Genomic DNA, 57,671 nt, shown 5'->3' on the forward strand with positions numbered 1-57,671 from the left:
GCGGTCCGGACGGGACTCGAACCCGCGACCTCCGCCGTGACAGGGCGGCATTCTAACCAACTGAACTACCGGACCAACTTTGTTTCCCTCAACGCTGTTCGTTAAAGTGATGCAAATGTAGAGCGTATTTTCGTATTGTGCAACACCAATGCATATTTTTCACACTATATTTTCTCTTCAAAAACCTAATTTGTTGTGTGCCACCACTTTTATTTTTCAATTCCACTATATTTTCTCTACTTACTTACCTGTAATAACATAATCTGTTAAATTTGTAGCGAATTACTAGCGAAGAAAATATGCTTTTAGATTTCGAACAGCCAATTGCTGCCTTAGAAGGCAAACTGCAGGAAATGAAAAAACTGGCAAGCGAAAGCCAGGTAGATGTTTCGGAGGCGGTAAAGGCTCTGGAAGAAAAAATAAAAAACCTGAAAAAGGAAACGTATGCCAACCTTACGCGCTGGCAACGTGTTCAGCTTTCCCGTCACCCGGATAGGCCATACACCTTAGATTATATTAAGGGCATCACTGATAAGTTTGTAGAGCTTCATGGCGACCGTACAGTAGGTGATGATAAAGCCATGGTGGGTGGCTTTGGTGAAGTTGAAGGCCGCAGCATTATGTTTATTGGTCAACAGAAGGGGCGTAATACCAAGCAGCGCCAGTTGCGTAACTTTGGTATGGCTAACCCCGAAGGTTACCGCAAGGCACTTCGCCTGATGAAAATGGCAGAAAAGTTCGGTAGACCTATCGTTACCCTTATCGATACCCCGGGTGCATTTCCAGGTTTAGAAGCTGAAGAGCGTGGACAAGGTGAGGCCATTGCCCGTAACCTGAAGGAGATGTTTATGCTGAAGGTGCCTGTTATCTGTATCATTATTGGTGAAGGTGCTTCGGGTGGTGCTTTGGGTATTGCCATTGGCGACCGTGTGATGATGCTGGAAAATACCTGGTATTCTGTTATCTCACCAGAGTCATGCTCTTCTATACTATGGCGCAGCTGGAACTATAAAGAGCAGGCAGCGGAAGCATTGAAGCTTACAGCAAAAGATATGCTTCAGAACAGGCTCATAGATGGCATCATAAAAGAGCCTCTTGGCGGTGCTCATACTGAGCCGGACAAGATGATGAAGACGATGAAACGTGAAATCGTTAAGTTGCTGGACGAACTTGATGCTTTAGATACAGAAGAGCGCATTATGCAGCGAATCGAGAAATTCTCGGATATGGGCGTGGTGCTTGAGAGTTAGAAAGTTTTTAAGTTAAAAAGTTAAAAAGGTAATGAAGCTTTAAGGGCTTTGTTACCTTTTTTGTTTTTTATAACTTCACCTGTTAACCTTAACTTGAGCTGCAAACTATAGATTGAAGTATAGGAAGGGAACAACTTTCTAACTTCCAAAATTTTTAACTTTCTAACTATGAAACTTCACGTTATTGATACAGGTTTTTTTAAACTGGATGGTGGTGCCATGTTCGGTGTAGTGCCTAAAACATTATGGCAACGCACTAACCCGGCAGATGAGAATAACCTGTGCACCTGGGCAATGCGCTGTTTGCTGATTGAGGATGGAGATAGATTGATCCTGATTGATAATGGAATAGGAGATAAGCAGGATGCTCGTTTTTTCAGTCATTATTATTTACACGGTGATGCATCTTTACAAAGTTCGCTTAAAGCTGCCGGTTTTGCCCCGGAAGATGTAACTGATATGTTCCTGACGCACCTCCATTTTGACCATTGTGGAGGCGGTGTCAAGTATAAAAATGATAAACAAGAGTTGGAACTTGTATTCCCGAATGCTACGTATTGGTCGAATGACGATCACTGGAAATGGGCAACAGAGCCAAACCCGCGCGAAAAAGCATCTTTCCTGAAAGAGAATATTTTACCAATGCAGGAGAGTGGCCATCTTAAATTTATTGATCCTGATCAGCCTTCACCAATTCCCCAGTTTGATCTTATCTATGTGAATGGGCATACAGATAAGATGATGCTGCCTGTGATTAACTATAAGGACCATAAATTGGTTTACATGGCAGATCTGTTGCCTTCTGTGGGACATATTCCGCTGCCATATGTAATGGGCTATGATACACGTCCGTTGTTAACTATGGAAGAAAAAGCTGCTTTTCTGGATAAGGCGGCCGAAGAAAACTATATCCTGTTTTTTGAGCACGATGCTGTAAATGAGTGCTGTACTGTGCAGCAAACCGAGAAAGGTGTCCGCTTAAAAGATACGTTTAGCTTAAAAGAAATATAGCCTGTGAAGATCGGACTTGCCTTGTCAGGTGGTGGTGCCCGTGGTATTGCTCACTTAGGAGTTTTAAAAGCTTTTGATGAATTGGGAATTAATGTTTCGATCCTGTCCGGGGTTAGTTCAGGGGCTATTGCCAGCGTGTTTTATGCTGCAGGTTATAAACCGGAAGAGATTCTGAAGCTGATTAGAGAGCTTAGTGTATTTAAGATCATACGCCCGGCTTTCGGTAAAATTGGTTTTCTGCACCTGGATGAAGTGGAGAAATTATACGAAAAGTATCTGGGCAAAAACGCCTGTTTCGAGGATCTGAACATTCCGGTTATAATTAGCGCCACAGAAATGAACGAAGGAGTGGTTGTTTACTTTTCGAGCGGTGAGTTAATCAAACCGCTCATTGCTTCCTCAGCAGTTCCCATCCTTTATCATCCTATTGCTTACCAGGGCAAGTTACTTAATGATGGCGGCCTCCTGAATAATATGCCGGTTGATCCGTTGCACCAGAACTGTGATATCAAGATTGGTGTACATGTAAATCCCATCAACCACCAGGCGAAAATTACCACATTGCGAAGTATGGTAGAACGCACCGCGCATCTGGCCATCAATAACAATGTTAAAATGCGGTTGCACCTCTGCGATTTCCTGATCGAACCGCCAGAACTTAAGTTTTACCGCCTGATGAGTTTCCGGAAAGCAGATGAGATTTTCGATATAGGCTATCGCTACACCCTTCATTTAGAGAAACATCTGAGACAGCTCATCGAATCCAACTAAGCTATAGTTGCGCCTGTTGTAACATCTGATTACAAACTGATTGTTTATTTAGTTAAAAAAAATATAACTATAGTGTAAACGTTTTTAACATCATTCGTACATATGCATGTTTAGCCTACACCCTTACTGCATATGAAAAGAATTCTACTTCTGTTTTTATTACTTCCTTCGTTCGTTTTTGCCCAGGAAAATGAGAGTTTCATGTTTAAAGCTAAAGTAAAACATGGCTCCATTCTGATCGGTGGTTCCCTTAGTGGCTTCGCTTACAAAACGTCAGATAACCTGCATTCTTTAAATGGCGCGCAGGAAGATGGTAGAAAAATACAGGCAAATCTACAGTCGAAGAACGGCTATTTTATTTTTAATGATTTTGCCGTAGGGTTAAACCTCAATCTTTTTCATGAAAATACGAAAGTAACCTCAGACCCGGAGCAGGAACCCTTTAAGGAAACGTATTTTCTGGCTGGCCCATTTGTGCGCTATTACCTCGATAATGGTGTGTTCGGCGAAGCAGGGGCAAGCGTAGGCAAGCATAACTTTTCTGACGGTTTCCAATCCAACCTACTGGATGCAACCGTGGGTGTGGGATATGCTTTTTTCTTTAATGAGAAATTTTCTATTGAGCCAATGCTTTCGTTCCGGTATTTCCGGCAGATGAAAGATGACCAGGCCTATTCTACTTTCGGACCATTGGTAGGAGTCGGTTTCCAGGCTTACCTGCTGCGCAAACGCGCGCATGTTATCAAAATCGGTTTGTAAAAAAGCTTAATTGTGCGTATTTATACACTTTGATTCAAATCTCATAAGCAGGCTTAACTAAAAAGCTGCTTAACCGGATGTATAAACACCCACATGATCGCTAAATTTTTATCTAAACTCCTCTTTAAGGTTTCGGGCTGGAAACTGAATGGCTACCTTACGCCAGAAAACCGCCGTTGTGTAATGATTGCTGCCCCACACACTAGTAACTGGGACTTTGTGTATGCCCGTGCAGCGTTTTACCTGATGGATGCCCCTATACGCTATACCATTAAAAAAGAATTCATGCGTTTCCCGTTTGGCGGCTTGCTTCGTTCCATGGGAGCACTTCCAATCGATAGATCCAGGAATACGAAAATGGTAGATGCCATGATCCGGATATTTAACGAAACACCTGGCGATATGTGTGTAATGGTTACCCCGGAAGGTACACGCAAATACCAGCCTCGCTGGAGACGTGGTTTTTATTATGTGGCCGAGGGAGCAGGTGTACCTATCGTTTTAGGCTATCTGGACTATGCTAAGAAAGAGGCGGGAATCGGACCAACTATATACCCAACTGGCGACATTGAGGCTGACCTGGAAAAGATAATGGCCTTCTACAGAACCAAGCAAGGTAAATACCCTGAGCAGGGAGTGAGGTAAGTTGGGAAGTTAAAAAGTTAGAAAGTGAATATTGAAGCGTTACGTGAATTGTGCCTGGGTTTGCCCGGTGTAACAGAGGATATTAAGTGGGGCGCAGATCTTTGCTTTTTGGTAGGTGAGAAGATGTTCTGCGTGACAAGCATCGATGCACCGCATTCTGTTTCCTTTAAGGTGACGGATGAAGAGTTTGATGAAATGATTGCCAGGCCACTAATAATACCTGCTCCTTATATGGCCCGCAATAAATGGGTAAATGTGAAGGAGTGGGGCGGATTAACAGAGGCTGAGTGGGAAACTTATGTTAAGCAGAGCTATAGTTTGGTAAAGGCAAAACTTACTAAAAAACTACAGAAAGAGATTGATGCTATAGTTTAAATATTATGATATACTGCCAGTTTAAGCGTAGCGGAAACTGGTGGTTGTGCATGGCAGCCAGTTTGTAACTGGCGAAACTATAGTTTGTGGTTTAAGCAAGTTACAAACTGGCACCATAGTAAGCCACAAGTTGCACTGCGTTAAACTTGCGGCATAATAAGTAGAAAAGGCTCCCGAACTATAGTTCAGGAGCCTTTCGTTTTATAGGTAATCTATAGTTTAGGCGATCTGTCTTAAATCAACCGGAATAACCCTTGAAATGCCGGCCTCGATCATGGTAATGCCATACATTACGTCTGTAGAGGCCATCGTGCGCTTGTTGTGGGTTACAACTATAAATTGCGACTCGTTGGAAAAGGTACGGATGATGTTGTTAAACTTGTCGATGTTGGCATCATCCAGCGGAGCATCCACTTCATCGAAGATACAGAATGGCGCCGGCTTCAACAGGTAGATCGCAAACAGCAACGAAATAGCCGTCAGTGTTTTCTCGCCACCTGATAACTGGTTTATAGTTAACGGTCGCTTTCCTTTCGGCTGCGCCATGATCTCGATCTTCGAGTCCAGCGGGTTGCTTGGGTCCGTAATTACCAAGTCGCAGTTATCTTCGTCGGTAAACAGGCTGCGGAACACGCGTATAAAGTTGCCTTTGATCTCATTGAATGACTCCAGGAATTTCTCTTTGGCTACCGTGTCGATCTCATTTATAGTTTCGATCAGCGTGTTCTTAGCGTTTACAAGGTCGTTGCGCTGCGTTGTGATGAAGTTATTACGCTCTTCTATCTCTCCGTAAGCCTCAGCTGCCATCGCGTTCACAGGGCCCATCTTATCGATCGTGCTGCGTATGCCAGAAATGTAGTTGCTCAGCTCTTCGGTTGGCATTTCTATCGTTTCGTCGGCAGGCAGCTGCAGATCTGTCGTTTCGATGTTGAACTCCACGGCTAGACGCTCCTGCACCGATACCAGTTTAATCTTAGTGTCGTTTAGGGCTTGCTGCATGCGCATTAATAACTCATCTGCGTTCTGGCGCTTGCGCTGGAGCTCGCGGATAGTCTTATCTTTTTCATCCAGTTCGCCACGAAGGGTGAAGTATTTCTTTTCAATTTCTTCCAGTTCATAGCCAAACTCGCGACGTGCCTCGGTCATTTGATCCACTATAGCTTCATTCTCTTCTATAAAAGTGTTGGCTATAGTTATCTCTTCTTCGGCTTTGGCCATTTCCTGTTTCAGGCCTTCGATGCGCTCCTGGTTTGTCTCAACTGTTTTCTGCTTGTAGCTAATCTCCTGCTGCAAACTGGCAAAGCGGTTCTTTAGCTGGTGGAACTGGATGTTCTCCTGGTTATACATGCCGTTTATCACAGCGATCTGTTCCTGCTGACGATTTAATTGCGATGTATACACAGCCAGTTCTTCTTCCAGGCGCTTCAATTCCTGCTGGTCAGTTTCCGCTACCGGCGACATTTCCAGGAAAAGCCTGCTTAGCTCATCCTTGCGTTGTAGCAGCTCTTCTTTTTTCTGGGTATAGTTGTGACGGTTCTGCTGGTGTTGCTCGTGTTTGATGCGTATCGTCAGCAATTCCTGTTGCTGTTTAGCCGTTTCGCGCTCCAGTTCTTTAATACGCTCTTTCTGCGACTCGCCTTTATAGTTTAGCAGGATCTGTTGCTGCGCATTTACACGGCTCTGCAGTATATCTGTTTGCCTTATCAGTTCTTCCACTTCCTTCGCCAGCGTCTCCAGGTTCTGCTTGCGGCCCAAACGGTTACCATCCAGCACACCTACAGATCCACCTGATAAGCTCAATGGCTTTTTAATAGCTGAGCCATCTTTCAGGAGTATCGTTTTATAGTCTGTGTCATACAAATCTACGTCATCACTGATATAGACATTGTTTAACATGTACTTCAGGAGCTCACTGTACTTCTTGTCAGCTTTTACCACTTCATAAGCAGCTTTCAGGTCACCTTCCGAGTAAGTGCCGGTTGGCTCCAGTTCCTCTATCTCCGAAAGTATAATAAAGTTAGCACGGCCCTTATTCTGGCTCTTCAGCAGCTCCACGGCATCCAGGGCATCCTGTAAGTCATCCACCACAAAGAAGTTCATGTAGGGCTCGAGATAGCTTTCTATAAGGCCTTTATACTCAGGCTCACAAACGATGATATCCGAAAGGAGCGGGGCAGGCTTTTGCCAATCGCCGGATTGAGCCAGGAACTTGATAGCCTCCGGAAAACCTTCCATGTTCTCGACTAGAGATTTTGTCAGGTTGTATTGGTTTTGCTTGGCATCGCGGGTACGGTTCAGGTCTACAAGCTGCTCTTTCAGCGCTTCAATATCCAGTTCCGTTTTTTCAATATTCTGTAGTAGTGTTTCTTCTTTGGCCTGCAGGCTCACCAGTTCTGATGTTGTATTTTCAAGCAACTCCTGTGCTTCCAGAAGTTGTTCGGCCAGTAACTGGGCATCTTCGTCGGCAGTAAGCTGCTGCTGTTCCATGCGGTCGAGGTCCGAAACTATAGATTGGATCTGCACATTGCTGATTTCCAATTGTTTGTGGTGCTGGAAAACGGCGTTTTGCTTGTCGCGGTGCTGCAGGCTCAGATACTGAAAAGAATCCTGTAAAGTTTGTTTCTGCTCGTTTGCGTCCTGTAATTGCTCTTTCAGTGCCTGTACCTGCTCTTCGGCAGTGCCAAATTGTTCCTGTACCGCTTCCAGTTCATCGCGCAGTTGCCCTATACTTTCCTGTATGTGCTCTACATTCGACGAATCCTGGCTTATTTGCTGACGCAGTTGTGTAATACGCTCTTTCAGATACGTGCCACGCTCAGCCTTTAATTTGATATCATTCTCCAGTTGGCGCAGCTTTGCTGTCTGAACCTGCATGGTTTTCTGCATTTCGCTGAGCTGTTCCTGGGTGCGGTTCAGTTCTTCTTTTTGGTCAGCAATAGCGTCTTCAGCTTTTGTTACAGCACCAACGTAATCTTCTTTCAGGGCCGTTTCGCGCTGCACGTCCTGCTCCAGGCGCTCCATCGTTTGCTGGTACTGGCTTATGTTGCGGCGGGCAAACTCTAAACTATGTTTCTTATAGTCTTCCTTTAACTGAAAATACTTAATAGCTTGTTTAGCTTGCCTTTCCAGCGTTTTCATATTCTTGCCGATCTCGAACAACACGTCCTCCACGCGCTCCAGGTCGGCATCAGTTTCTTCCAGCTTTTTAAGCGTCTGCTTCTTACGAACACGGAACTTAGAGATACCGGCAGCTTCCTCAAACAACAACCGGCGTGAGTTTTCCTTATCGTTCAGGATCTCATCCACCATCTTCAATTCGATGATCGCATAGCTGTCCGAGCCAATTCCGGTGTCCAGGAAAAGTTCGTTGATGTCTTTCAGGCGGCAAGGCACACCATTCAGCAGGTATTCGCTGTCGCCGGAGCGGTGGTAGCGGCGGGTAACTGTAACCTGGGAATATTCGGTAGGCAAAACGCCCCGGTTATTATCAAACGTGATAGATACTTCGGCCATCTGCACCGGCTTGCGGGTTTTGGAACCGTTAAATATCACGTTCTCCATCTTATCGGAGCGCAGGTTACGGGTTTTCTGCTCGCCCAGTACCCAACGGATGGCATCCACCACGTTAGATTTACCGCAGCCATTCGGCCCTACAATTCCTGTTATCCCTTCGTCGAAGTTGATGACCACTCGGTCGCCAAAACTCTTGAAGCCTTTAATTTCTAATCTTGATACTTGCATTCGCTAAAAGCAGAAATTCTGAATTCTAATCTCAAAAATAAGACTATTTCCTGTATCTAAGATGGTGTGGTAACGGATTAAACTATAGTTTTTATGATTTCTATAGTTAGAGAATGCTAAACTATAGTTTGGCAGGATTTATACTATAAAATTGCTATATTTGGTAATACGACGAACAGATGGAAGATTTTAAGGTCATATTTTACATACTGCTGGCAGTTGGCTATTTCCTGTTTAGTTTTTTCAGGAAGTATTTTAAGGAAGATAATACCCAGCCTAAGAAGTTCCGGGATGAGAATGAGCCGCCTGTTGAACGCCCACAGCCGCAACGCAAACCTGCAGTACCAGTAACTTCATTTGAAGATATTCTGCGTGAATTACAGCCTAAAATGGAGCAGGCAAAAGCTCAAACAAGAGAGGTAGTATATGATAAGCCTGTAAAGCAATTCCAGACCGTAGAAACTCCAAGTGTTAGTAAGTATGAGCATCAGGCACCGGCTGCTGTATCGTTAGAAAGAAGTACTGCTAATCGCTCCCGTATAAAAAGAAAGCCCGTATTTGAGAATTATGAGATAAAGCCGAAAGTAGCACTCCGTAAGTTTGATCCGTCTGTTCTTCGTAATCCAGCTACAGCACGTGATGCATTTGTGCTCTCAGAAATCTTTAACAGGAAATATTAATCCTTTTTCTTTGGTTCTATTGTAGTCCGCTGCCCTGTGTTAAGGCAAACGTTAAAATGTTAGCGCCCATTTGTAAGGCTTCCCGGCGCTTGTTTTCTGGGTCGTTGTATACTTCAGCATCTTCCCAGCCATTGCCCAGGTCGGTTTCGTAGCTATAGAAACACACTAACCTGCCCTTGTGTACGATACCAAATCCTTGCGGGGACTTATTGTCATGCTCATGTATCTTGGGCAGGCCATTCTTAAAAGTATATTTCTGCCTGTAGATCGGGTGATCGAATGGTAACTCTACAAACTCATATTCCGGGAACACCTTTTTCATTTCTTTCCGAATGTATTTATCCAGGCCATAGTTGTCGTCTATGTGCAGGAAACCACCACTAGTTAGGTAATTGCGTAGATTTTGGGCATCAGCATCAGAGAAAACCACGTTCCCATGCCCCGTCATGTGCACAAAGGGATAACTGTATAGTTCCGGACTGCCAACCTCTACCACGTCTTCGTCCGGCTTAATGTTCATGTTTAAGTTCTGGTTACAAAACTTTATCAGGTTTGGCAAAGATGTTTTGTTGGCATACCAGTCGCCGCCGCCGTTATACTTTAGCTTGGCAATTTTTAAACTATAGCGCTGTGCTGCCAGTGGCGTAACTATAAGGAGCACAAAAAACAGGAGCAGGGTTCGTTTCATTTCTATAGTTTATAGTTGTTAATCTAGCGCTGAGTATATCTCATGCAGCACTTGTAATGTATGGCAGGCCACAAGCGCAGCTGTTTCAGTACGAAGGCGGCTTTCGCCAAGGGTAACTGGTCTTATACCTGCTTCATAAGCTGCTTTTATCTCATCGGTAGAGAAGTCTCCTTCCGGGCCTATCATGATACAATGCGGCTGATTTATACTAAAGTAGTGCTTGATTGGTTTGGTAGCATCTTCCTCTAAATGAGCAATAAATGTACGGTCGTGTTGTGCCTGCTGTACAAATTTATTGAAAGGAATGAGGTCATGCAGCAAGGGCAGATACCCCTTCTGCGACTGTTTCATGGCACTGATGGCAATTTTTTCTAACCTGTCCAGGCGCAGCTGGCGACGTTCGGAATGTTCGCATAAAAGGAACGTGATCTCACTTACACCAATTTCGACAGCTTTTTCTACAAACCATTCCATGCGGTCCATGTTCTTTGTTGGTGCAACCGCGATATGCGACGTATAAGGCAGTTTTCCGTATTCTATTTGCTTATCAACTATCTGCAGCTGGCATTTCTTCTGATTGGCATCCTGTATGATAGCTGTATATAAGCCGCCCACACCATCTACCAAGTACACTGTGTCGCCTTGCTGCAGTCGTAGAACCCGTGTGCAATGCTTCGATTCTTCTTCATTTAAAGTATAGAAATTTGGGGTGATATCCGGAGTATAGAATAAATGCACAGATCTATAGTTAAATTGTAGTTTTAGTATGGAGCAACCTATAGTTTATAGTTCAGCTATATGCGTTACAAGCCTGTTAGCCCGCTTTTGAATATACGAAACTATAAAATTAACGCTGTTAAGCCTATAAAAATATAAAAGCCCCGCTGCTTAGGGCAACGAGGCTTTTGAGGTACTATAGTTTAATTAGTTGGTAGCTACTTCAACCTGAGGAGCACCAGCTAAAATATCGTCGCTTGCAAACTCGGCGTATTTACCGAAGTTCTTTACAAACTTAGAAGCCAGGTCACTTGCTTTAGCATCGTACTCCTCCTTGTTTGCCCATGTATTACGTGGGTTCAGGATCTCAGAAGGTACGTTAGGGCAAGTGTCAGGCATCTCAACCCCAAAAATTGGGTGTTTCGTGAAGCTTACATCATTCAGCTCACCATTTAGGGCAGCTGTGATCATAGCGCGCGTGTAAGGCAGTTTCATGCGTGAACCTACGCCGTAAGGGCCACCGGTCCAGCCTGTGTTAATCAGCCATACATTTACGTTATTCTCTTCCATTTTCTTACCCAGCATTTCTGCATACTTGGTAGGGTGTAATGGAAGGAACGCAGCACCGAAGCAGGCAGAGAATGTAGTTTGTGGCTCTGTAATGCCAACCTCAGTACCGGCAACCTTAGCTGTGTATCCTGAAATGAAGTGATACATCGCCTGGCTAGCATTCAGTTTCGAAATCGGAGGCAGTACGCCAAATGCATCAGCTGTCAGGAAGAAGATATTTTTAGGGATATCAGCTCTTGAAGGCTCTACAGCATTATCGATGTGGTTGATCGGATAAGCGGTACGTGTGTTTTCTGTTACAGAGCTGTTTGTATAGTCTACAGTACGTGTTCCTTCGTAGAAACGCGTGTTCTCAACTATAGATCCGAACTTGATCGCATCCCAGATCTGCGGCTCTTTTTCTCTTGTCAGGTCGATAACTTTTGCATAGCAACCGCCTTCAAAGTTAAATACACTGTCAGCAGCCCAGCCATGCTCATCGTCACCAATCAGGCCACGGTTAGGGTCAGCAGAAAGGGTAGTTTTACCTGTACCTGATAAACCGAAGAAAATAGCAGTATCACCATCTTTACCAACGTTGGCAGAGCAGTGCATCGATAATGTATCTCTTTCGTGCGGCAGGATATAGTTCAGCACACCGAAAATACCTTTCTTCATTTCGCCGGCGTAACCAGTACCACCAATCAGGATCATGTTCTTCGTAAAGTTGATGATCGCGAAGTTAGCCTGGCGTGTACCATCTACTTCCGGATCAGCCTGGAACTCAGGGGCGCAGATAATGGTAAACTCAGGAGTGTGGTTGGCGATTTCCTCTTCGGTTAAGCGCAGGAACATATTGTTACAGAAAAGGTTCTGCCACGCCTGTGTGTTAACTATGCGGAGGTTTAAGCGGTAATCAGGGTGCGCGCCTGCGTAAGCATCACGTACATAAAGCTTCTTATCCTTCAGGAAATCCACCATTTTGGCTTGCAACTGGTCGAATTTTTCCGGGGAAAATGCGATGTTGATATCACCCCACCAAACAGAGTTTTCTGTTTTGGCATCTTTAACTACGAAGCGGTCTTTTGGGGAACGACCGGTAAATTTACCTGTATCGCACATCAATGCGCCGGTATCAGTAAGGGCACCTTCGCCATTTTTAATGGCCTCTTCTACCAGCTCAGCCGGACTCAGGTTCCAAAGCACTTCTTTCGCCTCTTTAATACCTAAGCTGTCTAAACCTACTGCATTAGATTTATGTCCAGATTCTTTCATTTGAAATTTATTGGGTTTATTAAAATAAGGTGATGTTTAATAACTAATTATGAGACAAAAATATGAAAAATAATATATCTAAGTAATGGTTCGGTAATTTATAATAACGTTGATATTACACTTGTACTATATAACGTGAAATATTTGTCAGTTTGTACGTAAACTAATATATTTACTTCCTTCGTACGCTTATGTTTACTATTTAACCTAACAATCAACTAATCTAAATCTATGTCTGTTAACCTACAACACCCTAATGCTGCGGCGGATAAAGAAAATCTGAAGCATCCCAAAGGGCTGTACTTGTTATTCTTTACAGAGTTATGGGAGCGCTTCAGCTACTACGGGATGCGTGGCCTTTTAATGCTATATCTTACAAAAACTGCCCTGGAAGGCGGTTTGGGCTACAGTGTAGCAGATGCAGCGTTAATTTATGGTTACTTTACCGGTTTCGTATATTTTACGCCTATTATAGGTGGTTGGTTGGCCGATAAATTTATTGGTCACCGCCGTGCCATCCTGATAGGTGGTGTGCTGATGGCGCTTGGCCAGTTCAGCTTGTTCTCTACACCATATATAGGAGTGGAGATGACCTACCTTGGGCTGTTACTGTTAATTATAGGTAATGGTTTCTTTAAGCCTAATATTTCTTCTATAGTTGGTAACCTGTATGCGCAGGGCGACCCACGCCGCGACTCAGCATTTACCATCTTCTACATGGGTATCAATATCGGTGCATTTTTCGCGCCACTGGTTTGCGGTTTCCTTGCTGAAGATTATTTTGCCACTAAAGCTGTTGTAAATGGTGTTGAGACGGTAACCAATTATGGTTTCCAGTACGGCTTCCTGGCAGCTGGTATCGGTATGGTTATCGGCCAGATCGTATTCAATACCTTAGGGCCGAAATTACTTGGCGACCTGGGTCTTAAGCCTGTAAAAGCAGAAACTGACGAAGCAACCGGTCAGCCTAAAAAAGCAGATAAGCTTACAAAAGAAGAGATCGACCGTGTATCAGTTATCTTTATCATCTCGATATTTGTAATTTTCTTCTGGGCAGGTTTTGAGCAGGCGGGTAGCTCCCTAACTGTTTACACAGATAAATACATTGACCGTGAAGTGTTTGGTTACCTGATCCCAACTTCCTGGTTTCAGTCAGTAAACCCGTTATTCATTGTAATGTTTGCCCCACTAACAGCGCAGCTTTGGTTATTCCTGGCTAAGCGCGGAAAAGACTTAAGCATACCTACTAAAATGGGTATGGGTATGATCCTGCTTGGTGTTGGTTTCTTCTTTATGGTGGGTGCTGTTATGGAGCGCGGTGGCGATGATGTTGCGGACGAAACAATTAAAGCAAGTCTTGCCTGGTTGATCGCTACTTATTTCTTCCACACTATCGGTGAGCTTTGCCTTTCTCCGATCGGTCTTTCAATGGTAACACGCCTTGCTCCGGTAACATTGGTATCTATGCTGATGGGTGTTTGGTTCCTGGCTCCGTTCATTGCTCAGATTGCAGGTGGTTACATCGCTTCTTATGTTGAAGAACTGGGAGCGTTCACTATTTTCGCATCTATCGGTGGTTTCGTAATCCTGGCAGGTTTAATCCTGATAGCACTTACACGTAAACTGATGTACATGATGCACGGTCGCGGCTAAGCATCGTTTCAGAATATTTTTATAAAAAAGGCCCTGCTGATTTTAGCAGGGCCTTTTTTATGTTATAAATTTTATACTTTTGCGATCTGTGATATTCTAATCTATAGTTGCTTATATTTCAGTAGCTTATATATAATATTGCTTATACTTTAAAAATTAACTTATAGCCAAATTCTACACTTTTAGTCCATGTTTTCTATTACCCGGAAGTGGCAGCTTATAGTTGTGCTTTCATTTTTTGCCTTGTACAGTTGCAAAACTGATACTGTTACCCCTGTTGCTTCTACTCCCGATCCAGATACTATAGTTTATACTATAAAGAAAGGGGAGCACGACACAAAATCAACCTTTGCTTTGCGCACTGTGAGTGCTTTAAAGTTTGAGGCTACTTTTAACACATCAGCCATTTATCAAATGACTGTTAAAGAGAACCAGGCTGATATAAACAAACTATACGGAATTTCTGACTGCAATACCGATCATCACAGTAACAGCGCACGTTTTGGCTGGCGCTGGTACAATAATCAACTCGAGATACATGCCTATACTTACCTGAATAAAGTGAGAAAGTCAGAGCTGGTGGGAGTAGTTGAGTTAAATCAGGCTTATAGTTATGAAATACAAATGCATGACAACAAGTATGTTTTTATACTTAATGATAAGACTGTAGAACTGCCAAGACATTGCACCGGAAAAGGAGAGGGCTACCAGCTTTACCCATATTTTGGAGGTGATGAAGTAGCTCCGCATGACATAACGATAGCCATCAGAGAGGCAAAGAGGCAAAGAGTTAGAGAGTTCAGGAGTTAAAAGGATGTAGAGACGCAATATTTTGCGTCTTTTACATATGCAGAGTAATTTAAATCCAGTTAATCCTTTCATCCCGTAAATGCTGATTCAGACAGAAAACAAAAAGCCCTTGCAACTTTCGCTGCAAGGGCTTTTTGTATTTATACTATGGGATTTCTGATTACATCATGCCGCCCATGCCGCCCATGCCACCTGGCATACCGCCGCCCATTGGAGCACCTTCTTCAGCAGGCTCTTCAGATACTACACACTCTGTAGTAAGAAGCAGACCAGCGATAGAAGAAGCGTTCTCTAAAGCAAGGCGTGTAACCTTAGTAGGGTCGATGATACCAGCTGCGAACATGTTCTCGTATCTGTCATCACGGGCATTGTAACCGAAGTCAGCTTTGCCTTCGCGGATAGCCTGTACTACTACAGAACCTTCGCCGCCAGCGTTGGCAACTATAGTTCTAAGCGGAGCCTCCAGTGCAGTTTTAATGATGCTTACACCAGTCTGCTCATCAGCATTGTAAACGTCGATGTTGTTAAGAGCATCTAAAGCACGGATCAGGGCAACGCCACCACCAGCTACAATACCTTCTTCAACAGCAGCTCTTGTTGCATGCAATGCATCGTCAACGCGGTCTTTCTTCTCTTTCATCTCAACTTCAGTAGAAGCACCGATGTAAAGGATAGCAACACCACCAGAAAGCTTAGCAAGACGCTCCTGTAGTTTTTCTTTATCGTAATCAGATGTAGTTGATTCCATCTGAGATTTGATCTGGTTGATACGGGCAACGATATCATCTTTCTGACCACCACCATTCACGATAGTCGTGTTGTCTTTGTCGATAATCACTTTCTCAGCTTTACCAAGGTAATCCAGAGTTGCGTTCTCCAACTTGTAGCCACGCTCTTCAGAAATTACAGTACCGCCAGTCAGGATAGCGATATCCTCCAGCATTGCTTTTCTTCTGTCGCCGAAGCCAGGAGCTTTAACAGCAGCAATTTTAAGCGAGCCACGTAGTTTGTTTACTACCAGGGTAGCAAGTGCTTCGCCATCTACATCTTCAGCAACTATAACCAGGCCTTTACCAGTCTGAACAACCTGCTCTAATACTGGCAGAAGCTCCTTCATTGTAGAAACTTTCTTGTCGTAGATCAGGATGAACGGGTTGTCGAAGTCAGCTTCCATTTTCTCTGCGTTTGTCACAAAGTATGGAGACAGGTAACCGCGGTCAAACTGCATACCTTCTACAGTTTTTACTTCAGTTTCAGTACCTTTTGCTTCTTCAACCGTGATAACGCCGTCTTTACCAACTTTATCCATTGCATCAGCGATCATTTTACCGATCTCAGCATCGTTGTTGGCAGAGATTGTACCTACCTGAGCGATCTCAGAAGAGTTTTCGATTTTTTTAGACTGCTGGCGCAGGTTTTCAACTACAGCATGTACTGCCTTGTCGATACCACGCTTCAGGTCCATTGGGTTAGCACCAGCTGCTACGTTCTTGATACCGGCTGTGTAGATAGCCTGAGCCAATACAGTTGCAGTTGTAGTACCGTCACCCGCCTGGTCAGCAGTTTTAGAAGCTACTTCTTTTACCAATTGTGCACCCATGTTCTCGATAGCATCTTTCAGTTCGATTTCTTTCGCAACTGAAACGCCATCTTTTGTAATAGTAGGGGCACCGAATTTTTTGTCAATGATTACGTTACGACCTTTAGGACCCAACGTAACTTTTACAGCATTCGCCAGTTTGTCTACACCGGCTTTAATTTTGCCACGTGCGTCGGCATCAAATGTGATGTTCTTAGCCATAGTTTATATGATCTGATTAAGTTTTACTTATTGAAAGATTAAAGTACTGCCAGAATATCTGACTCGCGCATGATCAGGTAGTCACCGCCATCAATTGAGATCTCAGTACCGGCATATTTGCCATACAACACCTGGTCGCCTACTTTAACTTGCGGCTGCATTAATGTACCTTGTTCAGATACTTTGCCTTCGCCAACGGCTACTACCTCACCACGCTGTGGTTTTTCTTTAGCAGTGTCCGGAATGATGATACCAGACTTCGTTTTTTCTTCTGCTGCAGCAGGAGCTACGATCACTCTGTCTGCTAATGGTTTAATGCTGATTGACATAGTTTGTTAATGTTTTTAGGTTTTATGGTTGAAATTAAACTTTGAAACCGATGAGTACTTATCACTTCTTGTGCCAAGCTGCTTTTAGCTATAGTTTAAGCCAATTTTACAGACTAAGCTTCTGCCAGACCTGACAATTTTGTCATTTTATGACAGACTAAGGAACCTTTTTGGTAAACGGGAGCGAAGAGGTGGCAGAAACCATAAATAAAAAAGCCAACCTTATGCAGGTTGGCTTACTAATATATGCTGGTAATTGTTACTTATTTTCCGTTGTTAGCAGTATCTGTCATTGCTGGTATATCAGCAGGATCAGGAATAGCAGCTGTAGTATCTGTAGTTGCGCCAGGCAATGCTGCAGGAGCACCCGGAAGCTGTGACTGACGTGCACGCTCTTCGTTAACGCTTTTACCAACAGGGCCTTCGTTATGACTGTCAACCATCATGTGTGTGCTTAGTGTTAATACTACCAGGGCAATTGCAAAACCCCAGGTTAATTTTTCAAGCAGGTCACCAGTACGTTTTACACCCATTAGCTGGCTGGTGCTGCCTCCAAACTGGCTGGAAAGCCCGCCTCCTTTAGGGTTTTGTGCTAGCACAACCAGAATTAGCAACACGCAAATGAAAATGATAATACTGATAAGGGCGATGTACATCTTAGTTTAAGTTTTGTAATTTTTCTATCTGTTCAGCAAAGTAACTCTTTTTTTCCGGATTTTTCAAAATGAGTTGCTCATATATTTTGATTGCCTTTTTAACTTTACCTTGTTTTAAGAAGATATTAGCAAGGTTTTCGGAGGCCATTCCTTTCTTTATCTTTGAATTCCGGAGCGAAAGATCTTCCTGCGGCTCTTCTTTAAGCTTGATATTAGCCATTGTTTTCAGCCTTGGGTTCAGCTTCAGGAACTGGTCAATAATATCCAGTTGCTCGCTTAATATATTGGTGGCAGGCTGAATAGCTTTCTCCAGTTCGTGAGTTTTATTATACTCCAGTATCAGCTCCGGATGGAAAGCATAAGGCTTAGGGCGTGTATAATCGTTTTTTAGCTGAAGTACTTCGCCCATTCTGCTCGACCCCATCCAGTAACCCAGCGCATCTTCCGCATACATGCGGTCAATTTCATCATAGTTATAAGTTATCTGCGCATCTTCAGGATTATGGGTAGTTATAATATCCGATACATCGGTGTTGTCTGATACATTAACCGCTAAAGGAACACTCTCAACTATAGTTTCCTGAGTTATTATAGCATCAGGCTGTAGATTTATTTCCTGAAGGGCTGCTTCCGTATCTTGCAGGAGCACCGGATTTTCAACTTCCGTATTCTCTACTGCAACTTCAGGATCCGGGGCTTGCGCCAGCAGGTCCGTGAATGAAGTGTTCAGGCTTCTTATAGTAAACAGGTCTGCCAGTTCAGCATCCGGGTTTAAAGCAGGTTCATTAACTATAGTACTAACTGCATCAGCCTGAGCTTCTATCAACTCCTCATCTGTAATAACCTCAGCTTCCGAAACTATAGCCTTGTTTTCTGTAACTATAGTTTGCTCCTCAACTTCATCGGTAATAGTAACGATAGTTTCTGATGATTCTACAGCTATAGTTTCATCCTCTGAAATCTGAGACTGATCTATAGTTATAGTTGGCGAAACTGTTTCCTCAACTATAGTTTCGTGCTGAGCTATAGTTGTAATTTCAGGTTCCTGCAGCGTAGTTTCCTGTTCTGCAGCAAGAGTTTCGTCAAACTCAGGGGCTTGAACAGGCGACGTGTAAATGACGCGCTTCAGTAGCTGGCGGTCAGTGGCGTAAGAGGCCGCCCGGCGCAAGCGTTGCGTAGAAAGCATACTTCCCTTGTCGTAAGCAGATTTGGCAAGGAGCAGGTGAGCAGTCTGGCAGTAAGGGAAGGCATTAGATACCTTTTCCAGTTCCGCGGTCTGCTGATCTGTAATGCTCGAAGCTTTCTGTATCAGTTCAAGAAAAGCTGATTTATTCATTAGGTGATGTGTACTTAAAGGGCTAATAATTACCAGTTTGCAACTGTTTTGTTAAATACATCCGTTACCAGGCGCTCCGTTAATGATTCGATCTCGGCCGGAGACAATTGCGTCACGTCACGGTCCTGGGCAAAATCCTGAGAGATAGAAAACAGCTGATCAAAGTTCTCGTCCGGGTTTATGTTATTTGTAAAGCGGACCTGTATGCCTAAAGTTAATCTGTTCAGGGCAGCCTGGTCAAGCTCGCCATCCCGCTGAATAGCGGCCGGCGTAACAGTAAAGCTTACAATCTGACCTTCCAGTTGCAGGTCACCTTCCTGTTGCAGAATGGTAAGGTTGGTATTGCGGCGGTAATAGTCTTTAAAATTATTGGTTACCAGCTGCGTTAAGTTTGCAGGACCTTCACCGGTCGGGTTCTCAAAATTCTGTATCGAGATGGTCTTAATGTCCGGCGATATAGTTGTACCGGTAAAAGAATATACACCACAGCCGCTAACTATAGTTAATAATAACAGCAGGGGCAAGGTATAAAGTCTGGTTAAATTATTCTTCAATTTCATACTGTTTCAGTTTTCTGTACAGCGTTCTTTCTGATATGCCAAGGTCCTGAGCGGCATATTTGCGCTTGTTATTGTGTTTTTTAAGCGCCTTTACTATCAGCTCCTTTTCCTTATCTTCTAAAGATAGACTTTCTTCAGCATTTTCGTGCTGGATGTCTTCTATTTTTTGATCGTCGTATTCGTGTGGCTGTGCCTGCTTCATGGGCAGGTAAAAAGCATCCGACTGCTCCTGTGTAGGATAGACGCGGCTTTCATACTGGCCAATATTCTCAAATAAATGCCCGTGCTCTTTTAACAGGTCGGTTTCAACTGGCTGCTGTGTCAGCATATCAAAAACCAGCTTTTTAAGCTCCGACACATCACGGCGCATATCAAATAACACTTTATATAATATGTCGCGTTCCGAAAAAGTCTGGTCGGCAGTTTTTTCAGCATTTAGTAAGGCCGGCACATGGCTTGCCTGCTCGCGTGGCAGATAACGCTTCATGGTCTCTGCATCAATCTCACGCTCATACTCCAGCACCGATATCTGTTCTACTATATTTTTGAGCTGGCGAATGTTGCCCGGAAACCTGAAATCAAGTAATAATTTAACAGCTTCTGATGTAAGCGTAATGGGTTTAACGCGGTATTTTTCAGCGAAGTCGCTGGCAAACTTACGGAACAGCAGGTATACATCGTCGCCACGTTCGCGCAAAGGCGGCACCGTGATCGGCACTGTATTCAATCTATAGTATAAGTCTTCTCTGAAACGGCCTTTTTCAACTGCATTCAGCAGGTTAACGTTGGTAGCAGCTACCACGCGCACATCCGTTTTCTGTACTTTAGAAGAACCTACTTTTATAAACTCGCCATTTTCGAGTACGCGCAGCAAACGAGCCTGGGTACCGAGCGGCATTTCACCTATCTCATCCAGGAAAATGGTACCACCATCTGTTACTTCAAAATAACCTTTACGGGTATCGTGCGCCCCTGTAAAAGAACCTTTCTCGTGGCCAAAAAGCTCAGAATCTATAGTTCCTTCGGGAATAGCACCGCAGTTGATAGCTATAAACTGGCCATGTTTACGCGGACTAAGATGGTGGATGATCTTGGAGAAAGATTCTTTACCACTACCACTTTCACCAGTAATCAGCACCGTCATTTCGGTAGGAGCTACCTGCGCTGCTACCTGTATGGCATAGTTAAGCTGTGGCGAGTTGCCAATTATCCCGAACCGCTGTTTTATACTTTGAATATCGATGGTGCGCATGTTGTTAAATTTGAAGATTTGGAGTTAAGCAGATTTGAAAATGGGTTTGAAGGTTAAACCGAATCAGGGTCATCTTCAACTTCCGGACTTTCTAATCTTCAAATTAATCTATTGCTTCACCGAACAGGGTTCCAACGCTGCAATCGTGTACCAGCACATTCACATAGTCACCTTTTTTATAGTGCTTCTTATCAAAGATCACTACTTTGTTCTGGTCATTGCGGCCACTCAGCTGCTCTTCCGATTTCTTGGAAGTTCCTTCCACCAATACTTTGTGCACCTTGCCAATGTCACGTTTGTTGCGGGCCAGAGAAGTTTCGCGCTGCTTGTTGATGATCTCATCCAGACGGCGTTTTTTTACTTCAAGCGGAATATCATCTTCCAGTTTGCGGGCTGCCAGTGTTCCGGGACGCTCAGAATAGAAAAACATATACGAGTAGTCGTACTGCACATAATCCATCAGGCTCAGGGTATCCTGGTGTTCTTCTTCTGTCTCGGTACAGAAGCCGGCAATCATATCCGAAGAAATACCGCATTCTTCACCAAGTATGGCACGGATCGCATCCACACGGTTTATATACCAGGCGCGGTCATACGTACGGTTCATCAGTTCCAGCACACGGGAGTTACCGCTTTGCGCCGGCAGGTGAATGTATTTGCAGATGTTGTCGTACTTTTTCATCGTGTACAACACTTCATCGGTAATATCTTTCGGGTGCGAAGTGGAGAAGCGAACACGCAGATCAGGAGATAGTAAAGCCACCATTTCCAGCAATTGAGCAAAGTTCACGTTTTCAGTGCCGTCTTCAGAAGCCCATTTGTAAGAGTCCACGTTCTGCCCAAGCAGTGTTACTTCTTTATAACCTTGTGCCACCAGCGCTTCTGCTTCCCGAACTATAGAATGTGCATCGCGGGAACGTTCACGGCCACGGGTGAAAGGCACCACACAGAAAGAACACATGTTATCGCAACCACGCATGATCGAAATAAAAGCACTTACACCGTTACTGTTTAGGCGGATAGGGTTGATGTCGGCATATGTTTCTTCTCTCGAAAGCAACACGTTAACAGCCTTCTGACCACCATCTACTTCGTTTATCAGGTTAGGAAGGTCGCGGTAAGCATCCGGGCCAACTACCAGGTCAACTATTTTTTCTTCCTCCAGTAATGATTTTTTCAGGCGTTCGGCCATACAGCCTAATATGCCAACCATCATTCCCGGCTTCTTTTTCTTATAGTGGTTTATCTGGCCTAAGCGGTTACGTACGGTTTGTTCTGCTTTCTCACGGATGGAGCAGGTGTTCAGGAACACAAGGTCAGCCTGTGCAATATCGGCAGTGGTATCAAAACCTTGCTCGAACATGATCGAGGACACAATTTCACTATCCGAGAAATTCATCGCGCAACCATAGCTTTCGATGTATAGTTTGCGGGAACGTCCGGTATTTGTGTCTTTCGAAACCTGTGTATCGCAAGATGCAGCCGCAGTGGCTTGTTCCGGCGTACGATTATCTATAAAATCAAGATCGAGGATTGGATTCATGCTAAAAATTCTTTGAGCTACAAATATACTACATTCCGTTTTAAAACCGTGACAGAATGGCAGAGGGATTTTTATAATTATGAATTATGAATGCTGAATTATGAGTGAAAGTAAGGTACAGACTAAAGTATAGGCGTAGCCTTCAGTTCTTTATGAACCTTGACTATAGCTACAATTCATAATTTCTAATTCATAATTCAGCCTTTGAAAGCGCAGGAAAAGGCTTAGCTAAGAATCTGCAGCATCGCCTTTGCTTTCAGCAAACATTCCTCGTATTCGCGTTCAGGGTCGGAGTCGTACGTGATGGCGCTGCCGACCATAAATGAGAGGCATTTCCGGGCAGCATTGTATTGTATACTGCGGATCACGACATTAAAATCACAATCCTGGTCTGGAGTTATATAACCGAAAGCGCCGGAATAAAGCCCGCGCCTGGTTGCTTCCAGTTCTTCGATAAGCTGCATCGCGCTTATTTTCGGTGCGCCGGTCATGCTTCCCATCGGAAAAGCGCCCAGCAGCACATCAACTAGGTTATTTTCCGGTTTTATAGTTCCGGTTATAGTTGAGATCATCTGCCAGACCTGCCTGAACCCATAAGTACCAAACATTTCTTCTACTTTAACGGTGCCAGTGGCACAGGATCGGCTCAGGTCGTTGCGAATCAGGTCCACGATCATCATGTTTTCGGCCAGTTCTTTTTCGTCGTGGCGTAGTTGGTGGCGTAGTTGTTCGTCTTCTTCGGGAGTTTTACCGCGCTTAATAGTTCCCTTTATGGGCTGCGAAACTATAGTTGTGCCTGTCTTTTTCAGAAACCGTTCAGGAGATGCGCAAAGCAGGTAATTGTCATTAAATTTCAGATAGCCCGAAAACGGCGTAGGAGAAACTTCAGATAAAGCCAGGTATAAGGCCAGCGGTTCTATAGTTACATCATGGGCAAAGAACTCCATGCAGTAATTCAATTCATATACATTGCCTTCCAGAATGTGCTGACGTACCTTTTCAACCTGGGCTATATAGTCGGTCCTGGGAACGCGTTGCTGTATAGTTATGCCTTCCTGTTCTGCTGGCTGTGCTGCCGGAGTAGCCAGTATAGTTTCCAGTATGTTTTGAATATAAGCATCTGATGATTCTATAGTTATGCTTACTTCATTAAAGTATAAAATGATTTCCGGTACAAAGAAAACTATAGGAGGGAAGCCCAATCCGTCGTGGTTGTTGCTGCTCAGTTTTTCTATGTTGTTTTTCAGATCATAGCCTAAATAGCCACATAGCAACTGCTTTTGCTTTATTGCTTCTTTCAGATCTTCAAAAGGAGAGGCAGGATCAAAATCTATAGTTGTTCCCCCCGAAACAGCCAGCATGTGTCTGAAGCCATTGTGTGGGTATGGAATATTATGATCATAATAGTAGGCTGCCAGCGGAAAAGCATCAGCCCAGGCTAATGCCTTTAGCCTGAATTCTTCCGCAGTTACGGACAAGTCTTTATAGTTTATTTCTAGCAGCGGCATAAGATATAACTATGGAAGGGTAGAGAGCGCCAGTTTAGCTTTCGCCTGTATGCTGTTTTTGTAAGCGTGGTTGCTGAAGCTTTGTGCCTGCATTAAATACTTTTTAGCTAAATCGTATTTTTCTAACTTCTGATAAATATAACCTAACTGCAGAGCAGCATGAGCCGAAAAGTATAGCGGTTCGTCTGCGGAGGCAGCGATAGTTGTTTTATAGAATTTTATGGCCTGTTCTAATTGTAACTGCCCATGGTAAATGCGGGCTTTCCTGTAAAAATATTCTGCCCGTACAGGCTGTGGAGTTTCATCTGTGATGACTAGTCGGGAGATTTCTTTTAATGCCTGATCAAAATAGCCACCGTCGGAATGCAAGCGTGCCAGTAGCAAAAACCTGTTTGGCTCTTCGTTCCGGCTTACAAAATTCTCCGCATATTTATCTTCTTCGGTTATAGTTGCGCCAACCTGCCTCACCTGCTGGTAATGCCATTTAGCCTGTGGTTTATGGTTGCTGAGCCAGTAAGCGAAGTAAAGTTTAAAATTTGCCGCTTTAAGATAATGCTTGCCTTTGTGCTGCTCCAGAAAATAGCGGTTCTCTTTGATGGATGTGTCATAATCGCCACGAAACAAATAGAGATCGGCTGCCATGTGATGCAGGTAAGGAAATGAACTATAGTTGCCACTTCGTGGACGTGCCTGGTAAAACTGTAGCGCTAACTCGCCCTTTTTTGCCTTTTTATGAAGCAGTACAGCTACAAAATTGAATAGTAGGTTATCAGGCTGGGTCTGAACTAAAGAGGATATTTGCGGCAATGTAGCGCTGGCATTTTCTTCATCAAGAAGTTGCAGCAGAAGGGCGTGCAGCAGCTTAGCTTCATTCTGAAATAAATTTGGCTCCTGGGCAGCTTTCTGTAAATTGGTCAGTCCTGCAACCGTATTGCCGCCCAACCCAACAATGTTCAGAAACCATTTGTACTCGTCAGGCACTGACCCTAGGAGCACCTGCATAACGCCCAGTGTTTTCCGGTTAGGTATAAATTCAGGATATTTCTTAGCGTTGGATTGAAGTTGCAGGTATGCTTTCCTGAAATCCCAGGCGGCGGCTACACGATTGCCAAATAACAGTTCGCTTGTGGCCAGTTGCGCTCTTATCTCTGCCTTTGCATACTCCACCCAAACTGACTTCTCTTTTAAGGCATCCAGTTTATCCAGCCGCAATTCCTGTGCATCAATTAACTTCTTAAGTTTAGTCTGATCCTGCTCCGTACAGATCTCCAGGAAATCATTATAGTTAGCAAGCAGCAGCGAAACGGCATTTTTGTCATTTCTCTGAAGCTCTTTCTGAACGATAGCTCTGCTGCCAGCAAGCTTTAATTTCAGCGATTCGGAATATGCGCTGGTTAGCTCTTTATTAAGGTACGAGTTGGCGTAGGAGGGCAGGTGCAAGCAGAGGAAGGCCAGCAGGAACAAAAAAAAAGGATGGGGTTGAGCCATCCTTTTTTCTATACTATGTATGCGAATAATGCGCAAAAATGCTGAATTAGAATACGCGCTGCTCTACACCAGCCAGAATACGGCCGCAGTGTTCGCAAACGATAACTTTTTTCTGAGCTGCAATGTCAGCCTGGCGCTGCGGAGGAACAGTGTTAAAGCAACCACCACAGGCATCACGTTTTACCTGCACTACTGCAAGGCCATTACGTACGTTTTTGCGGATACGGTTGTAAGCAGAAAGCAAACGCTCTTCGATGTCGTGCGATGCTGTTTCTCTGTTTTGCTCTAAACCTTTTTCTTCTTCTTCGCTCTCAGATACGATCTGGTCTAATTCGTGCTTTTTGTTGTCAAGGTCTTTGCGACGCTCTTCCAGTCTGCCTTTTGTACCTTCGATCTCAGCAATTTTCTGCTCAATCTGGTAGTGGGCTTCTCTGATCTTCTTTTCTGCAACCTGAATTTCCAGTTTCTGCAGTTCTATCTCTTTCGTGATAGCATCGTACTCGCGGTTGTTGCGAACGTTCTGCTGCTGGTCTTCATACTTACGGATAAGTGACTCTGCGTCTTTGATAGACTGTTTGCGCTGTGCGATGGTATCGTTAAGGGCTGCAACTTCGTCATCAAACTTGCGAACACGAACCTCGTAGCCTTCAATTTCATCTTCAAGGTCCTGAACCTCTTCGGGTAAATCACCCCTTACGCGTCTAATTTCATCAAGCTGCGAATCGATGCTCTGAAGCTTTAGTAATGCTTCCAATTTGCTGGCTACCGTACTTTCCATGTATTAATAGGTGTATCTGATAGGGTTTGTGTTTATTTCTGATAAATAGACTGCAAAATTAGGAAAGTTTTTTGATATAGTATCATAAAAAATCTCCTTTGTATAGACTTCGCTTTCATAATGGCCTATATCGGCAATCATCAGCTTGCCTTCCGCATCAAAAAACTCGTGATATTTAACGTCGCCGGTTACCAAAGCATCAGCACCTGAGCGTATTGCATCTTTTATCAGGAAACTTCCGGCACCGCCGCAAACGGCTACTTTTTTTACCGGTTTATTTCCGATAGTGGTGTAACGCAGCCCCTGAAGGTTCATCTTAGCTTTCAAATAGTCCAGAAAAGCTTCTTCCGTCAGTTCATTTTCAAGATTACCGATCATACCAATACCTACTTCCTGGTTCGGATTCTCCAGCAGCGTCAGGTAATGGGCAACTTCTTCGTAAGGGTGTGCCTTCAGTAAGGCATCCATTATTTTGTGTTGTTTGAAAGCCGGGAAAACCATTTCCACGCGGTTTTCCTGTACCTGCTCCGGTTTACCCTTTTCGCCTATAGTTGGGTCAGCATTCTCAGAAGGGGTAAAACGCCCTGTTCCCTGTACCTGGAAACTACAATCGTTGTATTCCCCAATTTGACCGGCGCCCACTTCATGCACTGCTTTCAAAACTTTTTCGGTATCATCAACCGGTACAAAAAATGCCAGTTGCATTAACGTATGCGGCTTCTTAGAAAGAACCTTAATGTTTTTAAGCTCAAGTTTTTCGGCAATCTTAGCATTCACGCCATTGTGTACGCTGTCCAGGTTAGTGTGCGAAGCGTAAATAGCTATCTTATTCCGGATAGCTTTAACTATAGTTCGCTCCACATAACTTTTACCCGTAAGCGATTTTATACCTTTAAAAATAACCGGATGATGGGCTACCACCATGTTACAGCCTTTCTCGATAGCTTCATCCAGAACCGCTTCCGTGCAGTCCAGGCTTAGCAAAACGCCCGTAACTTCGTCGTTCGGGTCACCGGTTTGCAGGCCGGCATTATCATAGCTTTCCTGGTAAGCGAGCGGGGCGTAGTGTTCCAGTACGCGAACTATATCTTTTATTTGTGGCATCGTTTATCGTTTATAATTTAGACAGCCGTGGTCAGGTCGTTAAAATTAATTTTAAATTTGCTTCTGATACAAACATACATGGATAAACTGAAACTGTTGCTCTGGCCTTTTGCTGCACTTTACGGTGGCGTTACATCGCTCCGGAATACGGCCTATAATCAAGGCTGGTTTGCTTCGCGTAAGTTTAATTTGCCGGTAATTGCTGTTGGCAACCTAACGGTTGGCGGAACGGGCAAAACGCCTCATGTAGAGTACCTGCTTCGGTTATTGCACAACTATAGAGTTGCCACCTTAAGCCGTGGCTATAAACGGTCTACCAAAGGCTTTGTGTTAGCAGATGAAAATGCTACTGCCGCAACTATAGGCGACGAGCCTTTCCAGTATCATGCAGATTTCCAGGAGGTGCAGGTAGCGGTAAGTGAGAAAAGAGTGGAAGGCGTAGAGCAGCTTTTACAACTGAGCCCGAAACCGGAAGTTATAGTTCTGGATGATGCCATGCAGCACCGGGCCATTCAGCCTTCTTTAAACCTGCTGGTTACAGACTATAACCGCCTGTTTTACAAAGACCACATGTTGCCTGCAGGCTTGTTACGCGAACCGAAAAATGGTGCACGTAGGGCCGATGCTGTCTTAGTCAGCAAATGCCCTGTAACGATACAGGCTTCCGAAATGAACAGTATAACTTCCCGGATACATAAGCATTGTAATTCGGAGACGCCTGTTTTTTTTACCGGGTTCCGGTACGGGCAACCCGTACCAATAGGGAATGCCGGGCAACTAAGTAAACACATTGTTTTGCTGACTGGTATTGCCAATGCTGACCCGTTGAAGCATTATTTAAAAGAACACCAGTTTAAGCTTTTGCACCACGCATCCTTTCCGGACCACTATATGTATTCGGCATCAGATATGGCGCATATAAAGAAAGAGCTGAAAAAGCATCCTAAAGATACGATCGTGCTTACTACACGTAAAGATGCAGTAAAACTGATGGATGCATCGTTACAAAACTATAGTCTGCATTTACCGCTTTTTTATATACCTATAGAAGTTTATTTTGTGAGTGGTGACGATGACTTTAACGAACTGGTACTGCAGCATGTGAAGAGCTACACCGGCAGGTAACTATTTCGCTGTTTGTTGTGATAAAAACACTAATTTTGAACTGTGAGAATTAAAAGCTTTACATTATTCCTGTTTTTGCTGGCGCTGCTCAGTGTAACGGATTCCTTTGCCCAGATAAGGCCACGTCAGAAGCCAGGGCAGCGTGCTACTCCAACAAATCCTGCACAACAAAACCCGCAAAGAACCCAGCAGCAACAGCCTAACAGCTCTGGGCAGGATACAGCCAGGGTTAAAAAGCCGGGAAGTATACTAGATGATACGACCAAAGCACTGTATGGCCCTAAAACCACGCTACGCCTTTATGAAAACGATGTTCTGGAGGGGATATACCGGGAGCAACGCATCGATACAACTATACAGAACATGCAAAACCAACGTTATTGGTTTCAGGATACTGCTTTTTATCAGCACTTGGGTAATATTGGTACTGCATCGCAGCCTTTACTTTATAAACTACCAACGCGCATAGGGGCAAGGTTCGGCAAAAATGCGTTCGACCGTTATGCTTACAACCCTGATAAGATTAATTACTACGATACCCGTTCACCTTATTCTCATTTATACTATGTGCAGGGGCAGCGTGGTGAACAGGTTTTCGAAGTAATCTATGCCCGTAACATTACAGAGCGTTTCAACTTTGGTGTGGCATACAAGATAATTGCAACTGATAAACAATTCGGATCAACAAGCCTTCGCGACGATGGTCTGATAGACAATCAGGCGGTAAAAGCATTTACACATTACCGTTCCAAAAACGACAAATACAACCTGTTCTCTAACTATACACACCTGAACCACGAGCAGATAGAAACAGGCGGCGTGAAACCAGCCGATACCGATGATACTCCTGACAGCCTTTTTACTTACCAGAATGAATTAGTATTTTTAGAACAGGCTGTTACGGATGAAATACGCCATAACTATCACTTGTTACACATGCTTAAGATTGTTGGCGAGAACCTGAAAGCCTATCACCGTTTCGACTGGCGCAAGCAGAATACCACCTATCGCGACGATGCGTTGCCTGAGAAAGTAGATAGTCTCCGGAATTTTTACCCAGAGGAATTTTATAGTTCTGCCCGCACCCTGGATAAGACCAACTACCGTGAGTTCGAAAACGAGTTTGGCTTGTCCGGTAACACCAGTATCTCTTACTATAAAGCCTATATTAAACAGCGTAACAGTAAAATAGACTATAGCGCTATCCAAACTATAAATCCGGACACGAGTGCAATAGGCGCCATCGTATCGGAAGATAGGGTTGAGAACCAGGTTTTTGTTGGCGGTATGCTGCGCTTTAATTATCAGGATAAATACCTGCTGTTCGGAGAGGGAGAATACCAGTTGGTAGACAACTATAGATTACAGGCCGGAGCTCGTTTTAAAGGACTGGAGTTCATACAGAGTCGTGTGCGCCAATCACCTTCTTTGCTGGAGCAGCGCCTTATAAGCAATCATTTTATCTGGGATAGAAGTAATTTTAAAACAACTATAACCGACCAGAGCCGTGCCAGTCTGCGCCAGCAATTCGGAACACGGTTGTTTCTGAAACTAAGTGGCGCTTATACCAATATCAGCAGACTTGTAGTGTATGGCACAGATGCAGAACCAATACAGCTCACCGGAAACCAGCGGTTACTGGAAGCTCAGTTCGCCAATCACCTTCGCCTGGGCAGCATCCACTTCGAAAACTTTATCAACTATACCAATACCGACGAGGCACCGGCAGTCCGCATACCGGAGTGGCTGGTTAATTCAAAATTATATTTCCAGGGGTACATCTTTAAAAATGCATTATTTACCCAGATAGGAGTAGAAATGAATTTGCCAACCGGGTACAAAGCTGATGCTTACATGCCGGTAACGCAGCAGTTTTACCTACAGGATAATTTCACTACCAAAACATACCCGGTTTTCGACGTTTTCCTGACAGCTGATATTAAAACGGTGAATGTTTTCGTGAAAATAGCTCATGCCAACTACGACTTATGGGAACCAGGCTACTATGAAACACCTGATTATCCGGGTCTTCGCCGCAGCCTGACATTCGGCATTAAGTGGATGTTCTTTGATTAAAACGTATGGTTGAATTGCTTACTTGTTAAATCGTTGCCCTTTTATTTTTATGTCGACCACACATCAACCTACCAAAACCATACTTCGTCTGCACCTGCCTACGGACCCGCGCTGGGTAAATATTGCTGAAAAGAATATTGAGGATATATTGGTAGACCACGCGTACTGCGAACAGAAAGCAGCAACGTCAGCCATTTCCCTTATAGTTAAGTATCCGGATAAAACGCGCCTGGTAGAAGAAATGACAAATCTGGTAGCAGAAGAATGGAGTCATTTCGAACGGGTGCTGGAGCAGCTTAAAAAACGCGGCTTCGGCCTAGGCAGAAACAGACCTGACGAATATGTGGTAGAACTGGCAAAGCACATCCGGAAAGGCAACAAACGCGAGCGCCAGCTTATGGATCATCTGTTAGTTAACGCACTGATTGAAGCCCGCAGTTGCGAACGCTTTAAATTGCTCTGGAAGAATATTGCTGATGAAGAGCTTCAAAAATTTTATTATGAACTGATGGTTTCGGAAGCCGGCCATTATGTGAGCTTCGTAAAGCTGGCCAAAGAATACATGCCTGCGGAAGAAGTTGACGCACGGCTGAATGAACTCCTGGAAATAGAAGCCAACATTATTAAAAATCTGGAACCCCGCCCGGATAGGATGCACTAGGTTTAGTTTGACTATTACTTCTGCCGCAGCTATTTCAATCGGATGATTCTAGATAAAAACATTAAGTCTCTGCATATCCTTAGGGGCTTGGCGGCACTGATTGTTGTTATCTATCATGCGAAGTTTGTGCTTTGGAGTGGTGGACAGCGCTATCTGAATGAAATAGGAATTGATAGTGTGGGCGGGTATGTAGCATTTGCGTTTGATATGCTAAGTTCATCCGGCAAGCAATGTGTTATTTTCTTTTTTATCCTTTCTGCTGTAGTAACTAACTATAGTTTCGATAAGCATAAATACACTTTGAAAAGCTTCTATGGGTTCAGAGCGATCAGAATATATGTTCCCTATATTTTCTCGGTACTTCTTTCTGTAGCAAGTTTATTGGCTGCCTACTATTATAACAACAACATATTTCTGGTGGAAGAAAGGGAATACAATGCATCCATTAAAGTTGCGTTTGATGACCTTTCCGCTCTTACTGTATATAAAGCTTTCTTCTTTATTCCGAATGAGACTTATGCAGGTGGGAATTTTGCCTATTGGTCTTTACTGCATGAAGCTTTGTTCTATCTTATTTTTCCGATCTACAAAAGGCTTAGAAATGTAACCTTATTGGCCTTACTTATTATTTTTGCTATTGGCTTTTACTTTTTTAATATATACATACTTTATTACCAATGTTTTTTTGTGGTAGGCATTTTCTTTTACAGGTATTTTAGGGTTCGTAGCACTACACCTGTCATACAAAAGGAATGGTTGTTCTTTCTTTTGCTACTAACATTTTATGCCATCCTTAATGTACTTGTAAAGGTATCACATCAGTATTTATCCGATGCATTTGCTATAGTTGTAAGTTTATTAGTAATGGACTACACACTATACTTTGTGCAGAAGCCAAAGCGTCTGCTTGTTTCGCTTGGAAATATAAGTTATTCGCTGTACCTAAACCACCTTTCTATCTTGCTGTTGTTCTATGCCTGGTTAGCATGGTTACTAAAGGAACATGTTTTCTATGACAGAATATATTATTATAGTGGAGCCATACTTGCAGTTTCTTTCTCGCTTTTACTTTATTACGTAATAGAGAGACCTTCACTAAAACTGGTTTATAAATTAAAGAAACGTCACTACAATGCGATACATCAACCTGGATTCTCTGAATGAACAGCTTAACTCTCTGAGAGTTGAGTTTATAGGACGGGAGCCTTTCCGGTTTATAGTTCTAGATGATTTTCTTTATAGTGATGCAGCAGAGTTTTTGCTGAAGGCTTATCCTGAAACATCTGAAGGTGTTTGGGACCACACCACCTATATTGATCAACAGAATAAATTTCAAAAGACAAGGTTTAAAGAAGGTGATATTTTTGATCAGGTATTCAGGGAACTTAATTCAGCAGCTTTTCTGGCTTGGTTGCAGCAGTTGACAACTATTGAAGAGCCCTTAGTAGCAGATGATTTACTCTTTGGCGGTGGTCTGCACCAATCAACGAACGGTGCCTTTCTGAATGTACATGTAGACTATAATGTGCATCCGATAATAAAGCATCACCGCAGACTTAATGTAATGGTATACCTTAACAAAAATTGGCAGGCAAACTATGGCGGTTACCTGGAACTATGGGATCTGACTGAAGGTAAAAGCCAGTTGATGGACAGTATTGCACCGGCATTTAACCGCTGTGTTATTTTTGAAACAAACGAGGTATCTTATCACGGTCATCCCAAAAAGCTGAATGTGCCAGATGGTATAACACGTAAATCGTTAGCTACTTATTATTACACACAAACAAGGCCAATATCAGAGCAGGTACCAGAGCACAATACGATTTTTGTGAATACTGAAGGTTTATCTGGACAGGTAAAACGTTTTAAATCTGGTGTTAAGGCAGCACTTGAAAGAATAAATAAACAGAAATAGCTACCCTGCATTACTAAATAACATCATTCAATTAAACTCACGTTTTCTGCTTCTTTTTCTTGGCTGCTGGGAACAAAATGTTGTTTAAGATTAGCCTGTAACCCGGTGAGTTTGGATGCAAGGCCAGGTCTGTCGGATCTTCGCCAACTAAATGCTGGTAATCTTCGGGATCGTGGCCGCCGTAAAAGGTCCAGGTGCCTTTGGCGTAAGTGCCGTGCATGTACCGAATCTCGCCTAATTCTTTATTCTCACCCATAACCACTACTTCCGGTTTAATAAGACCCTTACGGAATGCAGTAGTCTGGCCCATAAACCCTTTTATAGTTTTAGCGTGATTCTGCGTCAGCATTGTAGGGATGGGGTCCCATTTGGCAGAGAAGGTAAACAACTGGAAAAAGTCGTTTTCTTCTGTAACCGGTCGTTCCTGCGGCTGCACATCGATATTAGAGTATTCGTACTCCAAAGGGTTACGCACCAACTTGAAATCGCGGAAAGCAAAGGTCTTACTAAAGTCCAGTTTTTGTTGCGCATTCGGGTCAGCGCCATCTCCATCATACATGGCTTCTATAAAATCTATGCCCTCGGCTGCCAACGCAATATCATAGGTATCGGTAGCTGAACACATGGCAAAAAGGAAACCGCCGCCGGCACAAAATTCCTTTATCTTGTTTACGACTGCCATTTTCATCTGAGAGACTTTCTTGAAACCATGCTTAGCCGCCGACTCTTCTGACTCGCGTTGCTGTTCCTGGTACCACGGATAATGACGGAAACTGGCATAGAACTTACCATATTGCCCGGTAAAATCTTCGTGATGCAGGTGTATCCAATCGTATTTCGGGAGATCGCCCCCTAAAATTTCATCGTCGTAAACTACATCGTAAGGTATTTCGGCATAGGTAAGTACCAGCGTTACGGCATCGTCCCAGGGCATTTTCGTTTTTGGAGAGTAAACCGCAATTTTAGGCACTTTCTCCAGCTTCATAATATCCATGTTTGCTTCCGGATCAGCAATCTGATTTAGTATGGAAGTGTACTGGGCATCTGAAATAACCTGGTAAGATATTCCTCTAACTATAAGCTCGTTTTCCAGTTGCGGGGCATGCGTAAAGGCAAAGCTTCCACCCTTATAATTCAGCAGCCAGTCTACCTGTATGTTCTTGGAGAGCACCCAATATGCTGCACCATACGACTTCAGGTGATCTTTCTGCGACTCATCCATGGGAATGAGTACGGTGCTGGCAAATGCCGTTCCCTGTAGCAGAAAAACGCAAAGAATAAGAGTGATAGTCCTTAAAATCATCGGGTTTGCCGTTAAAATCTAACTAAAAGTATAAATTTCAAATCTTAATTAAAGAAAAGAAGCTAACTTAGTTGCCAGCCTGTTGTGATTATAAACGATAAAAGCTCCAAAAGCGCACAAAATATACTATGAACTTCATCGAGAACATACGGGAGGGCCTTCGTGCTATCCGGAGTAACCTGCTTAGAACCGTGCTTACCGGTCTCATCATCTCGATAGGTATTATGTCATTGGTTGGTATACTTACGGCAGTAGACGGAATTAAGCACTCCCTCGATCAGACATTCTCCAGCCTCGGCGCCAACGCTTTTGACATAGAACGTAAAGGCAATAACAACCGTGGCAACCAGCAGGGCCGCGCGCAAAAAGTTTATCCTGAGATTACTTACGACCAGGCTACCCAATATAAAGAACTTTTAGGCGATAAAGCGAAAGTTAGCTTATCGGCTTATATATCCGGGGCAACCGTAGTTAAAAGCGCGAAAGATAAAACGAATCCGAATATTAACATTATTGCCGGCGATGAACATTACCTGCAAAGCAAAAGCCTGAACCTGGAGCAGGGTAGAGGCTTCTCGAACTATGAATTAGAGTTTGGAACAAACGTAGCCATTATTGGCAGCGAGATCAAAAAGAACCTTTTCCCGAAAACAAACCCGATCGGTGAGTATGTGTCTTTTCTGGGCCGTAGGTTTAAAATAATAGGAATGCTTGAAACTAAGGGTAGCAGCATGGGCGGCAACGCCGGCGACCGCTCTATCATCATTCCACTGGAAACAGGCAGACAAATACCCCGCGCCGGCAATTCAATGCTGAGCTACGAGATCAAAACCATCATCTCGAAGCCAGAAGAACTGGACTATGTAATGGGTGAAGCTACCGGTATAATGCGTAGTGTGCGCCAGGACCCTTTGGGACAAGAAGAATCGTTTGAAATTGAACGCAGCGACTCGTTGCTGGAAAGTCTGAATGAGATCTCTGGTTACCTGAAGATCGGTGGTTTCGTGATCGGCTTTATCACGCTGCTCGGAGCATCTGTGGGTTTGATGAACATTATGATGGTGTCTGTAAATGAGCGTACCCGTGAGATCGGTGTACGCAAAGCATTAGGTGCTACAGCCTTCCAGATCCGCCAGCAGTTCCTGATCGAAGCTATCGTTATCTGTTTGCTGGGTGGTTTTGTAGGCGTAATGTTAGGTATACTGATGGGCAATGGCATTGCAGCGCTTATCGGGGACGGCGGGTTTATAGTTCCGTGGCTCTGGGTTATAGTTGGCCTTACAATTTGTGTAGTGGTTGGCGTTATATCTGGTTCCTATCCGGCTTACCGCGCTTCTAAATTAGATCCTATCGAGGCGCTTCGATATGAATAAACTATAGTTCAAACAATACAAGGAACGGCCACTGCATTACTGCAGTGGCCGTTTTTTATTTAGGTAGATTACAGTTGGCATGTTACATTGCGATGCACCTTAACTATAGCTTTATATTAAACTATAGTTTTGAGCAAAAGGTGATGTAATATTTTATTGTACTTCAGCGGTATGAATTCAAACTATAGTTATCGTTTCATAGCGAAGACGTAACGTAATACGCTATTCCAATTCCTAAACTCTTTAACTCTCCAACACCCAAACTTCTAAACTCACGTTGTTTTAGCAAATAAAAAAGGCGGGAATTACCCGCCTTTCCTTTTCTATAGTTTGCCGAAGCTTATTTCTTTTTTGCTTCAGTTTTAGCTTCTTCTTTCGGAGCTGTTTTCTCTTTAGCGTACGCCTCGTTCAGGCCTTTCAATACATCTTCTGTAATGTCAAGCGATTCGTCGCTGTAAAGGATAGCGCTGTTACCACGAGAATAAGACAGAACCATTTTATAGCCTTTTTCTTTGCTATAGTCTTTCAGGAATGCCTCTACTTTATCGTAGATCTTCTTTTGCTCTTCTGATTCCTCGCTCATCAGGCGGTTGCTTTCTGACTGGTTCAGGTTTGCAAGTTCCTGCTGTCTGCGGGCAAGGCGCTGCTCTGTTACGGCACGCTGTTCCTGGGTCATGCCTGCAGCACGCTGCTGATACTGTCCAACTTCTTTCTCAAATGCAGATGCTTTTCCTTTCAGGTCCGATTCTGCTTTCTGCGCTTTGCCCTGCAGGCGGGTTTTAACATCCTTAAACAGGTCATAGTTTGCTAATAAAGTATCAGCATTTACATAAACCACGTCTCCTACGGGAGCTGCTTCAGCAGAAGTTTCAGAAGGGGGAGTGGCAGTAGAGTTCTCTGTTTTTACAGGCTCCTGCTTACAGGCAGCCAAAGAAAGAGAGGCCATGGTTACGCCAAGGGCAAGCTTTGTTAATTTCACAGGTTGGTTAATTAAGTTAAAAAGGTTGTTAGTTGGTAAATATAGTTAATGTTTTAAAACTTCAGTAAAAGTTTCTTCAGCTTCCATTAACCCTGTCGCATTTATGCCTGTCAGGCGCACGTGTTTCATTTCGTTAACCAGTATCGGGTCATACTTGACAGCAACACGTACATAGTTTTCTGTCCAACCTTCCATTACGCCATCTTTCACGTCATCTTCAAAAAGCACCGTAAACTCACGGCCGATATTCTGCTCGTAAAAGTAGCGTTTCTTTTTCTCTGACAGGATGCGCAGCATATCAGCGCGGCGGTTGCGCTCTTTTATAGTTACCTTACCCGGCATTTCAGGAGCCAGCGTGTTCTCCCTTTCTGAGTATGGGAAAACGTGCAGGTAACTTACATCCAAACCGTTTATAAAATTATAGGTCTCCAGAAAATCTTCTTCTGTTTCGCCCGGGAAACCAACTATAACATCCACACCAATGCAGCAATGCGGCATTAAGGCTTTTATAGTGGCTACGCGGTCGGCGTATAGTTCGCGCTGGTAACGGCGGCGCATCAGTTTCAGGATCTTGTTTGAGCCTGATTGCAATGGAATATGAAAATGCGGCATAAAGCGGTTGCTCTGCGCTACAAATTCTATGATCTCATCTTTCAGCAGGTTCGGTTCTATAGAAGAGATACGGAAACGCTCAATATTCTCTACTTTATCCAGTTCCTTAACCAGGTCGAAGAACGATTCGACACGTGTGCCATCCTGCAAACCAAAGTCGCCGGTATTCACCCCTGTCAACACAATTTCTTTTACCCCTGATTCGGCAATCTCATTAGCAGAGCGAACAACGTTTTCTATAGTATCGGAGCGGCTGTTGCCACGGGCCAGCGGTATAGTACAGAACGAGCAGGAGTAATCGCAGCCATCCTGTACTTTCAGGAACGTGCGAGTACGGTCGCCAAAAGAGTAGGAGTTATGGAACGTATTGACCTCAGAGATCGGGCTGGCGTAAACTTCGGCCTTGTCTTTTTTCGTAAAGCCTTCCAGTATGTCCACTAACTGAAACTTCTCGGCAGCGCCCAACACAGCATCCACACCCGGAATTTCAGCGATCTCTTTTGGTTTAAGCTGGGCATAGCACCCAAGTATAGTTATGAAAGCGTTAGGAGAATGCTTCTGCGCTTCCTTCACAATTTTCCTGCACTTTTTATCCGCGTTATCGGTAACAGAACAGGTATTTATCACATAAATATCAGGCGTATCGGTAAATTCCACCTTCTCAAACCCACGCTCCTGGAAAATACGGCCAATTGTGCTGGTCTCGGAATAGTTGAGTTTACAACCTAATGTATAAAAAGCTACCTTTTTCATAATCAACCGCAAAGGTACAAAAATTAGTTTTGAATGCGCGATTGAGTGACTGGGTGAGTGAATAACTGACACAAATCATTTTATTCACACCTTCAAAAATCACTCAATCAAAATTATTTTTTCAGAAAATCATCGAACGAATATTGCAGATAGGCTTTCCCCATTTCCAGTTGCTCTTCCGTTACGGCTTCATCATTGGTAATTACTTTTTTCGATGTGTTATCAAATGTCACAGCGCCAGCAGGCGTCAGGTAACCAAAACCATCCTGGAACACATAAAAAGCAAACGGATTTGTAGTTGCAGCTAATAAATTACGGCTCCAGACGTACTCGTTGTGCGGCAAATGAAGCTGCGAAAGTATAGTTGCTGCAATATCAGTCTGTGAGCCAAGCATATCTATAGTTTGTCCATGAGTGGTAAGTGCTCCGCCAGTAAGTATAAATGGTATATGAAATTTGCTCGGCACATGGTTCGGGTCATTATTCGGGTACGGATGTCCGTGGTCTGCCACTAAAACTAACAGCGTATGTTGCCACCAGGGCTCTTTTTTGGCTACCGAAATAAAGTTGCCCAGCGCCCAATCGGTATAATATACACTGTTCCTGAACTTGCTGATCTCATCTGTAACCGGGAACTTTGGTTTGATCGGAATCTCGAAAGGCTCGTGGCTGCTTAAGGTGTATACCGTGCTGAAAAAAGGCTCCTTCTCTGATTTCAGATCTTTCAGCACACGCTCGAACAACACATGGTCATGCGCGCCCCATTTGCTGTTATAGCTCTCTTCCGGGAAAGCATATTTATCGATCAGTTTATCGTATCCGCCATTTACAAAATATGATTTCAGGTTGGCAAACTCCAGCTCGCCACCATAATAAAAACTGGTTTTATACCCATGCTGTTCAAACGTATGGCTCAATTGCGGCAGCTTCTCAGATTTTTTAGGAACCTTAACGATAGAGGTAGCCGGCTGCACAGGATAACCGCTCAAGATAGAAACCATCCCTTTCTGGCTGCGGTCGCCGCTGGCATAAAAGTTTGTAAATGTAACACCCTCTTTTGCCAGCCTGTCCAGGTTGGGGGTTATGCCTTTTTCGCCGCCCAGGTGCTCCACCATTTTTGCGGTGTAGCTCTCTAAGATAATAAGCAACACATTAGGCTTGCCAGGCTTTACGAGTTGCTGCGAAGAATCAGACACAGCAGCGTATAGTTGCTGAACTTTGTGTGCTGCCGAGTCGGCTGGTAAGTATAGGTAAGGATTTTTACTCTGTTCGCCATATTTCAGTATAGAGTGCAGCATGTTCCAGGGCATGTTCAGGCTGGCATGGTTTGTAAATGGCCGGTCTGAAAAATAAGCGGTGCTTTGATTGATCGGTATTTGCTGCACTCCGCCACGCATAGGCAAAATAAGCAGGGCTATAAATATAAAGGAGAGCACCGCTGTTACCCACGAAGAATGGCCTGATCTATAGTTACGAAGATCAAAGTATAATTTATAAATCAGCGCAAAAATTCCGGTAAGTGCCAGCGCAACAAAACTTAGCAACAGAATAGGAGCAGAGCCGGTTGAAGCCATCATTTCGGTTGGCGTATTCAGATACTGCAATGGGGTAGAATCCAGCCGGAAACCCCAGTGCTTGTATAGTTCCAGGTCAGCAGCAAGCAAAACCGACATTATGCCCAGCAATACAAACGTGTACCACCGAATAATTCCTGCAGCAGGTAAGCGTTTCCAGACTATACCAACAAAAGCAATGATAAATGGTAGCGCACTTAGGTAAGAAGCAAAAGAGAAATCAAGCCTTGAGCCATACAAAAACGTACCTGCCAGATCAGCTGTAGTTAGCTCCGAAGAATTATCGAGATTATAAAGAAGGAATGCTGCCCTGGAAACTATAAAAAAGAGTACCCAGAACAGGAAATAGAGTGGCTGAAAGTATATGGCTTTTTTCACGGGTGCAAAGATAATCACTTACCAACCTGAATAAACATTGCAGGTCAGAAGTTAATTCCAATGCTTTAGTAACTATAGGGTATCGAATTTACAGGGGTGTGTATGTAAAAGAGGCCGAAAGTTATTAAGCCCCTATCAATTGTAGGGGGTGTTTTGGAGAATTGATAATTATTTTATGAATCACCCTTAAAAAATAACACCCCTATAGTTGACTTTTTTATTTTACTTCTAACTTTGCAGTAACAAATAAACATCTCAACCCAAAACTCATGGCAACCCTCCGTTTTAAAGCGTTAGAGCTTGTAAGCCAGCGCAAACCTTGTGAAGTAAATCTGCCTTCACAAGTTGCATCAGATTACTTTGGCGAAAATGTATTCAGCCTGCAGGCAATGCGCGCCACTTTGTCTTCTGAATTCTTTAAAAAATTAAAGCGTACGATTGATGCCGGCGAAAAAGTTGACCGGAATCTGGCCGATGCTGTTGCTGCTGCCATGAGAACGTGGGCTATGAGCAAAGGTGCCACGCACTATACGCACTGGTTTCAGCCACTAACAGGCGCTACTGCCGAAAAGCACGATTCATTCTTTGACCTTACCTCAGAAGGCGAAGCTATTGAAAGCTTTAGAGGAAGTGCCCTCGTGCAGCAGGAGCCCGATGCTTCTTCGTTTCCGAGCGGTGGTATCCGTAACACGTTCGAAGCGCGCGGCTATAGTGCCTGGGACCCTTCGTCGCCGGCTTTCCTGATCGAAAATGCCGGTGCCAAAACACTTTGTATTCCCACAATTTTTGTGTCTTATACAGGTGAGGCCCTTGACTATAAAACTCCTTTGTTAAAATCTCTGAACCTGCTTGGCAATGCAGCGCTGCCGGTTTGCCAGTATTTCGACAAGGATGTTACCAAAGTAAATACCACTTTAGGTATAGAGCAGGAATATTTTCTGGTTGACAAAGCTTTATATGAAGCCCGCCCGGATATGATAATGACCGGCCGCACCTTGTTCGGACATTCGCCTGCCAAAGGACAGCAGCTCGAAGATCATTACTTCGGTTCTATTCCGAGCCGTGTGCACGCATTTATGGTTGATTTTGAAAAGTCAGCTTTGCGCCTTGGTATTCCGGTTAGAACACGTCACAACGAGGTTGCTCCGAACCAGTTCGAATGTGCACCAACATACGAAGATGCCAACCTTGCCGTAGACCATAACCAGCTTTTAATGGATATTATGGCTCGTGTGGCAGAGCGTCATCATTTTAAAGTATTACTTCACGAGAAACCCTATAAAGGAGTAAACGGTAGCGGGAAGCATAACAACTGGGCCCTGAGCACCAATACTGGTATTAACCTGCTGAGCCCGGGCAAAAAGCCGAAAGAGAATCTACAGTTCCTAACTTTCTTTATTAATACGGTTATGGCGGTTCATAAGCACGCAGATCTGCTTCGCGCCAGCATTGCCTCAGCCAGCAACGACCACCGCTTAGGTGCCAACGAAGCGCCGCCGGCTATCATGTCCGTTTTTGTGGGCCAACAACTATCAGCCGTGCTGGATGAACTGGAGCGTACGTCGAAAGTGCCAATGGAGAAAGGTGATAACATGTACCTGAAACTGGGCATCGACCGTATTCCGGAAGTACTTCGCGACAACACCGACCGTAACCGTACATCTCCATTTGCCTTTACTGGTAATAAATTCGAGTTCCGTGCTGTGGGTTCATCTGCCAACAGCTCCTCATCCATGACGGTACTAAACACGATTGTTGCCGACCAGCTGATCGAGTTCCGCAATTCTGTGGATGAACTGATAGAGGTTAAAGGCATGAAAAAGGAACTGGCCATCATCCAGGTATTGCGCGAATATGTAGTGGCATCTAAGGCAATCCGCTTTGAAGGAAACGGCTACTCCAAAGAATGGGAGGAAGAAGCAGAACGTCGCGGTTTATCTAATGTTAAGTCTACACCACTGGCGCTGGATGTTTTCCATAGAGCTGAAGTTAAAGACCTTTTCTCGAGAAATGGTATTTTTACAGAGGTTGAGGTAGCTGCCCGCCACGAGATCTTGCTGGAAGATTACATCAAAAAGATCCAGATCGAGTCCCGCATTATGGGTGACCTGGCCGTGAACCACGTTATCCCGACAGCAGTTGCTTATCAGAACAAACTGATTCAGAATATCCGCGGCCTGAAAGAACTTGGCTTGGAAGATGAATACACGCAAACAACCCTGGAATCTATCAAGAAAATGTCGCGCCACATTACAACTATACAGCGCAGCGTTGATGAAATGATTGAAGCCCGTAAAGTAGCCAATAAAATAGAAAGTGCCCGTGAACGTGCCATTATGTACCGCGAGCAGGTGTTCAGCTATTTCGATAAGATTCGTTATAGTGTAGATAAGCTTGAATTGATGGTGGATGATGAAGACTGGCCGTTAGTGAAGTATCGTGAACTTATGTTCCGTCATTAATAGTATTTGGTCTTATAGAAAAAGGGACGTCTGAAGAGATGTCCCTTTTTTGTATAGTCATTTCAAACAGTTAGCCTGTATCAGGATTAATGGAGTTAGATCGATTTTCCGTTTTTGTAGGACCTAGCAGCGTGCGCAGCTCCTACTAGCGTCTGAACTATAGTTGATTTACTTCTCTTTTGTCATTTCGACGAAAGGAGAAATCTATCTCGGCTTATAGTTGAAGTCTTTTTGCAATCCGAATTAAGCTATCTTTTCTATAGTTTCCTCAAATCCTGGGAGCTCTAGGTGCCTATCGTTTCAATTTAGCTTTGATGCCCTCACGGCCGGGAGGCCCCGTCTTCGGGCATCGCGCGGTGTACATTTCTTTTGTTCGTGCCTCACAATACCTTCGGTACCATAAATCTACAAGGCGCTCAACCCAAAGACTGTGAAGTTTCGCATAGCTATAGTTCTTCTATAGTTTGTAACTTCTCGCTTCGAGCTTTATCGTGGTGATAGATTCGTAGGGACAGGTAAACCTGTCCTGATCATGGTCTGTAACTATAGAATTGATATTGGTACTGCAAAAAGTCCCCCTTTGAAGGGGGCAGGGAGATGACAAACAGTAACTATAGAACTTTAGCTACCAACTACAACTATAGCCGAAATTCCCCTCTTGGGAGGGGCAGGGGTGGGTAACCCTCCACTTTAAAACAACCCACCTTAGCTTTTAAACCTGCTTATCACATTACCACTTATTTTCGCGAGTACAAGAGGCAGTATAACTAGGGCTATGCTCACGGCAATAACTTTCCTCAAACCTAGGCGCATGATCAGGTTGGTGGTGATGTGATCCCGGAGTTCGCTCAACATAAACTTACCGGCTTTGGTCATGGGTTTGCCTTCCAGCACATCGTTCACGGCCCTCCATTTACCTTTCTGTAACTGCCGCTTCAGAAATCCTATCACAGATTCGTTGGTAATAAGTATGGCCTGACTTATCTGATCATGCCGTAGTTTGCCCCAGCGCAACAGATCATTCAACCGCTGTTGTGTGTTATCGGGCATAAAAGCGCGCATGTGTATCATAAGTTCCTGATTTATAATGCTTCATACGTAAATCAGAACACTTCTGTGCGGTCTGCTTATTGTTATGCCGAAAAAAGCTAATTTTACGTAATTTCCCCTTTGAACAAAGCAGACGCAACTTTAGTTAAGAGATAGATGAATTGCGAGATCGATCAAATGAATAAGAGTTATTGCCCGAGCCTGACTGAATATAAACGTCGTAAAACACGTGTTGTAACGATAGGCGGCGTTCCGATGGGCGGCGATTACCCGATACGGGTGCAGTCTATGACGACAGTGGATACCATGGACACCTTGGGTTCTGTGGAGCAGTGTATCCGGATGATAGAAGCCGGTTGTGAGTATATCAGGATTACAGCGCCCAGCATAAAGGAAGCTGAAAACCTGAAGAACATAAAAGATGAACTTAACAGGCGTGGTTACAATGTACCCCTTGTTGCCGACATCCATTTTACGCCGAATGCCGCTGAAGTAGCTGCCCGTTTAGTTGAGAAAGTTCGCGTAAACCCGGGTAACTATGCTGATAAGAAGAAATTTGAAGTAATAGAATACAACGACGAAACTTACCAGGCGGAGCTTGACCGTATCCGTGATCGCTTTTTGCCCCTGGTGCGCATTTGTAAAGAACACGGTACTGCCATGCGAATCGGTACCAATCACGGTTCGTTATCAGACAGAATCCTGAGCCGCTACGGCGACACCCCAATAGGAATGGTGGAAAGTGCGCTGGAGTTTATCCGGATATGCGAAAGCGAAGGCTACTATGAGCTGGTAATCTCGATGAAGGCATCGAATACACAGGTAATGGTGCAGGCGTATCGTTTGCTTGTTCAGAAACTCGACGAAGAAGGTTTGCAGCCTTACCCATTACATTTGGGCGTAACGGAAGCTGGCGAAGCAGAAGACGGGCGTATTAAGTCGGCCGTCGGTATTGGTACGTTGCTGGAAGATGGCCTGGGCGATACTGTTCGCGTTTCGCTAACTGAAGCACCCGAAGCAGAAGCTCCGGTAGCCAAAGCACTAATCGACCGCTATACACAGCGTGCCGAAAAAGCTGATCCGATCATACCAATCTGTAATGTTCCGATTGATCCTTTCCAGTATCACCGCAGGGAAACAATTGAAGTAGAAAACCTTGGTGCGCAGAATGTACCCCGTGTTATAGCAGACCTGAGTCGCCTGACTGATGTACAATATGCTGACCTGAAAAGTGTGGGCCACCTGTACTCCATGCTGCTCGATAAGTTTAACATGAACGACCTGGGAGCTGACTATATCTATACCGGTGATAACGCGATCACGTTCATGCTGCCAAACGGACTGAAAGAGATCGTGAACTATAGTTCGTGGCAAAAAGCGGAACACAGCGATCACCTCCACCCGCTTTTATCTACAGCACAATACCTGTCAGATCAGCCGCGTCATGCTAATCTCAACTTTGTACTGGCAACTATAAATGATCTTACTCCGGAAGTTTTAGAAAGATTAAAGACCGACGGTACTTCTGTGCTGATGCTGCACACGACCAACGAACATGCCATGCCGGAGCTGCGCAAATGCTTCTTCAGGTTGACGAATAAAGGCGTGCAGGTTCCGTGTATCATTAAAAGAGCCTATGGTCAGCTTACCGCAGATGAAGTGCAACTATACGCCTCTACCGATGTGGGAGGTTTGCTGATTGACGGGCTGGGAGATGGTGTAATGCTAGGCACCGAATTGTTACCGGACCAGGAAAAAGGAGCGTGGCTGCAAACGATTGATGCCCTGAATAAGCTGAGCTTTGGAATACTGCAGGCGGCCCGCACGCGTATGAGTAAAACAGAGTACATCAGTTGCCCAAGCTGCGGCCGTACCTTGTTCGACCTGCAGGAAACGACCGCAATGATCCGTAAACGCACCGACCACCTGAAAGGAGTGAAGATCGGGATTATGGGTTGCATTGTGAATGGTCCTGGTGAAATGGCCGATGCTGATTATGGTTACGTGGGTGTTGGTAAAGACAAGATTGCGCTTTATCGTGGGCAGACGGTGGTTAAAAAATCAGTGCCTGCTGACCGCGCCGTGGATGAACTGATAGAACTGATACGCGAAGATGCCCGCTGGATCGAACCGGTCATACTGGAAGATTAGTCGCGAGCAACTATAAATCTTTTATTATCTTTAAGTATTATGAATCCAGGCAGCATCAAACTATAGTTACTGCTTTTTGAGTACTGATCATTATTAACTGAAAACTATATGAAGGGATTATTTGATTTCACGGAAGTAGCCACTTACTTTTTCCGTAAGAAAGACCCGAACCGCAAGAGTACTTTTAACCTGCGTGCCATGCATACGATCAATAAAATATCAATTCTGATGTTCCTGGCTGCTATTATATACTTTATCATCAAGCATATTTAAGCAGTATTTAACTATAAACTATAGAGAGGAGAGCCATACGGTTCTCCTTTTTTATTACCTTACATTATAGTTTAAGCCTAGATATTATGCATATAGAAGCTTTCAGAGATTATTGCCTGGCCAAGCCCGGAACCACCGAAGAGCTGCCTTTTGATGAGGATACGCTGGTTTTTAAAGTGTGCGGGAAAATGTATGCGCTGTGCAGCATATCGGAGTTTGAGCAAGGCATTGCTTTAAAATGCGACCCTGAACGGGCTGTTGCGCTTCGGGAGGAGTATCAGCAGGTTAAGCCCGGATACCACATGAACAAACAGCACTGGAACACAGTACTTCCTGAGGCTGGTTTACCTGAGCAATTATTACAGGAGCTTATAGATTACTCTTATTCTTTAGTAGCTTCTAAATTGACAAAGGCACAAAAGCAGTCTATAAATTTTAAGATGTAGCAACCTTATACATCTTTATAGGTAAGAGATATTCCTTTAATATTTACTGTACTTACCGGTGCTTATAACAAGGGATATGAAGGAAAGCAGAATCCGAATGACTTCGTTCTTAGGCATAATTTGCAGTTGGTCGATAGAACAGTGGCATTGAGATGATTTTTTTAACCGTCTATCTTATTTATTCAGAATTTTTAAGTATAATTGGAGCACACCTGAGACTAATTTATGCATTTTGAGAATGAAGTTGGGATTAAAATCCGCAACGAATGGCAGAAGGCTAGCTTGAACCTTCTCTATACTTCTGGATTTCTTTTTAATGGTTATGAGAGCTTTTTTAAACGCCACGGCCTTACCACACAACAATATAACGCATTACGTATTTTAAGGGATCAATATCCAACACCAATCTCAACATCCGGACTTCGGGATAAGATGCTGGATAAAATGTCTGATACTTCCAGGTTAGTGAGTAGGTTAAATGCAAAGGGTTTTGTTGACGTAAAGCAGAATCCGCATGATAAGCGATTGGTAAATATTATCCTATCTGAGAAGGGCCACGACCTGATGGCCGGTATTGACCCGGAACTTAGCCTGTTAGATGGCCTGCTCAGTGACTTGAGTGAGGAGGAAGCAACGCAGCTGAGTGAACTACTATCAAAAGTTCGCAAATCTATAAAAACGGCTTCTAAACGTATTCGTGTTACTCCTGTGTAAACCAGCGGAACTATAGCAGTACAAACTAAATCAAGGTGATGATGCAATGCATCGTCACCTTTTTTGTTTGAAAGTTACGCCCGAACTATAAAAGCCAAAAGCCGCCAGAATGGGTTATCTGGCGGCTTTCAGTGAGTTAGTTGGTAAAATGGAATACTCTTATACTACCACGTTAATTATTTTGTTAGGTACTATAATAACTTTCTTTGGTGTTTTTCCATCAAAAAATCTAATTACCTGTTCGTCTGCCAAAACAGCCTTTTCGATCTCTTCGCGCGGTGTATCTGTTGCAAACGAAAGCTTATGACGCGTCTTACCATTCACGGATACCGGGTATTCAAACGTATTCTCAACCAGGAACTCTTCTTTCCACTGAGGGAACGTAGCATAACTGATACTCTCCGAATGGCCAAGCTGCTGCCATAGTTCTTCGGTAATATGCGGTGCATAAGGTGCCAGAACTATAGTTAATGGCTCCAATATAGCGCGCTTGTTTGTTTTCAGCTGCGTCAGTTCATTTACACAGATCATAAACGTAGCCACCGACGTGTTGAACGAGAAACGCTCAATATCTTCTTCTACTTTCTTGATCGTTTTATGCAGCGTTTTCAGTTCTTCAGCAGTTGGCTCATCATCTGAAACTATAAAGTTACCGCTGTTATCGTGGAATAGCTTCCAGAACTTTTTCAGGAACTTGTGAACGCCGTCCATGCCGTTGGTATTCCATGGCTTGAACTGCTCGAGTGGCCCCAGGAACATTTCGTACATACGAAGCGTATCGGCACCCATTTTTTCAACCAGGTCATCCGGATTCACCACGTTGTATTTCGACTTTGACATTTTCTCGATCTCAACGCCTACATGGTATTTGCCATCTTCCAGTACAAACTCTGCATCAGCATTCTCTGGTCTCCAAGTTTTAAAGGCTTCCAGATCAAGAATGTCGTTTTCTACGATGTTCACATCCACGTGCAGTTGTGTAGTCTCAAACTGGTCTTTTAGACCGAAAGAAACGTACTTGTTGGTACCGTTAATGCGGTAAACAAAGTTCGAACGACCCTGGATCATACCCTGGTTAATGAGCTTTTTGAACGGCTCTTCTTCCACTACTAAGCCCAGGTCAAACATAAACTTGTTCCAGAAACGGGAGTAGAGCAAGTGGCCGGTTGCGTGCTCTGAACCACCTATGTACAGGTCTACATTGCGCCAGTATTCGATCTTGTCTTTAGCTGCAAACTCTGTATTGTTTTGTGGGTCCATGTAACGGTACCAGTACCAGCTGCTACCTGCCCACCCAGGCATAGTGCTTAGCTCATACTCATTCTGGTTTTCATGCTTCCAGTCAACAGCGCGGCCAAGTGGCGGTTCACCGGTTTCAGTTGGCAGATATGCATCAATCTTTGGTAGCTCCAATGGCAATTCCTCATCAGTTAATAACTGCGGAATGCCATCTTTAAAGTAAACAGGCACCGGCTCACCCCAATAACGCTGGCGACTGAAAACAGCATCGCGCATACGATATTGCACACGACCTTTGCCAACACCCAGTTCTTCAGCTTTGGCTATGCCTGCTTTTATAGCATCTTTCACGTCCAGTCCGTTCAGGAAACCGGAGTTGATGATTTTACCATCTTTTGCTGCATAGGCTTCAACTTCTAAATTACCACCTGCTACAACTTCTCTTATTGGCAGGTTAAAGTGTTTGGCAAATGCATAGTCGCGCGAATCGTGACCCGGCACGGCCATAACCGCACCAGTACCGTAACCAGCCAGTACATAATCCGCAATCCAGATCGGCACACGCTCTTCTGAGATCGGGTTAATGGCGTACGCGCCCGTAAATACACCGCTAACGGTTTTTACATCCGTCATACGCTCACGCTCCGAACGGTTTTTGGCTACGTTTACATATTTTTCAACTTGAGCACGCTGTGCATCCGTCGTAATTTGTGCAACCAGGTCATGTTCCGGAGCAAGCACTACAAACGTTGCCCCAAAAATAGTATCGATGCGGGTAGTGAAAACTTTAATATGACCGTCGCCTTCAATTGCAAAGTCTAGCTCAGCACCAACCGATTTACTGATCCAGTTGCGCTGCATCTCTTTTACAGGTTCCGGCCAATCTATAGTTTCCAGGCCCTGCAACAAACGCTCTGCATACGCCGTGATACGCATCATCCACTGGCGCATTTTCTTACGCTCCACCGGGTAACCGCCACGCTCCGATACACCACCAACTACTTCATCATTCGCCAGTACCGTACCTAAAGCTGGGCACCAGTTTACAACCGCTTCGGCAACGTACGTCAGTCTGTATTTCAGTAACATTTCTGCTTGTTGCTGCTCGTTCATGCTTTTCCACTCTTCGGCAGTGAAGGCAGGCGTATCTTCATCGCAGGCGGCATTTATAGTTGCATTACCGTTGGCTTCAAACTCAGCGATCAGCTTATCTATGCTTTCCGCTTTGTCAGAACTATAGTTATAGTAGCTGTTAAATAGCTGCTTAAATATCCACTGCGTCCACTTATAGTAGTTCGGGTCAGAGGTACGAACTTCGCGTTCCCAGTCAAAAGAGAAACCAATGTTTTTCAGCTGCTCTACATAGCGGGCAATGTTCTGCTCTGTAGTTATGGCTGGGTGCTGACCAGTTTGGATCGCATATTGTTCGGCGGGTAAGCCAAACGAGTCGAAGCCCATCGGGTGCAGTACATTAAAGCCTTTCAGGCGCTTGTAACGGCTTACAATGTCAGAGGCAATATAGCCAAGCGGGTGACCAACGTGCAGACCGGCACCAGACGGATACGGGAACATATCCAGGGCGTAATACTTTGGTTTACCGTTGGTTTCGTTGGCTTTAAACGTCTGGTTTTCTTCCCAGTAACGCTGCCATTTATTCTCAATCTGGCTGAAATTATACTCTGACATAGTTTAAATCGAATTCGCTTGTTCTAACTTAAACCGCTAAGATAATTGTTAATTGTCAATTGTTGGCTGGCTAAATGGCTAAATTGTTAATTGGGTGATGCCAGTAGTTAGGATAATTAATTGCTTGGATTCGGATGATTCTCTCGTTTAAACAATCAACAATTTAACAATTCAACAATCAATACTACCTTTGCAGCTTTAAAGAACAACTATAGAAATGGAAAAATACGATCTGCTGGATGTGCCGCACCTGATCTATGTAATGGACCCGATGTGCTCGTGGTGCTATGGTTTTGCGCCGGTTCTAACTCAAATTAAACAGGAACAGGAAGGCAAACTAAACTTTAAACTGGTGCTGGGCGGACTCCGTGCAAACACGGAGCCCATGGACGCCGAAAATATAGCCAAAACCAAACAGCACTGGCAGGACGTGGAGCAGGTTACCGGTCAGCCTTTTAACTATAGTTTCTTTGATAGGGCAGATTTTATCTATAACACAGAACCCGCTTGCAGGGCAGTAATTACCATGCGTTACCTGAAACCAGAAGCTGAACTGGAAATGGCAGAGAAAGTGCAGTCTGCTTTTTATGCTGGTAATAATGATGTAACCAATGAGGTTGTGTTAGCCGAGATTGCTTCTACATTTGGGATTGAAGAAGATGCTTTCCTGGAGAAGTTTAGCTCCGATGACATGAAAGAGAAAGCTCAGCAGGATTTTGTGATCGCCCGCCACCTGCAGGCTATTGCTTTCCCGAGTATGTACCTGCTAAACGGACACGAGGTACATTTGCTGAGCCGTGGTTTTAGAACGTATGAAGCCATGGATATGCTGCTTAAGAATGCATTAAAACAGATCAACAACCCAACATAAACGCTACAAATACCGCCGCTGCCGTTTTCTGCGTATGGTTCTTTAAAGGTAATGCCAGAAACATATGAAAACGCATCGTAGTAACAGCGGTGTTTGCCAGGTAACCGGAAAACATTTGCCAATGCAGCAACTGGTGTCCGGCACAGACATACGCAAGGGCATCCTGGATTTGATGAAAGCAGACCATCCTCATCTCGATGAAAATGGTTTTGTTTCTATTGCTGTGCTAAACCAGTACCGCAATAAGTACCTCGAAAACATGCTTACCAGCGAGCTCGGAGAATTATCTGAGCTGGAAAAAGAAGTAATCAAAAGCATAAACGAACACGAGTTACTGTCGTCTAATATAGAAACAGAACTATCTGAAAATCTTACTTTCGGGGAGCGTGTATCCGATAAAATTGCTGAATTTGGTGGAAGCTGGACGTTTATCCTGATCTTCTTTTCATTTCTTTTTCTTTGGATGGCCATCAATGTGTATTTTGTAGCCAGCCGTCCTTTTGACCCTTTTCCTTTTATTCTCTTAAACCTGATACTTTCCTGCCTGGCAGCCATACAAGCTCCTATTATTATGATGAGCCAGAACAGGAAAGAGGCAAAAGACCGGCAACGCTCCGAGTATGATTACCAGGTAAACCTGAAGGCAGAGCTGGAAATAAGGTTACTGCACGAAAAGATAGATCATCTGATCATCAACCAGAACCAGCGCCTGATAGAGATACAACAAATTCAGGTAGACCTGCTGGAAGATATCATGGTGGGCTTAAAAAGTAAAAAACATTAACCAGCCACGTAGCTACCTACCGGGTCTGATCCGTTCCAGGTACCAACTGTTTTGAGAGGGATAAACCGGGCAAAAAGCTCTTCAGAGTACCAGTTTTCGGAGCGGGTTCTTCTGATTACTTCCTGGTGCTTCGGGTTGCGGTAGGCATATTTTTTCATAGCCTCTGCCGACTCCCAGATGCTGAACGTTGCCTGGCGGATAAGTGGTAATTCCCCCAGGCCAATTGAGCACAGCAACCCATCAGCCTCATCGAGCGCTTTGCTGGATTGCGGCACAAAACGCCAGAAGTTAGGTAAGGCTCGCAGGTTTATACTGGCCCGGGTAAGCACAGCAATCGGTCCCGAACTATAAGATTCTGAAACAACAGGAGAGAAGGGTTCATGTTTATCCCATTGCCCATGACTCTGCAAGGGGTGCATATAGCAGGTCCAGCTTTCAAACGTGTGCTGTTCATATTCCTTCATCAGGTCTGAACTCCGGAAATAGTTAGCTGCCGCTTCGTCGTTTTCCCAGGTACAAAGCATACCATACCGGTAAAAATTTGGTTTAATGCTAAAGCCTCTGCCGCGTCCGCTGCCAAGTAGTTTATAAAAAAGCAAACCCGGTACTTTCGCTAACTTCGTTCCAGACGCACCCATTTGTGCTAACCCCCACCGCAGGTGCCCCTTTTTAATACCAAATAAGGTGAGCGTCGTGAGGCGCGGTACAGGAACTATAGTTGCAGACAATGGCAGATGGATTAAGGGTTTAGAGTTGAAAGTAAAGTGTTATCCTGCAAAAGCAAAATTTAATTAAACGCCTATACTCAAAACACCTGCCGAACGGGAGTAAGGCAGGTGTTGCTTTCAAGCTATAGGTATAGTTTTATACTTACAGGTTGATCTTTTTGTTTTCGCCCGGATCAGCACGCTCTCCGGTAATGGCTGCTTTTACCATGCCATATAAATGCACTACTGCACTGTTCGGCGAGTCCCAGTATTCTGCTTTATCTATCGTAACTTTTATCAAACCCACATTCGGATCCTCTTTGCCTTCCGGAAACCAGGCTTTCATAGCCGGATTCCATAGTTCATCAATTTTAGCTTTATCTCTCGACAAAGAAGCCCTGCCAGATACCGACACATACAGGTTATTAGATGGATCTGCATAGCTAAGGTTAACATGGGAGTCATTTTTTAACTCATGCGATTTGGCAGATTCATAACCAGTAAAGAACCATATTACGCCATCTTCTTTGATCTGCATGTTACGCATCGGGCGGCTTCTCAGGCAGCCGTCATCGTCTGCGGTGGTCATCATGGCAGTATCAACGTCTTTTATCTTGTCTATCAGTTTCTGCAGGTTATCGTTTTGTTCGTTATTCATAGTTTTATTTTCTTGGATTTGTGTTTCTGATTACGAGCCCTTAAAGCAAAGGGTTTGTAAGCGTTAGTTTATACTTTTGAGAACAATACAAAGTATAAGATGTTTAAAGTGATCTACCTTAATCTATAGTTTTGAATTACCTCGCCCATTTATACTTGTCTGGTGACGACGAAGAACTGCTGCTCGGCAACTTTATTGCGGATGCTGTGAAAGGCAACAAAGCTGCACTTTATAGTCCGGGGATTGCCCGCGGCATAAAACTACATCGCCTGATCGATACCTATACCGATACGCACCCGGTAGTTTCAGAAACAAAAGCACGCCTGCGGGAGAAGTATAAAAAGTACGCGCCGGTAGTGGCAGACTTATATTTCGACCATTTCCTAGCAAAGCATTTTGAGAGGTTCGCCAACGAGTCGTTAGAGGATTATAGCCAACGTGCTTATAGTCTGATCAACAGCCATTTTGCTGCTTTACCGGAGCGGGTGCAGTATTTTTTCCCATATATGGTGGAGCAAAACTGGCTGTTAGGTTATGCTGAAATAGAAGGAATAGCCCGTGCGTTAACAGGGCTTAGCCGCCGCACAAGTTTTGAATCCGGAATGGAAACAGCAGGAGAGGAGCTTACTTTAAACTATAGTTTGTACTACCAGGATTTTGAGCTTTTTTTCCCGGAGTTGGAGCAATATGTGGAGGTGATGAAGCGTGAGATTTGAGGTTGGTGGCTATTGTTTTATAGTTGCGGCCTTTACCCACCCCTGCCCCTCCCGAGAGGGGAATTTCGGCTGTCGCTATTGTTCTCGGCTATAGTTCTATAGTTTCCGTTTGTCATCCCCCTGCCCCCTTCAAAGGGGGACTTTCGACTACAGTTTGCCAAACTGTCATTTCGACGGAAGGAGAAATCTGAATTTGCTATAGTTACAGTCCATGAGCAGGACAGGTTTACCTGTTCCCTCGAAACTACAACCACGATAAAGCTAAATGCATCAACATCTATTAAACTATAGCTTAACTATCGAACTGATTTCAGTCTTTGGGTTGAGCGCCTTGTAGATTTGTGGTGCCGCCAGGCATTGCGACGCAGGAGCAAAGCAAATGTACACCGCGCGATGCCCGAAGACGGGGCCTCCAGGCCGTGAGGGCACCAAAGATAAATTGAAACGATGGGTTAATTGAGCTCCCAGGAATACAGGATATTTGAAAGGAAAGCCTAGGTTCTAGTTGCAACTATAGTTCGCAAAAAGCTGAGATAGATTTCTCCTGACGTCGAAATGACAAAAAAGGAAACTAAAGGATACATTAGATCCCTCGGCCATTGCCTGGAATAATAAGAAGGTAAACTATGAAACAAAAAAGCAGTATAAGTAGAGACTCATGCTGCTTTTTTATAAAGTCAAATCATCTATTAATGATGATGGCCGCCTGCGCCATGTACGTGACCATGATCTAACTCTTCCTTGGTAGCCTCACGCACCTGGGCAACTTTGCCCTTAAAGTATAATTCTTTACCAGCAAGCGGGTGGTTAAAGTCCATCTTTACATTGGAGTCGGTAACTTCTGCTACACGGCCCTGTAACTGGTTGCCTTCGCTGTCTGTCATTGGAATAAAGTTACCCACTTCCAGCATGTTATCCGGTACGGCACCTTCTACTTCAAAAACGTTCATTGGCAATTCAACTACAGCATTTTCATCGTATTCGCCGTAGCCTTCTTCTGCGTCCAGTTTAAAGTCGAAGTTATCGCCTTCGCTCAGGGTGCTCAGGTTTTCTTCAAACTGATCCGGCAATCCGCTCATACCGTAAATAAAAGCCATTGGTTGCTCTTCGTTCGCTATTTCTATCACGCTTTGCTCTCCGTTTTCGTTTTGCACACGCAGTTCGTAGGTAAGCGTTACTACTTTGTTCTTTTCAATTTTCATTTTATCGTTGATTTTTTGATGACAGCAAGGTAAAGAATTATACTTGCTTTCTTATGCTTCGGTTCAAATTATCAGTTAAGGCAGGCACTCGGTCAGTTCCCAGGCACTCTTATAAGCATTGATACTTTCGGTATACTTTAAAAAGGCATCGTAATACGGATGATTTGAAAGTGTAGCGCTGTCGCCAACTATAACCAGTTTCTTTTTAGCCCGCGTCATACCCACGTTCATTCTCCGGATATCACTCAAAAAACCTATTTCGCCGGTTTCGTTGCTACGCACCATGCTGATGTAAATGATGTCGCGTTCCTGTCCCTGGAAACTATCCACCGTACCGATCGAAAGCTCACGTTTCTGGTAAAGTTCGTGCAAGTGCGGCATGTGCTCCACTTTGTCCTGCAGGTAATTTATCTGGGCCCTATATGGTGCTATTACGCCAATCCTTAACGGCGCTACTTCTTCATCCTGCACATAATCTTTCAGCAACAGTTGCAGATGATTCAGTAGTAAATCCGCTTCTTCGGGGTTTGCCGAGCTTTGCGCTTCGGGGTTTACTACTTCGTTGTATCCGCAACCAGCCGTATCTATAAACTCCACAGCTAAACCGGGTTTAAAAAAGGTATCGTAGCCATGCAGGTCACTGCTGTGTACACTTTCATGCGCTGTTAATTCACCATTATAAAACTGTTCGTTCGAGAACTGCATAATGTGGTGGTGCATGCGGTACTGTGTTTTCAGCATTACTGATACATTTGGCTGACGCTCGATGCATTTCTCAAACAGTGTTTTGCTTAAGCCTTTCTGGTCGGCCAGGAATGACTTAACGGTTGGCGGCAACTGGCAATGGTCGCCGGCCAGCACCACGCGGTTTGTGCGTGAGATCGGAACCCAGCAGGCAGGCTCCAAGGCCTGAGCAGCTTCGTCAATAAAAACGGTATCGTAATGCAGGTGGCGGATGGCTTTATTGGCAGCACCAACCAGCGTACACGTAATTACCTGTACATGCTCCAGTAAATCTTCGGTGATGTAGTGCTCAATGTTATCGGCTTCGTCTAACAGGCGGTTGCTTTCAGCTTTATAGAGCTGGCGCTGCATGCGTTCTTCGTGCCCGAACTTGCGCTTGAACTGGTAGGCCATGCGCTTATATTCTTCAGCGGTTTTGCGCACTGTTTTCAGATCCTTATAGGCCTTATGGTCCATTATCTGTGCATCCAGGGTATGCTCCAGCAAGACATCCGATACCCGCGACGGATTACCGATACGGATCACATTCACACCCTCGTTGGCCAGTTTCTCGGTAAGCAAGTCTACGGCTGTGTTAGATGGGGCTGTTACCAGTAAGCGTTTCTGGGTCTTTAAAGTATAAAGTATCGCCTGAACCAACGTAGTAGTTTTACCTGTGCCTGGGGGGCCATGTATAATCGCCACATCCTTGGCCTGCCCTACTTTGCGAACAGCTTCGTTTTGAGAATCATTCAGTGCAGCTATTTCAGGAACCTTGGCATCTGTAAAAACAGGCTCTTTTATTCCTAACAACACATCGCGCAGTTCAGCATGACGGGATTTAGTTGCTTCGATGGTTTTCTTTAAAGCGAACTCCATCTCGCGGTAGCTCATCTCATCAAAGGTCAAATCTATCCCGAGCTTTCCGTCATCAATCCAGTCAGGCAGGTCTTCTTTGTTGGTGGCCAGCAAGATCTTGTTACGCTTTAGCCCAACTATAACACCGTTCAGGCTGTTGCGCTCGCCGCTGTTGCTGAATAAAGCTGCCGCTTTACCAGTCTGGAAAAGGTGTAGCTGATCGCGGCCCGAGGTACGCTCCAGTTCTATAACTACTTTGTTACCAAAGCCAATTTCTTCTTTCGAAATTACGACCGGGTACCAGCAAAAGCCCATGTCTATGCGCTCCTGAATCGTGCTTTTCAGGCTTTTGATCTTGTATTGCTGGCGGTCTTCTTCCTGTTCTATTTTAAGCAGTTCCTGTACCTGCTTCAGTTCTTCAAAAATGTCTCTCATCTATATCAAAAATAAAGGCTGGTATAGTCACGCCAGCCCTTGCCTTGTAGTAGCAGTTATATACGTGTACCTGCCGAAAGGCAAGCAAACTATAACATAAAAGTTATATCTATTAATTCCGTCTTTTATAGTTTTAAACTATAGTTTAAGCATTCTTTTTACGGGTAGTTTTAGGTTTTGCTTTAGCATTGCTCAGGCGTACCTGTAGTATAATAGCATACAGCAGGAGAATAGCCGAAACGATAGCCAGCACTGTGATAACCTTGTCTTTGCCATAGCGCTTTTCCTGGGCTTCCTGTAGTTGTAGTTCCAGGTCTTTTACAATGCGCTCCCGCTTTTTCAGCTGGTTCTGCAACCCATCTACCTGGTTCTGTAAACCTTGTATCCGGTTATTTATCTGGCGCTGATCTACCACAATCTGCTTTCCGGACCGTTGGTTCTCTACGGTACTTTTCGCAATCTTTTTAATACTGGCTTCTTTTACCGCAGCAATTAGCTCAGAGTCTTTCCGGATGAGTTCTTTCAGCGTATCAACTATACTGAGCAGGTCTTTTTTTGATTTGTTTCCCCAGAAACTGTTGTTTTGCTGGTTCAGATACTGGTATTCCAGCACCAGCTGCTCACGTTCGCTCATCAGACGGGCAATTTTGTCTTCCTGGGCCTTT

The 57,671-nt window shown here is 44.2% G+C and carries 49 protein-coding genes and 1 tRNA gene (1 of these 50 running past the window's edge); 23 read left to right on the forward strand and 27 right to left on the reverse strand.

Going from position 1 to position 57,671, the window contains the following annotated elements:
- Window position 1: 1 nt before the first annotated feature.
- Window positions 2-75, reverse strand: a tRNA-Asp gene (locus KYK27_RS17285).
- Window positions 76-299: 224 nt separating this feature from the next.
- Here KYK27_RS17285 and KYK27_RS17290 point away from each other — a divergent pair.
- The 6 genes from KYK27_RS17290 (at window position 300) to KYK27_RS17315 (ending at window position 4,811) form a co-directional block, all read left to right on the forward strand.
- Window positions 300-1,250, forward strand: coding sequence for an acetyl-CoA carboxylase carboxyltransferase subunit alpha (locus tag KYK27_RS17290; protein WP_199111568.1), 951 nt, complete (start codon window positions 300-302; stop codon window positions 1,248-1,250).
- Between the two features lie 168 nt (window positions 1,251-1,418).
- Window positions 1,419-2,261: an MBL fold metallo-hydrolase gene (locus tag KYK27_RS17295; protein ID WP_199111569.1), complete on the forward strand. Its 843-nt coding sequence runs from the start codon at window positions 1,419-1,421 to the stop codon at window positions 2,259-2,261.
- Window positions 2,262-2,264: 3 nt separating this feature from the next.
- Window positions 2,265-3,032, forward strand: a complete 768-nt coding sequence (locus KYK27_RS17300; protein WP_199111570.1) for a patatin-like phospholipase family protein — start codon at window positions 2,265-2,267, stop codon at window positions 3,030-3,032.
- Window positions 3,033-3,164: 132 nt separating this feature from the next.
- Window positions 3,165-3,791: a hypothetical protein gene (locus KYK27_RS17305; protein ID WP_199111571.1), complete on the forward strand. Its 627-nt coding sequence runs from the start codon at window positions 3,165-3,167 to the stop codon at window positions 3,789-3,791.
- A gap of 93 nt (window positions 3,792-3,884) precedes the next feature.
- Window positions 3,885-4,436, forward strand: a complete 552-nt coding sequence (locus tag KYK27_RS17310; RefSeq protein WP_199111572.1) for a 1-acyl-sn-glycerol-3-phosphate acyltransferase — start codon at window positions 3,885-3,887, stop codon at window positions 4,434-4,436.
- A 24-nt stretch (window positions 4,437-4,460) separates the two neighbouring features.
- Window positions 4,461-4,811 (forward strand): MmcQ/YjbR family DNA-binding protein, encoded by a 351-nt coding sequence (locus KYK27_RS17315; protein ID WP_199111573.1) that lies wholly within the window; start codon window positions 4,461-4,463, stop codon window positions 4,809-4,811.
- A gap of 219 nt (window positions 4,812-5,030) precedes the next feature.
- On the opposite strand, the gene smc is transcribed toward KYK27_RS17315, so the two are convergent.
- Entirely contained in the window at window positions 5,031-8,552 is a 3,522-nt protein-coding gene (smc, locus tag KYK27_RS17320) for a chromosome segregation protein SMC (protein ID WP_199111574.1), read from the reverse strand.
- 179 nt (window positions 8,553-8,731) lie between these two features.
- Between smc and KYK27_RS17325 the strand changes: the two genes are divergently transcribed.
- Complete coding sequence (locus tag KYK27_RS17325; RefSeq protein ID WP_199111575.1) at window positions 8,732-9,232, forward strand: hypothetical protein; 501 nt, start codon at window positions 8,732-8,734, stop codon at window positions 9,230-9,232.
- 16 nt (window positions 9,233-9,248) lie between these two features.
- Here KYK27_RS17325 and KYK27_RS17330 read toward each other — a convergent pair whose 3' ends face one another.
- From KYK27_RS17330 to pckA, 3 genes are all read right to left on the reverse strand, one after another.
- A complete protein-coding gene (locus tag KYK27_RS17330) occupies window positions 9,249-9,920 on the reverse strand; it encodes a DUF4159 domain-containing protein (RefSeq protein ID WP_199111576.1) in 672 nt (223 codons plus the stop codon).
- An 18-nt stretch (window positions 9,921-9,938) separates the two neighbouring features.
- Window positions 9,939-10,658: a 16S rRNA (uracil(1498)-N(3))-methyltransferase gene (locus KYK27_RS17335; RefSeq protein ID WP_199111577.1), complete on the reverse strand. Its 720-nt coding sequence runs from the start codon at window positions 10,656-10,658 to the stop codon at window positions 9,939-9,941.
- Between the two features lie 186 nt (window positions 10,659-10,844).
- Window positions 10,845-12,461, reverse strand: a complete 1,617-nt coding sequence (gene pckA, locus KYK27_RS17340; RefSeq protein WP_199111578.1) for a phosphoenolpyruvate carboxykinase (ATP) — start codon at window positions 12,459-12,461, stop codon at window positions 10,845-10,847.
- 231 nt (window positions 12,462-12,692) lie between these two features.
- Here pckA and KYK27_RS17345 point away from each other — a divergent pair, with 231 nt between their 5' ends.
- Both KYK27_RS17345 and KYK27_RS17350 read left to right on the forward strand, forming a co-directional pair.
- On the forward strand, window positions 12,693-14,114 hold the full coding sequence (locus tag KYK27_RS17345) for a peptide MFS transporter (RefSeq protein ID WP_199111579.1): 1,422 nt from the start codon (window positions 12,693-12,695) through the stop codon (window positions 14,112-14,114).
- Between the two features lie 189 nt (window positions 14,115-14,303).
- Window positions 14,304-14,924, forward strand: coding sequence for a hypothetical protein (locus KYK27_RS17350; RefSeq protein ID WP_199111580.1), 621 nt, complete (start codon window positions 14,304-14,306; stop codon window positions 14,922-14,924).
- Between the two features lie 160 nt (window positions 14,925-15,084).
- Here KYK27_RS17350 and groL read toward each other — a convergent pair whose 3' ends face one another.
- From groL to KYK27_RS17405, 11 genes are all read right to left on the reverse strand, one after another.
- The gene (groL, locus tag KYK27_RS17355) at window positions 15,085-16,725 is read right to left on the reverse strand and encodes a chaperonin GroEL (RefSeq protein WP_199111581.1); all 1,641 of its coding nucleotides are present in this window, start codon (window positions 16,723-16,725) and stop codon (window positions 15,085-15,087) included.
- Between the two features lie 38 nt (window positions 16,726-16,763).
- Window positions 16,764-17,054 (reverse strand): co-chaperone GroES, encoded by a 291-nt coding sequence (gene groES / locus KYK27_RS17360; RefSeq protein ID WP_199111582.1) that lies wholly within the window; start codon window positions 17,052-17,054, stop codon window positions 16,764-16,766.
- Between the two features lie 263 nt (window positions 17,055-17,317).
- Complete coding sequence (secG, locus tag KYK27_RS17365) at window positions 17,318-17,710, reverse strand: preprotein translocase subunit SecG (protein WP_199111583.1); 393 nt, start codon at window positions 17,708-17,710, stop codon at window positions 17,318-17,320.
- Window position 17,711: 1 nt separating this feature from the next.
- Window positions 17,712-19,046, reverse strand: a complete 1,335-nt coding sequence (locus KYK27_RS17370) for a tetratricopeptide repeat protein (RefSeq protein WP_199111584.1) — start codon at window positions 19,044-19,046, stop codon at window positions 17,712-17,714.
- 29 nt (window positions 19,047-19,075) lie between these two features.
- The gene (locus KYK27_RS17375) at window positions 19,076-19,606 is read right to left on the reverse strand and encodes an LptE family protein (RefSeq protein ID WP_199111585.1); all 531 of its coding nucleotides are present in this window, start codon (window positions 19,604-19,606) and stop codon (window positions 19,076-19,078) included.
- Window positions 19,590-20,858 carry a sigma-54 interaction domain-containing protein gene (locus KYK27_RS17380; protein WP_199111586.1) on the reverse strand — a complete coding sequence of 423 codons (1,269 nt, stop codon included), beginning with the start codon at window positions 20,856-20,858 and terminating at the stop codon, window positions 19,590-19,592. The genes KYK27_RS17375 and KYK27_RS17380 overlap by 17 nt, the downstream gene beginning before the upstream one ends.
- 103 nt (window positions 20,859-20,961) lie before the next feature.
- Entirely contained in the window at window positions 20,962-22,401 is a 1,440-nt protein-coding gene (gene miaB / locus KYK27_RS17385) for a tRNA (N6-isopentenyl adenosine(37)-C2)-methylthiotransferase MiaB (protein WP_199111587.1), read from the reverse strand.
- A gap of 224 nt (window positions 22,402-22,625) precedes the next feature.
- On the reverse strand, window positions 22,626-23,909 hold the full coding sequence (locus tag KYK27_RS17390) for an anthranilate synthase component I family protein (RefSeq protein WP_199111588.1): 1,284 nt from the start codon (window positions 23,907-23,909) through the stop codon (window positions 22,626-22,628).
- 9 nt (window positions 23,910-23,918) lie between these two features.
- Window positions 23,919-25,397, reverse strand: a complete 1,479-nt coding sequence (locus tag KYK27_RS17395; RefSeq protein WP_199111589.1) for a tetratricopeptide repeat protein — start codon at window positions 25,395-25,397, stop codon at window positions 23,919-23,921.
- A gap of 46 nt (window positions 25,398-25,443) precedes the next feature.
- Window positions 25,444-26,175 (reverse strand): zinc ribbon domain-containing protein, encoded by a 732-nt coding sequence (locus KYK27_RS17400; RefSeq protein ID WP_199111590.1) that lies wholly within the window; start codon window positions 26,173-26,175, stop codon window positions 25,444-25,446.
- Between the two features lie 3 nt (window positions 26,176-26,178).
- Window positions 26,179-27,279, reverse strand: a complete 1,101-nt coding sequence (locus KYK27_RS17405; RefSeq protein ID WP_199111591.1) for a Nif3-like dinuclear metal center hexameric protein — start codon at window positions 27,277-27,279, stop codon at window positions 26,179-26,181.
- Between the two features lie 78 nt (window positions 27,280-27,357).
- Here KYK27_RS17405 and lpxK point away from each other — a divergent pair, with 78 nt between their 5' ends.
- The 5 genes from lpxK to KYK27_RS17430 are packed head-to-tail and all read left to right on the forward strand — an operon-like array spanning window position 27,358 to window position 33,059.
- Window positions 27,358-28,404 (forward strand): tetraacyldisaccharide 4'-kinase, encoded by a 1,047-nt coding sequence (gene lpxK / locus KYK27_RS17410; RefSeq protein WP_199111592.1) that lies wholly within the window; start codon window positions 27,358-27,360, stop codon window positions 28,402-28,404.
- A 42-nt stretch (window positions 28,405-28,446) separates the two neighbouring features.
- Window positions 28,447-30,480 carry a putative porin gene (locus KYK27_RS17415; RefSeq protein ID WP_199111593.1) on the forward strand — a complete coding sequence of 678 codons (2,034 nt, stop codon included), beginning with the start codon at window positions 28,447-28,449 and terminating at the stop codon, window positions 30,478-30,480.
- Between the two features lie 49 nt (window positions 30,481-30,529).
- Complete coding sequence (locus tag KYK27_RS17420) at window positions 30,530-31,141, forward strand: tRNA-(ms[2]io[6]A)-hydroxylase (protein WP_199111594.1); 612 nt, start codon at window positions 30,530-30,532, stop codon at window positions 31,139-31,141.
- Window positions 31,142-31,183: 42 nt separating this feature from the next.
- The gene (locus KYK27_RS17425) at window positions 31,184-32,305 is read left to right on the forward strand and encodes an acyltransferase family protein (RefSeq protein WP_255532209.1); all 1,122 of its coding nucleotides are present in this window, start codon (window positions 31,184-31,186) and stop codon (window positions 32,303-32,305) included.
- On the forward strand, window positions 32,274-33,059 hold the full coding sequence (locus KYK27_RS17430) for a 2OG-Fe(II) oxygenase (RefSeq protein WP_199111596.1): 786 nt from the start codon (window positions 32,274-32,276) through the stop codon (window positions 33,057-33,059). The genes KYK27_RS17425 and KYK27_RS17430 overlap by 32 nt, the downstream gene beginning before the upstream one ends.
- A gap of 37 nt (window positions 33,060-33,096) precedes the next feature.
- Here KYK27_RS17430 and KYK27_RS17435 read toward each other — a convergent pair whose 3' ends face one another.
- Window positions 33,097-34,362, reverse strand: coding sequence for an asparagine synthetase B (locus KYK27_RS17435; protein ID WP_199111597.1), 1,266 nt, complete (start codon window positions 34,360-34,362; stop codon window positions 33,097-33,099).
- 128 nt (window positions 34,363-34,490) lie between these two features.
- On the opposite strand from KYK27_RS17435, the gene KYK27_RS17440 reads away from it, so the two are divergent.
- A complete protein-coding gene (locus tag KYK27_RS17440) occupies window positions 34,491-35,735 on the forward strand; it encodes an ABC transporter permease (protein ID WP_199111598.1) in 1,245 nt (414 codons plus the stop codon).
- A 340-nt stretch (window positions 35,736-36,075) separates the two neighbouring features.
- Here KYK27_RS17440 and KYK27_RS17445 read toward each other — a convergent pair whose 3' ends face one another.
- The 3 genes from KYK27_RS17445 to KYK27_RS18535 form a co-directional block, all read right to left on the reverse strand.
- Entirely contained in the window at window positions 36,076-36,714 is a 639-nt protein-coding gene (locus KYK27_RS17445; protein WP_317195953.1) for an OmpH family outer membrane protein, read from the reverse strand.
- 45 nt (window positions 36,715-36,759) lie between these two features.
- Window positions 36,760-38,079, reverse strand: a complete 1,320-nt coding sequence (gene mtaB, locus KYK27_RS17450; protein ID WP_199111599.1) for a tRNA (N(6)-L-threonylcarbamoyladenosine(37)-C(2))-methylthiotransferase MtaB — start codon at window positions 38,077-38,079, stop codon at window positions 36,760-36,762.
- A 113-nt stretch (window positions 38,080-38,192) separates the two neighbouring features.
- The gene (locus KYK27_RS18535) at window positions 38,193-40,031 is read right to left on the reverse strand and encodes an LTA synthase family protein (protein WP_199111600.1); all 1,839 of its coding nucleotides are present in this window, start codon (window positions 40,029-40,031) and stop codon (window positions 38,193-38,195) included.
- 269 nt (window positions 40,032-40,300) lie between these two features.
- On the opposite strand from KYK27_RS18535, the gene KYK27_RS17460 reads away from it, so the two are divergent.
- Window positions 40,301-42,493: a glutamine synthetase III gene (locus KYK27_RS17460; protein ID WP_199111601.1), complete on the forward strand. Its 2,193-nt coding sequence runs from the start codon at window positions 40,301-40,303 to the stop codon at window positions 42,491-42,493.
- Window positions 42,494-43,198: 705 nt separating this feature from the next.
- Here the strand turns inward: KYK27_RS17460 and KYK27_RS17465 are convergent.
- Complete coding sequence (locus KYK27_RS17465) at window positions 43,199-43,564, reverse strand: hypothetical protein (RefSeq protein ID WP_199111602.1); 366 nt, start codon at window positions 43,562-43,564, stop codon at window positions 43,199-43,201.
- 156 nt (window positions 43,565-43,720) lie between these two features.
- On the opposite strand from KYK27_RS17465, the gene ispG reads away from it, so the two are divergent.
- The 4 genes from ispG (at window position 43,721) to KYK27_RS17485 (ending at window position 47,127) form a co-directional block, all read left to right on the forward strand.
- A complete protein-coding gene (ispG, locus tag KYK27_RS17470) occupies window positions 43,721-45,694 on the forward strand; it encodes a (E)-4-hydroxy-3-methylbut-2-enyl-diphosphate synthase (protein WP_199111603.1) in 1,974 nt (657 codons plus the stop codon).
- A gap of 108 nt (window positions 45,695-45,802) precedes the next feature.
- Window positions 45,803-45,967, forward strand: coding sequence for a DUF6728 family protein (locus KYK27_RS17475; protein ID WP_187030079.1), 165 nt, complete (start codon window positions 45,803-45,805; stop codon window positions 45,965-45,967).
- Window positions 45,968-46,053: 86 nt separating this feature from the next.
- The gene (locus tag KYK27_RS17480) at window positions 46,054-46,413 is read left to right on the forward strand and encodes an MmcQ/YjbR family DNA-binding protein (RefSeq protein ID WP_199111604.1); all 360 of its coding nucleotides are present in this window, start codon (window positions 46,054-46,056) and stop codon (window positions 46,411-46,413) included.
- Window positions 46,414-46,638: 225 nt separating this feature from the next.
- Complete coding sequence (locus KYK27_RS17485; protein WP_199111605.1) at window positions 46,639-47,127, forward strand: MarR family winged helix-turn-helix transcriptional regulator; 489 nt, start codon at window positions 46,639-46,641, stop codon at window positions 47,125-47,127.
- Window positions 47,128-47,286: 159 nt separating this feature from the next.
- On the opposite strand, the gene leuS is transcribed toward KYK27_RS17485, so the two are convergent.
- Window positions 47,287-50,052 carry a leucine--tRNA ligase gene (leuS, locus tag KYK27_RS17490; protein ID WP_199111606.1) on the reverse strand — a complete coding sequence of 922 codons (2,766 nt, stop codon included), beginning with the start codon at window positions 50,050-50,052 and terminating at the stop codon, window positions 47,287-47,289.
- A 217-nt stretch (window positions 50,053-50,269) separates the two neighbouring features.
- On the opposite strand from leuS, the gene KYK27_RS17495 reads away from it, so the two are divergent.
- Both KYK27_RS17495 and KYK27_RS17500 read left to right on the forward strand, forming a co-directional pair.
- Window positions 50,270-50,923 (forward strand): DsbA family protein, encoded by a 654-nt coding sequence (locus tag KYK27_RS17495; RefSeq protein ID WP_199111607.1) that lies wholly within the window; start codon window positions 50,270-50,272, stop codon window positions 50,921-50,923.
- Window positions 50,924-50,987: 64 nt separating this feature from the next.
- Window positions 50,988-51,707, forward strand: coding sequence for a DUF1003 domain-containing protein (locus KYK27_RS17500; protein WP_199111608.1), 720 nt, complete (start codon window positions 50,988-50,990; stop codon window positions 51,705-51,707).
- Here KYK27_RS17500 and KYK27_RS17505 read toward each other — a convergent pair.
- Together KYK27_RS17505 and KYK27_RS17510 are read right to left on the reverse strand one after the other, a co-directional pair.
- Entirely contained in the window at window positions 51,704-52,435 is a 732-nt protein-coding gene (locus tag KYK27_RS17505; protein ID WP_199111609.1) for a spheroidene monooxygenase, read from the reverse strand. The two genes, KYK27_RS17500 and KYK27_RS17505, sit on opposite strands and share 4 nt — an antisense overlap.
- Window positions 52,436-52,577: 142 nt before the next feature.
- Window positions 52,578-53,072, reverse strand: a complete 495-nt coding sequence (locus KYK27_RS17510) for a pyridoxamine 5'-phosphate oxidase family protein (RefSeq protein ID WP_199111610.1) — start codon at window positions 53,070-53,072, stop codon at window positions 52,578-52,580.
- Window positions 53,073-53,203: 131 nt separating this feature from the next.
- Here KYK27_RS17510 and KYK27_RS17515 point away from each other — a divergent pair, with 131 nt between their 5' ends.
- Complete coding sequence (locus tag KYK27_RS17515) at window positions 53,204-53,788, forward strand: ACP phosphodiesterase (RefSeq protein ID WP_199111611.1); 585 nt, start codon at window positions 53,204-53,206, stop codon at window positions 53,786-53,788.
- A 689-nt stretch (window positions 53,789-54,477) separates the two neighbouring features.
- On the opposite strand, the gene KYK27_RS17520 is transcribed toward KYK27_RS17515, so the two are convergent.
- The 3 genes from KYK27_RS17520 to KYK27_RS17530 form a co-directional block, all read right to left on the reverse strand.
- Entirely contained in the window at window positions 54,478-54,990 is a 513-nt protein-coding gene (locus tag KYK27_RS17520) for a peptidylprolyl isomerase (protein WP_199111612.1), read from the reverse strand.
- Window positions 54,991-55,065: 75 nt separating this feature from the next.
- Complete coding sequence (locus KYK27_RS17525) at window positions 55,066-57,006, reverse strand: AAA domain-containing protein (RefSeq protein WP_199111613.1); 1,941 nt, start codon at window positions 57,004-57,006, stop codon at window positions 55,066-55,068.
- A 145-nt stretch (window positions 57,007-57,151) separates the two neighbouring features.
- On the reverse strand, window positions 57,152-57,671 hold the 3' portion of the coding sequence (locus KYK27_RS17530) for a hypothetical protein (protein ID WP_233150505.1). 89 nt of this gene lie beyond the right edge of the window; only the last 520 of its 609 coding nucleotides appear in the window; the start codon falls outside the window, past its right edge; it ends in the stop codon at window positions 57,152-57,154.

The sequence above is a fragment of the Pontibacter populi genome (genome assembly GCF_019336435.1).
Classification (GTDB): domain Bacteria; phylum Bacteroidota; class Bacteroidia; order Cytophagales; family Hymenobacteraceae; genus Pontibacter; species Pontibacter humidus.

Coding starts and splice junctions, on each gene's coding strand:
- KYK27_RS17290 (WP_199111568.1), top strand. CDS start 300: ATGCTTTTAGATTTCGAACAGCCAATTGCTGCCTTAGAAGGCAAACTG.
- KYK27_RS17295 (WP_199111569.1), top strand. CDS start 1,419: ATGAAACTTCACGTTATTGATACAGGTTTTTTTAAACTGGATGGTGGT.
- KYK27_RS17305 (WP_199111571.1), top strand. CDS start 3,165: ATGAAAAGAATTCTACTTCTGTTTTTATTACTTCCTTCGTTCGTTTTT.
- KYK27_RS17310 (WP_199111572.1), top strand. CDS start 3,885: ATGATCGCTAAATTTTTATCTAAACTCCTCTTTAAGGTTTCGGGCTGG.
- smc (WP_199111574.1), bottom strand. CDS start 8,552: ATGCAAGTATCAAGATTAGAAATTAAAGGCTTCAAGAGTTTTGGCGAC.
- KYK27_RS17325 (WP_199111575.1), top strand. CDS start 8,732: ATGGAAGATTTTAAGGTCATATTTTACATACTGCTGGCAGTTGGCTAT.
- KYK27_RS17330 (WP_199111576.1), bottom strand. CDS start 9,920: ATGAAACGAACCCTGCTCCTGTTTTTTGTGCTCCTTATAGTTACGCCA.
- pckA (WP_199111578.1), bottom strand. CDS start 12,461: ATGAAAGAATCTGGACATAAATCTAATGCAGTAGGTTTAGACAGCTTA.
- KYK27_RS17345 (WP_199111579.1), top strand. CDS start 12,693: ATGTCTGTTAACCTACAACACCCTAATGCTGCGGCGGATAAAGAAAAT.
- KYK27_RS17350 (WP_199111580.1), top strand. CDS start 14,304: ATGTTTTCTATTACCCGGAAGTGGCAGCTTATAGTTGTGCTTTCATTT.
- groL (WP_199111581.1), bottom strand. CDS start 16,725: ATGGCTAAGAACATCACATTTGATGCCGACGCACGTGGCAAAATTAAA.
- groES (WP_199111582.1), bottom strand. CDS start 17,054: ATGTCAATCAGCATTAAACCATTAGCAGACAGAGTGATCGTAGCTCCT.
- secG (WP_199111583.1), bottom strand. CDS start 17,710: ATGTACATCGCCCTTATCAGTATTATCATTTTCATTTGCGTGTTGCTA.
- KYK27_RS17370 (WP_199111584.1), bottom strand. CDS start 19,046: ATGAATAAATCAGCTTTTCTTGAACTGATACAGAAAGCTTCGAGCATT.
- KYK27_RS17375 (WP_199111585.1), bottom strand. CDS start 19,606: ATGAAATTGAAGAATAATTTAACCAGACTTTATACCTTGCCCCTGCTG.
- KYK27_RS17380 (WP_199111586.1), bottom strand. CDS start 20,858: ATGCGCACCATCGATATTCAAAGTATAAAACAGCGGTTCGGGATAATT.
- miaB (WP_199111587.1), bottom strand. CDS start 22,401: ATGAATCCAATCCTCGATCTTGATTTTATAGATAATCGTACGCCGGAA.
- KYK27_RS17390 (WP_199111588.1), bottom strand. CDS start 23,909: ATGCCGCTGCTAGAAATAAACTATAAAGACTTGTCCGTAACTGCGGAA.
- KYK27_RS17395 (WP_199111589.1), bottom strand. CDS start 25,397: ATGGCTCAACCCCATCCTTTTTTTTTGTTCCTGCTGGCCTTCCTCTGC.
- KYK27_RS17400 (WP_199111590.1), bottom strand. CDS start 26,175: ATGGAAAGTACGGTAGCCAGCAAATTGGAAGCATTACTAAAGCTTCAG.
- KYK27_RS17405 (WP_199111591.1), bottom strand. CDS start 27,279: ATGCCACAAATAAAAGATATAGTTCGCGTACTGGAACACTACGCCCCG.
- lpxK (WP_199111592.1), top strand. CDS start 27,358: ATGGATAAACTGAAACTGTTGCTCTGGCCTTTTGCTGCACTTTACGGT.
- KYK27_RS17420 (WP_199111594.1), top strand. CDS start 30,530: ATGTCGACCACACATCAACCTACCAAAACCATACTTCGTCTGCACCTG.
- KYK27_RS17425 (WP_255532209.1), top strand. CDS start 31,184: ATGATTCTAGATAAAAACATTAAGTCTCTGCATATCCTTAGGGGCTTG.
- KYK27_RS17430 (WP_199111596.1), top strand. CDS start 32,274: ATGCGATACATCAACCTGGATTCTCTGAATGAACAGCTTAACTCTCTG.
- KYK27_RS17435 (WP_199111597.1), bottom strand. CDS start 34,362: ATGATTTTAAGGACTATCACTCTTATTCTTTGCGTTTTTCTGCTACAG.
- KYK27_RS17440 (WP_199111598.1), top strand. CDS start 34,491: ATGAACTTCATCGAGAACATACGGGAGGGCCTTCGTGCTATCCGGAGT.
- mtaB (WP_199111599.1), bottom strand. CDS start 38,079: ATGAAAAAGGTAGCTTTTTATACATTAGGTTGTAAACTCAACTATTCC.
- KYK27_RS17460 (WP_199111601.1), top strand. CDS start 40,301: ATGGCAACCCTCCGTTTTAAAGCGTTAGAGCTTGTAAGCCAGCGCAAA.
- KYK27_RS17465 (WP_199111602.1), bottom strand. CDS start 43,564: ATGATACACATGCGCGCTTTTATGCCCGATAACACACAACAGCGGTTG.
- ispG (WP_199111603.1), top strand. CDS start 43,721: ATGAATAAGAGTTATTGCCCGAGCCTGACTGAATATAAACGTCGTAAA.
- KYK27_RS17475 (WP_187030079.1), top strand. CDS start 45,803: ATGAAGGGATTATTTGATTTCACGGAAGTAGCCACTTACTTTTTCCGT.
- KYK27_RS17480 (WP_199111604.1), top strand. CDS start 46,054: ATGCATATAGAAGCTTTCAGAGATTATTGCCTGGCCAAGCCCGGAACC.
- KYK27_RS17485 (WP_199111605.1), top strand. CDS start 46,639: ATGCATTTTGAGAATGAAGTTGGGATTAAAATCCGCAACGAATGGCAG.
- leuS (WP_199111606.1), bottom strand. CDS start 50,052: ATGTCAGAGTATAATTTCAGCCAGATTGAGAATAAATGGCAGCGTTAC.
- KYK27_RS17495 (WP_199111607.1), top strand. CDS start 50,270: ATGGAAAAATACGATCTGCTGGATGTGCCGCACCTGATCTATGTAATG.
- KYK27_RS17500 (WP_199111608.1), top strand. CDS start 50,988: ATGAAAACGCATCGTAGTAACAGCGGTGTTTGCCAGGTAACCGGAAAA.
- KYK27_RS17510 (WP_199111610.1), bottom strand. CDS start 53,072: ATGAATAACGAACAAAACGATAACCTGCAGAAACTGATAGACAAGATA.
- KYK27_RS17520 (WP_199111612.1), bottom strand. CDS start 54,990: ATGAAAATTGAAAAGAACAAAGTAGTAACGCTTACCTACGAACTGCGT.
- KYK27_RS17525 (WP_199111613.1), bottom strand. CDS start 57,006: ATGAGAGACATTTTTGAAGAACTGAAGCAGGTACAGGAACTGCTTAAA.